Source organism: Microbacterium sp. K36 (assembly GCF_004794355.1).
Lineage (GTDB): Bacteria > Actinomycetota > Actinomycetes > Actinomycetales > Microbacteriaceae > Microbacterium > Microbacterium paraoxydans_D.
This window is the reverse complement of record NZ_SSDN01000099.1, coordinates 112,254-167,914: the sequence shown is the minus strand read 5'-3', so window position 1 is coordinate 167,914 and position 55,661 is coordinate 112,254. Positions and strand designations below refer to the sequence as shown.

The following is a 55,661-nucleotide window of genomic DNA, read 5'->3' as shown; positions in this document are numbered from 1 at the left end:
AGCACCCCGGGACACGATGTCCCGGGGTGCTTTCGTTCTGTCCCCGGTGTGCGAACCTTGTTACTGCCGTGCGCTCGCGGTGCACTCTTCGAGAAGGAACCAGATGACTGACTCTCCGTCCGCACGCCCGACACGACGGCGGCGCGGGTTCCTGGTCTTCCTCCGCGACGTGCTGGTCATCGTCGTCATCGCCGCGCTGGTGTCCTTCGTCATCAAGACGTTCGTCGTGCGCTCGTTCTACATCCCCTCGGCCTCCATGGAGCGGACGCTGCTGATCGACGACCGTATCCTCGTCGATGAGCTGACGCCGCGCTGGACCGGCTACGAGCGCGGCGACATCGTCGTCTTCAAGGACCCGGGCGGCTGGCTCGACCCGATGCCGCAGACCCCGGCACAGCCTCCGCTGGTCCAGGCCGTCGACTGGGTGCTGACTTTCGTGGGCATCTCGGCCACCGATACGCAGGACCATCTCGTCAAGCGGGTGATCGGGGTCGAAGGCGATCACGTGGTGTGCTGCAACGCGTTGGGGCAGATCACCATCAACGGCGCCCCGATCGACGAGCTGAGCTACCTGAACCTTCCCGAAGGGGACACTGCGGCCTCCAACGAGCCGTTCGACGTCGTCGTGCCGGAGGACTCCGTGTGGCTCCTCGGGGACAACCGGGACCGCTCCCGCGACGCCCGCGCGCACCAGGAGCTGCCCAGCGGCGGTTTCGTCCCCGTCTCCAACATCGTGGGCAAGGCGTTCCTGACGACGTGGCCGCTCGACCGATTCGGACCGATCGACGGCCATCACGAGATCTTCAACGGGGTCCCGGATCCCGAATGACCGTCATCACGCCCCGACTGACCCTGGAGCGGAAGCTCCTGGGGGAGTGCGACCTGATCATCGCCCTCGATGAGGTCGGTCGCGGCGCGCTGGCGGGACCGGTGGCCGTCGGAGCAGCCGTGATGGACGCCAAAGGCGCCCGCCGTCGGGTTCCGGAGGGCCTGCGCGACTCGAAGCTGGTCCCCGAGCGCCGACGCCCCGACGTCGCTGCCCGGGCGGCCTCCTGGGTGCAGGCCTCGGCCGTCGGCTGGGCGACCGCGGCGGAGGTCGACGAGGTCGGGATCATGCGGGCCTTGGGGCTCGCCGCCTCCCGGGCCGTGGAGGCGGTCGTCGCACAGGGCGCGACGGTCGAGAACGCCCTGGTGCTCCTTGACGGGAACCACGACTACGTCTCGCGTGTGCATCCGGTGCCGCTGCGGGTGCGCCCCGTCATCAAGGCGGACCGCGACTGCGCCTCGGTGTCCGCGGCCTCGGTGATCGCGAAGGTCGCCAGGGACGGGTACATGGCTGAGCTGCACGAGGACCATCGCGACTATCAGTGGGACCGCAACAAGGGGTACGCGAGTCCCGAGCACCGGGAGGCGATCCGCTCGTTCGGCCTCTCGCCGTTCCACCGGTCCTCGTGGGCGATCGCCGACGCACCGACGCTCTTCTGAGCGGTCGCGGCCGGGATGCCGCGCCCAGCGTCCGGCGACCATAGGATGGACTCATCATGGATGAGGAAGCCTTCGACGACTACGACCGTGAGCTCGAGCTCGCGCTGTTCCGCGAGTACCGCGATGTCGTCTCTCAGTTCCAATACGTCGTGGAGACCGAGCGTCGCTTCTACCTGGCCAACGAGGTCAACGTCGTGCGGCGGGACACCGAGCACGACTTCTACTTCGAGATCTCCATGAGCGACGTGTGGGTGTGGGACATCTACCGGGCCGACCGCTTCGTCAAGGCCGTCCGGGTGCTCACGTTCAAGGACGTGAACGTCGAGGAGCTGCAGCGCCGCGAGTTCGAACTGCCGCAGGAGCTCTCCCTCGACGGAGAGTGACGCGGCGCGCTGTTCCTGCACAGCGGCGACATTTCTCGTCGTTTCCACAGGCTCCGGACTGTTCGCCCGGAAGCACGGCGGTGACGGGGTGCTGACGTCCATCCTGTCGGGATGGCAGCGAAAGACGACCTCGGACGAGCCGGGGAGCAGCAGGCAGCGGACTATCTGACGAAGCGCGGGTATCGGATCGTCGACCGCAACTGGCGGTGTCCCCAGGGGGAGCTGGACATCGTCGCGATCATCGGCCCCCATGTCTCGGTGGTCGAGGTAAAGACGCGGCGGTCAGAGGCGTTCGGGCACCCGTTCGAGGCGATCGACGACCGTAAGCGGCGCCGGCTGTGGCGACTCGCCTACGCCTGGCGCGCGGCACACCCCGAGTTGGCGCGCGGACGGGCCCTCCGGGTGGAAGCGGTCGGCATCATCGGCGCGTCCTCGGCGACGGCCTCGATCGAGCACCTCGAGGACATCGCATGAGCACGGCTCGAACCTGGTCCGTGGCGCTCACCGGGGCTGAGGGGCATGTCGTCGAGGTCGAGGCCGACCTCTCCGCGCAGACGCCGGAGTTCCGGATCATCGGCCTCCCGGACAAGTCCCTCGGCGAGGCCGTGCAGCGCGTGCACAACGCCTGCGAGAACTCCGGCCTCCCGCTGCCGCGGCGACGGCTGACCGTCAACCTCTCGCCCGCGAGTCTGCCGAAGCACGGAGCCGCTTTCGACCTGGCGATCGCGGTGGCCTGCCTCGCCGCTGGCGACGTGATCGCCCGTCGCGCTGTCCGGCAGACCGTGCATCTGGGAGAACTCGGGCTGGACGGGAGGCTGCGTCCCGTGCCGGGCGTGCTGCCGGCCGTCTTCGCCGCCGTTCGTGCCGGCTTCGACCGCGTGATCGTGCCGCACGGCAATGCGGCCGAGGCGGTTCTCGTCGCCGGCGTGGAGGTGCGCGCCGCCGCGTCCCTCGCGGAGGTCGCCGCCTGGCACGGCGCGGAGGTCGAGGTGCCCGATGTCGAGCCGGTTCCGGGGCCGCAGCCGCCGGAGGAGAAGGCGGACGAGCGCGACCTGAGCGACGTCCTCGGGCAGGAGGAAGCCGTCGAGGCGCTCATCGTCGCGGCCGCCGGCGGCCACAACATGCTCCTGAGCGGTCCGCCGGGAGCAGGGAAGACCATGCTCGCGGGGCGCCTGCCGGGCATCATGCCGCCGCTGACCGAGCAGGAGGCGATCGAGGTGGCCTCGGTCCGCTCGCTCTGCGGCGAGGCCGTGACCGGGCTCGACCACCAGCCTCCGCTGGTTGCTCCGCACCACAGCGCCTCGGTGGCGGCGATGGTGGGAGGCGGGTCGCGGAGGGCGCGCCCCGGCGCGGTCGCCCGCGCGCATCGGGGCGTGCTCTTCCTCGACGAGGCGGCGGAGTTCCCGCGGGTGGCGCTCGACGCCCTCCGTCAGCCGCTCGAGACGGGGTTCGTCGATGTGCATCGCTCGGGTTTTGTGGTGCGATTCCCGGCGCGTTTCCAGCTGCTCCTGGCGATGAACCCGTGTCCCTGCGGCAACCGGGGCGTCCGTGATGGCGACTGCATCTGCCCGCCTCAGGCGCTACGACGCTATGCCACGCGGCTCTCCGGACCGTTGCGCGATCGACTCGACATCGATCTTCCGGTCACCCGCGTCGCGGCTTCGCGTTCGCTGACGGGGGAGCGGTCCGGTGTGACGACCGCCGAGGCCCGGGATCGCGTCGGCGCGGCCCGCGCACAAGCCGAGCGGCGCTGGCGCGGTACACCGTGGCGTCGGAACGCGGAGATCCCCGGCACTGTGCTCCGGCATGGCGGCTCCCGTCTCCCGTCGGACGTGCGGGCGGGGCTCGATCGGGCCTTGGAACGCGGGGCGTTGACACTCCGTGGTTACGACCGCGTCCTCCGGGTGGCGTGGACCATGGCCGATCTGGCCGGACGCGACCGCCCCGGCACGGACGAGGTCGGTCGCGCGCTGCTTCTGCGGACGGGGGTGGCGCGATGATCGACGGGCTCCTCTCTCGAAAGGACGCTCTCGACGCGGCGCGAGGCGTGCGCGGAACAGAGGAGGTGACGGAGGCGCTGGCGCGCGTCGCCTGGTCGGTCATCGCCGACCCCGGGGACGCCGTCGCCGCGACTCTCGTGCGCGAGTTCGGCCCGGCCGACGGGCTGCGGTTCGCGCTGGACGGGGCGGGACGGTCATGGCCGGTGGTCCGCGCGGTGGGAGCCCGGCGGGCCCTCGACGACGCGCGCGCTCGGTGGCGGCAGCGCGCCGATCCGGGGGCGGTGATCCGCGCCATCTGTGGCGCGCGGAAGGCGGGTGCGGAGCTGCTGCTTCCCGGAGACCCCGACTGGCCGCTGTCCGTCGACGATCTCGATGCGGAGGCGCCGATGGTGCTGTGGGTGCGCGGGCGCAGCGACCTCCTGACGAGCGCCGCGCGCGTCGCGATCGTGGGAGCCAGGGCGGCCACCGCCTACGGGGAACGTGTCGCCGCCGACATCGCCGGAGACCTCGCTGTCGGGGAGACGGCGGTCGTGTCCGGCGGCGCGTACGGCATCGACGGCGCAGCACACCGCGCCGCGTTGACCGTCGGCGGGGGGACGATCGCGGTCCTCGCCGGGGGAGTCGATCGTCCGTACCCCGCCGGTCACCGGAATCTTCTGTCCCGGATCGCGGTCGACGGGGTCGTCGTCAGCGAGGTGCCGTGCGGGACGGCTCCGACGCGGTGGCGCTTCCTCGCGCGCAACCGGCTGATCGCGGCGCTGGGGCAGGCAACCGTCGTCGTCGAAGCGGGCTGGCGCAGCGGCTCCCTCAACACGGCGGGGCATGCGGCAACGCTCGGCAGGCCGCTCGGCGCGGTGCCCGGTCCCGTGACGTCTGCCTCGTCGGCCGGCTGTCACCGGCTGCTGCGCGAGTACAACGCGGTGTGCGTCACCTCCGCGGCCGAGGTGGCGGAGATGCTCCCGGCGGGCGCCCAGTCGCCGCGGGGACGCGATGCGACGGACGAGGCGCGGGTCGTGCTCCTCCGTGCGCTCAGCACCCGAACCGCTCGCACGGAGTCGGAGCTCGCACAGCGCGCCGATCTCACCGTCGAGCGGACCCGCGCCGTGCTCGGTCTCCTCGATCTCGACGGGCTCGCCCGGCGCGACGGCGACGGCTGGCGTGGCGTGGGCGCGGCACGCACGTCGTAGGCAGGCTCCCGGCGGGGCGCGTCGCTCTGAAGGCGGGGGAGCGGCAGGCTGGAGATATGGACTTCGCGGTCGCTGTCGAGGCGTTCGCCGACCACCTCGAGAAGGTGCGTCGGCTCTCTCCGGCGACCGTGAAAGCGTACCGCTCCGATCTGCGAGACCTCGGGGCGAGCGTGGGGGGTGGCCCGGTGGGCCGGATCGACCTGGAGATGCTGCGCGAATGGCTGTGGCAGGCGACCCAGCGGGGCGATGCCCGTGCGACGCTGGCCCGACGCGCGGCCACGGCGCGAGCGTTCTTCGGGTGGGCGCGCGAGCAGGACATCGTCCCCGTCGACCCCAGCCTGCGGCTCGTGGCGCCGAAGCGCGCGAAGACGCTGCCGACGGTGGCATCGAAGGACGCGATGTCGGAGCTGTTGGAACGACATCGGCAGGCGGCGGCCTCGGGCGATCCCACGGCCCTCCGCGACCACGCGGTGCTGGAACTCCTCTACGGTGCCGCGGTCCGTGTCTCCGAGCTCTGCGGCCTCGACATCGACGACCTGGATCTCGATCGGGGGACGGCCCTCGTGCGGGGCAAAGGCGACAAGGAGCGCGTCGTCCCGTTCGGCGCTCCGGCGCGGGACGCGCTCACCGCCTACCTGCGTCGCGCTCGACCTGCTCTCCTCGCACGGTCCGGCGCCGCGTCGCCCGCCGTCTTCCTCGGCAGTCGCGGTGGGCGCGTCGGTCCGCGGACGGTCTATGAGGTGGTCGCCGGTGCGCTCGCACCCGTCGTCGGCGCGGAGACCGTCGGGCCACATGCCCTCCGCCACACGGCGGCGACCCATCTGCTGGACGGTGGTGCGGATCTCCGTGCGGTTCAGGAGATCCTCGGGCACGCGAGCCTGGGGACCACGCAGATCTACACGCACGTATCGGCGGAGCGGCTGACGGCGACGTATCGCCTGGCGCACCCTCGGGCCTGAGCGCGGAGCCCGCCCGTCGGATCATCCGTCGCAGCAGGGCAGGAGGCGCGCCCGCAGGAGGCCGCCGAACAGCACCATCGGGTTGATGTACTCGCCGTCGCGTCTTACCCCGATGTGCAGCGCGTCCGGGGGAGTGTGACCGCCCGTGGCGACACGGCCGATGTCCTGGCCTCGGCGGACCGGGTCTCCCGCGCGCAGGGGCGACTCCACGGGCTCGAATGTACTCACGAGACCGTCGGTGTGACGGATCGTGAGCAGAGGGCGATCGACGACGACGCCCTGGAACGCGACCACCCCATCCGCCGGGGCGAGGACAGCCTCGCCCGCGCTCGCGACCATATCCATGCCGCGATGCCCGGGGCCGTAGGCGTGCGCCGGCGCGCGGTAGGCGGCGCTCACGCGGCGCGGCCCGTCGACGGGCCACTGCCACCGAACGTCGGAGACGAACTCCTCGGGCACGAGCGCGAGGGCGTGCGCCGCCGACGCCGCTCGCGCGACGGCAGACGGCGCGAACGGAGCGCCGCTGCACAGCAGGACCACTGCGGCGAGCACGGCGGTGATCGCCACCCGAAAGGCGGGAGCGGAGTGCCGACGAGAGCGAGGCCGAGAAGGAGGGGACGGAGGCGTCATCACGCGAGTGTGCGCCAGGGCGGCGGCGGGGGTGCAGTATCTGCCCGCCGCGCCGCAGTGCCAGGGGAGAAGGTCGAGGATCACTCCGCTGTGGAGGACGAGCTGGCGCCGCATGATCCTGTATGCTGGACGAGCACCTCGATCTCGGGGTGACTACGCGTGCCCAGAGCGACTCCGTCGTGGCATCCACTCCCGCAGGTCCCGTTTCCGAACGGGTGGGCGTGAGCCGGGCACCAGGATGTCCGACCGTCCGGTCGGCACGACAACCTCAACGGCGCGTCCCGCGCCAGAATCAGGAGACGACCATGGCTGTGGTCACCATCCGCCAGCTGCTCGACAGCGGCGTGCACTTCGGACACCAGACCCGTCGGTGGAACCCGAAGGTGAAGCGCTTCATCCTCACGGAGCGCAGCGGCATCCACATCATCGACCTCCAGCAGTCGCTCGGCTACATCGACAAGGCCTACGACTTCGTCAAGGAGACCGTCGCCCACGGCGGCACCATCCTCTTCGTCGGCACGAAGAAGCAGGCGCAGGAGATCCTCGCGGAGCAGGCCACGCGCGTCGGCCAGCCCTACGTGAACCAGCGCTGGCTCGGCGGCCTCCTCACCAACTTCTCCACCATCGCGAAGCGTCTCGCCCGCATGAAGGAGCTCGAGGAGCTCGACTACGAGAACCCCTCCGCCTCCGGCTTCACGAAGAAGGAGCTGCTGCTCAAGAAGCGCGAGCTGGACAAGCTCCACAAGTCGCTCGGTGGTATCCGCAACCTCACCAAGACGCCGTCCGCCCTCTGGGTCGTCGACGCCAAGCGTGAGCACCTCGCGATCGACGAGGCCAAGAAGCTCGGCATCCCGGTGATCGGCATCCTCGACACCAACGCCGACCCGGACGACTTCCAGTACCCGATCCCCGGCAACGACGACGCCATCCGTTCGGTGTCGCTGCTGACGCGTATCATCGCCGACGCCGCCGCCGAGGGCCTGCAGCAGAAGCACAACCCGGAGTCGGGCGACGCGGAGCCGCTGGCCGAGTGGGAGAAGGAGCTTCTCGAGGCTCCCGTGCAGGAGTCCGCTGACGCTGCCGAGGTCGTGACCGCGGACGACGAGGCCGCTGTCGTCGAGACCCCGGCCGCCGACGCCACCGCCGCCGACGAGGCCGGTGCCCAGGCGCACGACGAGGCGATCGCCGCCGCTTCCGGTGAGGAGACCGCCGAGGTCGCCGCCGCCGAGGCCGCAGACGCCAAGTAATCCCTCGTACACCCACACAACGAAGCAAGGAGCCACCACACATGGCCAACTTCACCATCGCCGACCTCAAGGCGCTGCGTGAGCAGCTCGGCACGGGAATGGTCGACACCAAGAAGGCGCTCGAGGAGGCAGACGGCGACGTCGAGAAGGCCACCGAGATCCTGCGCCTGAAGGGTGCGAAGGGCAACGCCAAGCGCGCCGACCGTTCGACCAGCGAGGGCCTCGTCGTCGCTCGTGAGCAGGACGGCGCCGTGACGCTCGTCGAGCTCGCCTGCGAGACCGACTTCGTCGCGAAGAACGAGCGCTTCATCGCGCTGGCCGACAAGGTCGCCGACGCCGTCGCCGCCGTGAAGGCCGACTCGGTCGAGGCCGCCCTCGCCGCTTCGGCGGGCGACAAGACCGTCGAGCAGCTCATCTCGGAAGAGGCCGCCATCATCGGCGAGAAGGTCGAGCTCCGTCGCGTGCGCACCGTCTCCGGTGACAGCGTCGAGGTCTACCTCCACCGCACGAGCAAGGACCTGCCGCCGCAGATCGGTGTCGTCGTCGCCTACACGGGTGACGACGCCGAGACCGCGCGCAGCATCGCCCAGCACATCTCGTTCGCGAACCCGTCGTACCTGTCCCGCGAGGACGTGCCGGCGGATGCGGTCGAGAAGGAGCGCGAGATCGTCACCGAGATCTCCCGTAACGAGGGCAAGCCCGAGGCCGCTCTGCCGAAGATCGTCGAAGGCCGCGTCTCCGCGTTCATCAAGCAGGTCGCCCTGCTGGAGCAGGACTACGCCAAGGACAACAAGCTCTCTGTCGCCCAGGTGGCGAAGGACGCCGGTATCACCGTGACGGACTTCGCGCGCTTCAAGGTCGGCGCGTAGCACTGTCGAAGGGGTTCGGATCGCTCGATCCGAACCCCTTCTTCATGCCCACCAGGCACTATCTTGAATCGGGACGAGAGGACATCCCCCATGACTGAACGCACCGGACGCCGTCGCGTCCTCCTCAAGCTCTCCGGAGAGGCGTTCGGCGCCGGTCAGCTCGGCGTCAACCCCGACGTGGTCAGCCAGATGGCGCGGGAGATCGCCGCCGCGGTCGACCGGGTCGAGGTGGCGGTCGTCGTCGGCGGCGGCAACTTCTTCCGCGGGGCGGAGCTCAGCCAGCGGGGTATGGACCGCGGGCGCGCCGACTACATGGGCATGCTCGGCACCGTGATGAACGCCCTGGCCCTGCAGGACTTCCTCGAGCAGGCGGGTGCCGCGACGCGTGTGCAGTCCGCGATCTCGATGACCCAGGTCGCCGAGCCCTACATCCCGCGTCGGGCGGAGCGGCACATGGAGAAGGGCCGCGTCGTCATCTTCGGCGCCGGCGCCGGCCTGCCGTACTTCTCCACCGACACGGTCGCCGCGCAGCGCGCTCTGGAGATCGGGGCGCAGGAGGTGCTCGTCGCCAAGAACGGTGTCGACGCGATCTACACCGCCGACCCGAACAAGCACGCCGACGCGGAGCGCATCGACCGGGTGACCTATCGCGATGCGCTGCAACAGGGGCTCAAGGTCGTCGACTCGACGGCGTTCAGCCTGTGCATGGACAACAACATGGACATGCGCGTCTTCGGCATGGAGCCGGCGGGCAACGTCACCCGGGCACTCCTGGGCGAGCCCATCGGCACGCTCGTCACCGCCTGAGCGCCTGCACGGGACGGGAGCCCGCTCCCGATAGAATTTCCAGAACACCCCGACGATAGGAGCCACCGTGATCGCGGACGTCCTCGCTGAAACCACCACCCGCATGTCCCGGGCCGTCGAGGCTGCCAAGGAGGACTTCTCCACGGTGCGCACCGGTCGTGCGAACCCGCAGCTCTTCCAGAAGGTGCTGGTCGACTACTACGGCACGCCGACCCCGCTCGCGCAGCTCGCCTCGCTCGCGAACCAGGAAGCGCGCACGCTCATCGTCACGCCGTACGACAAATCCGCGCTCAAGGCGATCGAGCAGGCCATCCGCGACATGCCGAACCTCGGGGCGAACCCCACGAACGACGGCAACCTCGTGCGGGTCACGATGCCCGAGCTCACCGCCGAGCGGCGCAAGGAGTACGTCAAGCTCGTGAAGTCGAAGGCCGAGGACGCGAAGGTCCACGTCCGCGGCATCCGCCGGAAGGCGAAGGACGAGCTGGACGGCCTGAAGAGCGAGCTCGGCGAGGACGAGATCGCCCGCGGCGAGAAGGAGCTGGACGCGCTGACCCGTCAGCACGTCGATCTCATCGACGACGCGCTCAAGCGCAAAGAGGCCGAACTCCTCGAGGTGTAGCTCGTATGTCCGATGAATCGCGCGGCGCTGAGGAGGGCACTCCGGTGACGCGCCGGGAGGAGCGGCCGAAGGCCGGTCCCGACGGCGGCGTGCCGCTCGGCGACGCCGCCTTCCCGGCGTTCGACGCGGATCGGGTGCCGCCGCGGCCACCGCTCCCCGGGCAGCCGGGTGCGGCCCCTGTCACCGCAGACCGCCTCGATACCGCCGACCACAACGCGATCCGCGAGCAGTGGCGTCAGGCGCGCGATGAGTTCGGCACGCATGTCTCTCATGCGCGCGATCAGCTCGACCAGGCGAACGAGCGCATCAAGCAACGCACCGGTCGCGATCTGATCCTCGCGATCGTCATCGGACTCGCATTCGGCGCGGCCCTGCTCGGTTCGCTGCTGTTCATCAAGGCGCTGTTCGTGCCGTTCGCGTTGGCTGCGGCCCTCCTCGGCGTGTACGAGCTCTCCCGCGCCCTGCGAGCGGCCGGGCGTCGTGTCGACGTCGTCCCGCAGCTGATCGCCGCGACGTTCCTGGTCCTGTCCGCCTACTTCGCCGAGCCGTGGCTGAGCTGGGTCATGCTGTTCGTCTCCGTGGCCTTCGTCATCGTCTGGCGCCTGCTCGCCCAGATGGTCGCGAAGGACGGCCGCACCTACGGAGATGTGCTCACCGACGCCGTGATCGGCGGGTTCGTGCAGGTGTATGTGCCGTTCCTCGCCGGCGTGGCCCTCATCCTGCTCGAGCAGGAGGGTGGGCAGTGGTGGGTGCTCAGCTTCATCGCGATCGCGGTCGCCGCGGACACCGGCGCGTATGCGGCTGGACTCGCCTTCGGACGGCACCCGATGGCTCCGCGGATCAGTCCGAAGAAGACCTGGGAGGGCTTCGGCGGCGCCGTGGTCGCGTCGCTCGTGGCGGGCGTGCTGCTCGCGATCTTCCTGCTCGACCTGCCCTGGTGGGGCGGCGTGATCTTCGGGGCCGCGATCCTGCTGTCCGCGACGCTCGGGGACCTCGGCGAGTCGATGTTGAAGCGCGACCTCGGGATCAAGGACATGAGCTCGTGGCTTCCGGGGCACGGAGGACTCCTCGACCGGCTGGACAGCATCCTGCCGTCGACGATCCCCGCCCTCTGCCTGTACTTCCTCCTCTCTCCCTGGTTGGTGCTGTGATGAACGACAGTGGTGCTGTGATGGACGACGACCGCCGCGAGGCCACCGTGCAGAGCACGGCCAAGCCGGCGTTCGCGCTCACAACCGGACGCACGAAGGGGTATCACCGCGCCGCGGTGGACGGGTTCCTCGCGTCGGCGCGACAGGCGTTCGAGAGCGGTGCGGACGACCTCACGGCCGAGGATGTGCGCACCGTCTCCTTCCCGCTCGTCAAGGAGGGCTACGTGGTGGCGGACGTCGACGCGGCCCTCGGACGCGTCGAGGATGCCTTCGCCGCGCGCGAGCGGGAGCGCGCCGTGCGCTCCCTCGGAGCCGGCGCTTGGGTGGAGCAGGCGAGGGCCGACGCGCAGGTGATCCTGGACCACCTGGCGCGTCCGCGTCGCCACCGGTTCGCCCGCACCGGATTCCTCACCTTCGGCTACCGCGTCGACGAGGTCGATCACGTCACCTCCCGTATCGTCCGCTACCTGCGGGACGGCGACGCGTTGTCGGCCGAGCAACTGCGGTCCGCGGCGTTCCGCATGCAGCGCGGCGGCTACCGCGAAGAGCAGGTCGACGCGCTCCTGGACGCCACCATCGACGTGATACTGGCGGTCCGCTGAGCACGTCTGATGGCCTCTTCAGGCAGGTATGCGTAAACTGTCCTCCATCGTGAACTCCCGAAACGACATGATGCCCGAACGAAACGACGCCCTGCTGGTACCCGCAGCGACGTCCGTGTCGGCCTCCCGCGGTACCCGCCGCTGGTCTCGCCGCCGCGGTGTCGTCGGGGTCTTCAGCTCTCTCGCGGTCGTCGGATTCGCCGCCGCGATGGTCGCGCCCACCGGTGTCGCCCTGGCGCAGCCCATGGCCACGGAGGCACCGGACTCCGTGTATGCGGTGGCACTGGCGGACACGCAGAACCTCACGGTCACGGTGGAAGGGGCGGCGATCACCCCCGTCGAGCGCGGGTCGTTCGACATCTACGTCAAGCCCAAGCCGAAGCCCAAGCCGGCCCCGGCGACCACGTCCTCGTCGTCGTCCGACGACTCGCAGGGCGGATCCTCCGGTGGCGGTGGGCTCCCGCCGTACAGCGGTGGCGGCGCTCCCGCGGAGTGGATGGCAGCGGCCGGGATCGCGCAGGGCGACTGGCAGTACGTCGACTACATCGTCTCGCGGGAGAGCGGTTGGAACCCCAACGCGACCAACTCGTCCTCCGGCGCCTGCGGCCTCGTCCAGGCGCTGCCCTGCAGCAAGGTGCCGGGCAACGGCTACAACCCGGTGGATAACCTCCGTTGGGCCACCGGATACGCCACCGGTCGCTACGGCAGCTGGGCAGGCGCGTACAACTTCTGGGTCACCAACCACTGGTGGTGAGGCGGCACCATGCCCCGCTCACGCCGACGTCCTTCCGCGCGCCCTGAGGGCGATGACTCGTTCGAGCGTCTCCTCGCCGGCTGGAAGCGCACCGAGGTCCGCCGAGGCGTGGAGTGGACGGTGCAGCCCGTCTCCGCGCTCCAGGCGCAGAAGGCGTATGTCTGCCCGGGTTGCGGACGGTCCGTCGAACCCGGGACCGCCCACCTCGTCGCCTGGCGCGCGGACGGTGTTCTCGGCGACGCCGCGGCTCTCGCCGACCGCAGACACTGGCACAACCACTGTTGGAGGATCGCATGACCATGGAGATCCGGGGACCGCTGGAGCTTCCGGCGCGTCGTGAGGAGATCGAGCTGCACACCGCGGACGGCCTGACGCTCGTCGGCGAGCTCGCGATGCCGGAGGCCGCCGCCCCGGTCGCGACCCTGGTCACGCTGCACCCGCTGCCGACCGCCGGCGGCTTCATGGACTCGCACATCATCCGGAAGGCGTCCGCGCGGCTGCCCGCCCTGGCTGATCTCGCGGTGCTGCGGTTCAACACCCGTGGCACCACATCGCCGCGCGGCACCAGCGAGGGAACGTTCGACGGCGGCGCTGCGGAGCAGTTCGATGTCGCGGCCGCCATGGACTTCGTCCGGGACCGCGCGTTGCCGCGCCCGTGGCTCGTCGGGTGGTCGTTCGGGACGGAACTCGCCCTCAAGTACGGTGCCGACCACGACATCGAGGGCATCATCCTCCTCTCGCCGCCGTTGCATCGCGCGACGGCGGAGGAGGTCGCCGCCTGGGGGAAGACCGGCCACCGCGTGGTCATCCTGGTGCCCGAGTTCGACGACTACCTGCGCCCGGCGGAAGCACGGGAGCGCTTCGCGACGATCCCGCAGGCGCAGCTGATCGCCGTCGAAGGAGGCAAGCACCTGTGGGTGGGGGAGACGCAGACGCGCCGGGTGCTCACAGAGATCGTCGCCGCGGTCAATCCGTCGGCTCTGCCGCTGCCGACCCACTGGTCGACCGAGGACTGACGCCGCGGGCGACCCTGGTCATCGTTCGTTCATACGCGGGATGAGCACCTGGCGGTAAAGGATCAGGATGCTGGCGGCCACCGGGATCGCGATGAGCGCCCCGAGCAGGCCCAGCAGGCTGCCTCCGGCGAGAGCGGCCACCACGACGACGGCGCCGGGCACGGAGACGGCGCGGCTCATGATGCGCGGCGAGATCACGTACGCCTCGATCTGCATGTAGATCAGGTAGTAGATCGCCGCCGCGAGAGCCGTGCCGGGGGAGCCGAGGCCAGGGATCAGGCAGACGAGGACGATGATCGTCGAGCCGGTCAGGGTGCCCACCAGCGGGATGAGCGAGAAGAAGAACGCGACGACCGCGAGAACGGCGGGGAACGGCGCGTCGATGATCGTCAGGTAGATCGCGCTGAGGACGCCGTTGATCACGCCCTGGCTGACCTGGCCCATGACGTAGTAGCCGACCGAGTCGGTGATCTGCTCCGAGAGATCGATGAAGCGATCCCGCTTGGACGCCGGGACGAGCTGGTACACCGCGCGCTTGAGCGAGGGCGTCGAAGCCGTGAGATAGATGGTCAGGATGAGGACGATGAAGGCGCCGAACACGCCGCTGAGCACGGCGCCGCTGGCGATCAGCACACCCTGACCGATCGACCCTCCGATCTCCGCGAGGTTGGTCGTCAGCCAGTCCTCCACGTACGCGAAGACATCGTCGACGAGGAGGTTCGGGAACGTCTCCTGGATCCAGCTCCTCAGATCCTCGATGGCGGTTCCCCGTTGCACGATCGCCGTGATCTGGGCGATGAGCTGCGAGATCTGGTCGACCAGCACAGGCAGCACGATCAGGATGATCCCGACGAAGACGGCCAGCACGGCGACGATCGTCACGAGGACAGCGAGCCAGCGCGGCAGACGACGGCGCTCGAGGAACGTGACCAGGGGATCGAGTCCGAGGCTGAGGAAGAGCGCGGTGCCGATGTACAGCAGCACGGTCGACAGCGTCTGCACGCTGCTGATCAGCACGATGCCGAGGCCCACGCCGAGTGTCGCCACGAGGGCGGTGCGGAACGGGTTGTGGATCTTCATGCAGACTCCTCGGAACGGCTGCAGCAAGGCTACCCATGCCGCGGCTCGACGCGTCGCCGACGTGCCGCGGGATGGAGGAGGGAGGGCCCTCGTGGTCAACACACAGGTGTGTTCGCTAGTCTGAAATGTCGAGTGTGGCGTCGCGGGCGGGAAGCCGCGATGCGTGAGGAGACTATTCGTGCGTTTCGTATGGGCCGTGGTGGCCTTCGTGCTGGCTGCCGTGCTGATCGGTGCGGGGATCGCCCAACGCACCATCTTCGTCGGCCCATCGTCTGAAGAGGCCCGAGTGGACATCGAGGAGCCTGCGCCCTTCGTGCTCCTGGACGGCGACGTCCTGCGGATCAACGCCGGCGCGCAGAAGCTGCTCATCCGCGGCGAGGGTGAGATCTTCACCAGCTACGGGCGCACGGCCGATATGGAGGCCTGGCTCTCCGACTCCGAGTACAACCACGTGACCGTCGGGGACGAGGACGAGCTCGTCGTCGAGCATGTCGCCGCAGCGGACGACGAGGGGTCGACCGAGACACCGGCGCCGGAGGCCACGGAGACGCCGGCGCCGGAAGCCGACGCCGATGCACCCGCGGGTCGCAACCCCGCCGGGTCCGATCTGTGGCTCGACTCGTTCACCGATGAGAACTTCCTCTCCACCGACAACATGCAGCTCCCGGAAGGGACGAGCGTGCTGATCGCCTACGACGGCACCAAGGACGCTCCGGACGACATCGTCGTCTCCTGGCCGCTGGACACGCGGACGCCGCTGGCGGGACCCCTCATGGCCGCCGGCGGCCTTGTGCTCCTCGTGGGGCTGGTCCTCTACGTGCTCGCGATCCGCCACCAGCGCCGTGGTCGGGGCCCGCGCCGGAAGGGTCCGGGGCCGCTTCCCTCGACGCAGCCGATCGACGTGGCGGCCCTTCCGCCGTCCGAGCGGGATGCCTTGGAAGCCGCGGACGGGGCGCAGTCGCCGACACCGGCGGGGAAGGACGACGTGGAGGACGCGGAGATCGTCGACGAGAAGGAGCAGGACGGGAAGAGCACGATGCGAGCCGACCGCCCGAGGCGTCGTCTGCGCCTGCTCGCCCTCCCCGCCATCGGTCTGACCGCGCTGCTGGCCTCGGGCTGCACGGCCGATTCCTGGCCGGAGTTTGGGGACGCCTCCGCATCGCCGTCTCCGACGCCGACCGTGATCGCCCCCGAGAACCAGAAGCCGCCGGCGGTCACCGAGACGCAGGCCGAGCGGATCCTCCGGGAGGTCTCCGAGACTCTGGTGCAGGCCGATGAGGCGAAGGACCTCGACCTCGCGGCGACCCGGCTCGACGGCGCTCCGTTGACAACGAGGACCACCGACTACGCCCTGCGCGCGAAGCTCCCGGATCGGGCCGCGCCCGCCGCGATCCCCACCGACGACGTCGAGGTGGTGCTCCCCGAGGCGACGGACCGCTGGCCGCGCACCGTCCTCATGCTCTCGAAGAGCACCGGTGACGACACTGTGCCGCCGGTGGTGCTCACCATGACGCAGGCCGACCCGTGGTCCAACTACAAGGTGACCAACATGGCGGAGATGTCGGCGGATGCGGTGTTCCCCGAGGTTGCCGCGAGCTGGCTGGGGACCTCGCTGGTCCCGGCAGACTCGGCCTTCTTGTCCGTGCCGCCGAACGAGGTCGCCGCGGCTTTCGCCGATGTCGTCGACGCGGGCGAGAAGAGCGCGTCGTACGGGCAGTTCGACGAGTTGGCGCTCAACCTTGCCACGTCGATCAGGGACAGCAGGCAGAACCTGGTGCAGGGCCTGGCCGATGCCGGCGCCGCGAAGACGTCCAAGGCGGCGTTCGACATGAAGCCGACGACGGCGGAACCGGTCTCGATGACGACTCTGGACAGCGGCGCCATCGTCGCGGTCTCCGTCCTCGACGTCGAGACGATCACCCCCACGTCCTCCGACGTCGTCATCCGTTTCGGTGACAATGAGGAGGCCAAGGCGCTCACCGGGGCGAACGAGTCCGCGAAGGGCGCCGAGACGACATACGAGTTCCAGTTGTTCTTCGCCGTGCCGTCTCAGGGCTCGAGCGAACCGATCCGCCTCCTGGCCTCGCGTCAGGATCTCGTCTCCGTGAAGGTGATCAAGTGAGTGAGATGTCTCCGGCGGCCCTGCGAGGCGCCGTCGATCTGTCCAGTCTGCGCAACCGTCCGTCCGCGCCGGCGAGCGGTGCGACTGCCCCCTCGAGCTCCCCGGTGGCCGATGTCGTCGTGGATGCGACAGACGAGAACTTCGGCCAGGTGCTCGAGCTGTCCCGCACCGTCCCCGTGGTCGTCGACCTCTGGGCCGAGTGGTGCGGGCCGTGCAAGCAGCTGAGCCCGATCATCGAGAAGGTGACCAGGGAGCTCGGCGGTCGTGTGCTCCTGGCCAAGGTCGACGTCGATGCGAACCCGCAGCTCGCGCAGAGCTTCCGCGCGCAGTCGATCCCGATGGTCGTCGCCCTCATCGCAGGCCAGCCGGTACCGATGTTCACGGGCGCCGTGCCCGAGCAGCAGGTGCGTGAGGTCTTCGCGCAGCTGCTGCAGGTGGCCGCGCAGAACGGCGTCTCAGGAACGATCCCGGTCGGCGACTCCGAGGCGGGGGAGGCTGAACCTCCCGCCGAGCCCGAGCTGCCGCCGCTGCACGCCGAGGCGTTCGCCGCCATCGAGCGTGGCGACTACCGTGCAGCCATCGCCGCCTATGAGAAGGCGCTCGCGGAGAACCCGCGTGACGAGGACGCCATCGCCGGCCTGGGCCAGGTCCGCCTGCTGGACCGGGTCCAGGGGCTCGACCTGCAGACCGCCAGGGCTGCGGCCGCCGCGGCTCCGCTGGACGTGCAGGCCCAGTTCGACGTCGCGGACCTCGACCTCGCCGGCGGACACGTCGACGACGCCTTCGGCCGGCTGCTCGACCTGTTCGCGCAGCTGCCGTCCGACCAGCGCACTCCCGTGCGTGAGCGTCTCGTCGAGCTTTTCGGGCTCATCGGCGCCAGCGACCCGCGCGTGATCGCGGCTCGCAACCGACTCTCCTCGCTGCTGTTCTGATCGATCTGCCCGGGCTCACCCGCGCAGATCGATCGTTCCGGTCGCTCCTCAGCCGTTGTTCACGGTGGGGACGTGCGGCTCCGGCTGGTGACGGAGCCAGAGCGTCGACAGCGCGGGCAGCGTGATCGACGCCGTGGGGGCGCCGGCGTCCGCCGACTCGGCGATCACCATTCCGAGATTGCCTGAGCCCCGTCCACCGTAGGTGGAAGCATCCGAGTTCAGGATCTCCTGCCACACGCCTTCGCGCGGGAGCCCGAGACGGTACCCGGTGCGCTCCACTCCGGCGAAGTTGCTGACGACGACGAGACGGCCGCCGTGCGCGTCTCGCCGTTCGAAGGCGATCACGGAGGGGTCCCAGCTGGGTGCCCCGAGGCGCGTGAACCCCGAGCCGTCGCTGTCGCGCTCCCAGAGCGGTGCCTGCGCCCGGTACACGCCGTTCATCGCGGCGACGAAGTCCTGCAGCTGAGCGTGGGAGGGCTGGTCGCGGAGCCACCAGTCCAGTTCACGCCCTTCGGACCACTCCGCGAGCTGTCCGAACTCCTGTCCCATGAACAGCAGCTTCTTGCCCGGATGTCCCCACATGTAGGCGAGGTAGGCGCGGACGTTCGCGAGCTTGTGCCAGTGGTCGCCCGGCATCTTCGACAGCAGGCTGCCCTTGCCGTGCACGACCTCGTCGTGACTGATCGGCAGCACGTAGTTCTCGCCGAACGCGTAGACGAACGAGAATGTCATCTCGCCCTCGTGGTGCGCCCGGTACATCGGGTCTCTACCGATGTACTGCAGCGAGTCGTTCATCCACCCCATGTTCCACTTGAATCCGAACCCGAGCCCGGCATGATCCGTCGGCGCTGTGACGCCGGGGAAGCTCGTGGACTCCTCGGCGATCATGAGGATCCCGGGGTGGAGCCGGTAGGCCGTGGCGTTGACCTCCTGAAGGAAGCGGATCGCCTCCAGATTCTCGCGTCCGCCGTGGATGTTCGGCTCCCACTCACCCTCGCGACGCGAGTAGTCGAGGTAGAGCATAGAAGCCACGGCATCGACCCGGAGGCCGTCGACGTGGAACTCCTCGAGCCAGTACAGCGCGTTGGCGACGAGGAAGCCGCGGACCTCGGGCCGGCCGTAGTCGAAGATGAGCGTGCCCCAGTCCTGATGCTCGCCACGTCGGGGGTCGGGGTGCTCGTACAGGGGCTGGCCGTCGAAGCGCGCCAGGGCGAAGGCGTCCTTGGGAAAGTGCCCGGGGACCCAGTCCATGATCACGCCGATGCCGGCCTGGTGCAGGCGGTCGATGAGGTAGCGCAGGTCGTCGGGGGAGCCGTACCGGCTCGTCGGCGCGTAGTAGCCGCTGACCTGATAGCCCCACGATCCGCCGAACGGGTGCTCGGCGAGCGGCATGAACTCGACGTGCGTGAAGCCCGTCTCCTGCACGTGCGCGATCAGCGGATCGGCCAGCTCGCGGTACCCCAGGCCACCGCGCCAGGAGCCGACGTGCACCTCGTACACGGACAGCGGCTGCGCGACGGCATGGGTCGCGGCACGCCGAGTCATCCACGCGCCGTCCTCCCAGACGTAGGACGACGCGGTGACGACCGACGCGGTCTCCGGGGGCACCTGTGCCGCCAGAGCCATCGGGTCCGCTTTGAGGATCCAGGCGCCGCTCCGCGTACGGATCTGGTACTTGTACCGGGTGCCGACGGGGAGGTCAGGGACGAAGAGCTCCCAGACGCCGCTGGCCCCGAGGGAGCGCATGGCGTGGCTCTCGCCGTTCCAACCGTTGTGATCGCCCACCACCCGGACGGCCGACGCATCGGGAGCCCACACCGCGAAGGACACCCCCTGCTCGTCGCCCTGGGTGCGGGGATGGGCACCCAGTGCCTCCCACAGGCGCTCGTGCCGACCCTCGGCGATGAGGTGCAGGTCGAGGTCGCCCAGCGTCGGGGTATGCCGGTACGGGTCACCGGAGACGGTCTCCTCCTCGCCGCGGTAGCGCGTCGCGATGCGATACGGGAGCGGCGGTCCGGGGTGCGTGCCCTCCCAGACGCCGTGCGCGACGTGGGACAGGGTGAGCCTGCTCCCGTCGCCGAACACGGCCTCGACGGTCTCGGCGAGAGGCCGACGGGCGCGGACGGCGGTGACTGTACGGCCGGCAGCGTCCTTGGCAGGGTGCGCACCGAGCAGGGAGTGCGGGTCGTGATGCTGACCGGCAGCGACCGCCTCCCACTCGGCGTCGGCGGTGTCCTCGATGCGGCTCATGCGCGCTCCCTCACCTTCAGGATGTGGACGGGCTCGGCGAAGGCGTCGAGCCGGACGTAGTTGTGGTCACTCCAGGTCCAGACGCTGCCGGTCAGGAGATCCTCCACCTCGAAGGTCTCGCCCAGGGGAACCCCCCAACGCGTGGTGTCGAGGTGGACGGTGGTCTCGCGCACCGAATGCGGGTCGACGTTCGCCACGACGATGAGGGTGTCCGGCCTGCCGGTGCCGGTGAAGGCAGCGTCGAGGTGCTTGCTGAACACGAGGACGGCGTCGTCGTCGCTCCAGTGCAGTTCGAGGTTTCGGAGCTGCCGCAGCGCCGGATGTGCCGCACGGATCTCGTTCAGTCGCCGGAGCAGCGGAGCCAGGGACTCCCCGCGTTCCTCGGCCCCCGCCCAGTCCCGGAACTTGTACTCGTACTTCTCGTTGTCGATGTTCTCCTCGGAACCCGGACGGGCCACGTTCTCGATGAGCTCGTAGCCGGCGTAGACGCCGTACACAGGCCCGGCCGTCGCGGCGATGCAGGCACGGATGCGATACGCCGCGCGACCACCGAACTGGAGGTACTCGGTGAGGATGTCGTGCGTGTTCACGAAGAGGTTCGGACGCATGTAGTCGGCCGTCTCGCGGGAGATCGAGGTGAGGAACTCCTCCAGCTCGGGCTTGGTGTTGCGCCAAGTGAAGTAGCTGTAGCTCTGCTGGAAGCCCACCGCGGCCAACGCACGCATCACGGCGGGTCGGGTGAACGCCTCGGCGAGGAAGATGACGTCGGGATCCGTCTCGTTGACCGTCGCGATCAGCCACTCCCAGAACTGCAGCGGCTTGGTGTGCGGGTTGTCCACGCGGAAGATCCGGACGCCCTCGCCCACCCAGTGCCGGACGATCCGGAGCATCTCGGCCGCGATGCCTTCCGGATCGTTGTCGAAGTTCAGCGGGTAGATGTCCTGGTACTTCTTGGGCGGGTTCTCCGCGTAGGCGATGCTCCCGTCCGGCAGGGTCGTGAACCACTCCGGGTGGTCGCGGACCCACGGGTGGTCGGGGGAGGCCTGCAGGGCGAGATCGAGGGCGACCTCTAGCCCCTCCTTCCGCGCGGCGCGCACGAAGGCACGGAAGTCCTGCGGGGTCCCGAGGTCGGGATGGATCGCGTCGTGTCCGCCCTCCGCCGCTCCGATCGCGTACGGCGAGCCCGGATCGCCGGGTTCGGCGACGAGGGTATTGTTGCGACCCTTGCGGTTGGTGGTGCCGATGGGGTGGACCGGGACGAGGTAGATCACCTCGAATCCCATCCGGGCGACGTCGGGCAGGCGCTTCGCGGCGGTGCGGAACGTGCCGCTGCGCACCGTGCCGTCCTTGAGGCGACGGGCGCCCTCGGAGCGTGGGAAGAACTCGTACCAGGCGCCAACCCCCGCACGGGTGCGCTCGACGCGAAGGACCTGCTCCGCGGAGGCGGAGCGCAGGGTCGTGACCGGACGGTCGCGGAAGATCGCCGCGAGTTCGGGGTCGACCGCCGACGCAGCGGTCGTGGCGGCGTCACCTCTCCGGAGCTCCTCGGCGCGGGCGCGCAGCCGCGTGCGCTGCGCCGCGGGGCGGTCCTTCTCTCCGGCGGCGCGCTGCAGGAGCTCGGCGCCCAGGGCGGCCATCACCTCGACATCGACTCCCGCGGCGATCTTGACATGCGCGGCATGAGCCCAGGTGGCGAAGTCGTCCGAGAATCCCTCGAAGCGGTACCGCCAGACGCCCTCCGCGTCGAGCGCGATCTCGGCTTCCCAGCGGTCGGTGCCGTCCGCGAGGGCGGTCAGCCGGTGCAGGCTCTCGTCGCCGGTCGGAGACGTCAGCCGTACATGCACGCCGATGAGATCGTGCCCTTCCCGGAATGCCACGACGCGGAAAGGGACGACCTCGCCAGCGAAGGCCTTGGCCGGGAACCCGCCGGGGACCGCCGGGGTACCGTCGAGCAAGGGGATCCGGGTCGTCCGCAGAGCTCCGGGGAGATCCGCGTCGGCGGCGCGCGTCGGGATCTGAACGGGGCTCCGGAGAGCCGTGGGTCGGGTTCCAGCACGTGCAGTCACATGCCGAATCTACCGCTCGGGCCTGTCGGAACCTACCGCTCGACCCCGGCGGCTAACCGTGCTATCACTCCACCCGGAACAAGCGCATCGAGGTGCCGGGGGTCGGCAGCACATCGCCCGGCGCGAACGTCTCCTCCGCCTCCGACGGGCGCTCGTCGGCGCTCGACCAGAGGGAGACGAACCGAGTGGCGTCATCGATCTCCTCCGGCAGCCGCACGTCGATCGGCGCCTCCGTCCCGTGCACGATCAGCAGGATGCGGTTGGCGGCTTCCTTGTCCGGCGTGGACGCGGCGACGTACTGCAGGGTGCGGTTGCCGGGATCTGTCCACTGGTTCGGCTCCATGGTCGCGCCGTCCTGGTCGTACCAGTCCATGACCGACGCGTTCGGGATGTGCTCGCCGAGGCGCGCGTACCGACTCGGACGCAGTGCCGGGTTCTCCTGACGCAGCCGCACCAGGCGCGCGACGTGAGCACGGAGGTCTTCCTGCCAGGGCTCGAACTCCCAGGACAGCCACGACAGCGGCGAGTCCTGTGCGTAGGCGTTGTTGTTACCGCGCTGGCTGCGCCCCACCTCGTCCCCGGCGGTGAGCATCGGGATGCCGGCCGAGAGCAGCAGGGTGCCGAGCAGGTTGCGCATGGCCTTCCGCCGTGCGGTGAGGATCGCGGGATCGTCGGTAGGCCCCTCGACGCCGTGGTTGAAGGAGCGGTTGAGGTCGGCGCCGTCGCGGTTGTGCTCGCCGTTGGCCTCGTTGTGCTTGACGTCGTAGGAGACGAGGTCGTGCAGCGTGAACCCGTCGTGCGCCGTGACGAAGTTGATGCTCGCGAGCGGCCCGCGCTCCTCGCTGAAGGTGTTCGACGAGCCGGCGAGGCGGGTGGCGAAGCCGCCGATCCCGACCGGTGCCGAGGCCCGCCGTGCGTAGTCGATGTCGCTCAGCCAGAAGTTGCGCACCCGGTCGCGGTACCGGTCGTTCCACTCGTGCCACCCGGCGGGGAAGTTGCCTGTCTGCCAGCCGCCCAGGCCGACATCCCAGGGCTCAGCGATGAGCTTGGTCTCCGCGAGCACGGGGTCGGCGGCGATCGCCTGCAGAAGCGGATGGTCCGGGGTGTAGGTGTGTGCGCCGTCGCGGGCGATCGCCGTCGCCAGGTCGAAGCGGAAGCCGTCGATCTGCATCTCCTCCGCCCAGTACCGGAGCGAGTCCAGCACCAGTCGGGCTCCCGCATCGGTCGCCGTGTTGAGGGTGTTGCCGCATCCGGTGGTGTCGACGTACACGCCCGCGTCGTCCTGCCGGTAGTACCGGGCGTTGTCGATGCCGCGGAGGCTCGAGCGCGGTCCGCCGATCCCTTCTTCCGACGTGTGGTTGAAGACCACGTCGAGGATCACCTCGAGGCCGGCCTCGTGCAGCAGCCGGACCATGCCCTTGAACTCGGCGATGATCGCCTCGGGTCCCCGCTTCCGGGCGTCCTCCGTTGCGTAGGCGGCGTGCGGTGTGAAGAAGTTGAGCGTGTTGTAGCCCCAGTAGTTGGTCAGCCCCCGCTCCAGCAGCCGCGGTTCCGGGACGAACGCATGGACGGGCAGCAGCTCCACCGACGTCACCCCGAGGGTGTGGAGGTGCTCGATCATGGCCGGATGCGCGAGACCCGCGTAGGTGCCGTGCAGCGCGGGCGGGATGTCGGGGTGCCGCTTGGTCAGTCCCTTCAGGTGGCCCTCGTAGATCAGCGTCCGGTCGGCGGGGATGCGCGGCTTCGTGGAGCCGCCCCAGTCGAAGCCGTCCTCGATGACCACGGCCCTCCATTCCTGGTAGCCGTGTCCCTGGGCGAGGCCCCGCGCGTACGGGTCGAGGAGGAGCGTCTCCGGATTGAACGTGTTGCCGGGACCGTGCGGGCCCTCGACGCGGAGCGCGTAGCGGACTCCGGGCTGCAGCAAGGGCGTCGTGACCTCCCAGACGCCTCCGGGCCGCCGTTCGAGCGGAGCCTGGTCGACGACCCAGTCGAGGTCCGTCGCGTCGAAGACGACGAGCTCGACGGCGGAGGCGTTCTGCGACCAGACCCGCAGCGTGCCGACGCCGTCGTGCAGCCGGACGCCGAGATTGTCGAGGATCGCCCCACCGGGCACGACGGAGTCGGGGGACGAAGACATGGATACACCCTAAACGTGTTGCATTTCAGTCTCATGACAGGACGCACCCGGTCTCACGCGCAGACGGACCGCTCGGGGCGCGGATCGGGGAGAATCGAAGCATGCGGCACTATCTCGACCACGCGGCGACCACCCCGCTGCGCCCGGAGGCCAGGGACGCGTGGCTGGAGGCGTCCGTCCTCGTCGGCAACGCGTCGTCGACGCATGGATCCGGGCAGGATGCGCGCCGCGTGCTCGAGGAATCCCGGGAGCGCGTGGCCGCGGTCCTCGGGGCCGACCCGATCGAGGTGGTGCTGACCTCCGGCGGGACCGAGTCGATCAATCTCGCCCTCCAGGGGCTGTGGCACTCGCGTCGTCCGGGCACGACGGCTGTCGTCGTGCCGGACGGGGAGCATCACGCGACGATGGACACGGTCGCAGCCCTGGTGGCCGACGGCGCCGAGGCCCGTGCTGTTCCGCTGTCTCCGCGGGCGCGGATCGATGAGGGCCGCTTCGCAGCGGCCCTTCCCGGGGCAGCGCTCGCGACGGCGCTCGTGGCGAACAACGAGACCGGGACCATCAACGACGCGTCCGCCCTCGCCGCTTCGGCCGCGGACTCCGAGGTCCCGCTGCACCTCGACGCGGTCGCCGCGCTCGGACATCTGCCGCTGTCCTTCCGCGATCTCCGCGGCCGCGCCGACGACGGCGTGGGCCTCGTGGCGCTCAGCATCGCCGGCCACAAGGTCGGAGCGCCGGTCGGTGTCGGGGCGCTGGTGGTGGCGCGGTCGGCCCGGCTGACACCACTTCTGAGGGGCGGCGGCCAGCAGCGGGGTCTGCGCGCGGGCACCCAGGACGTGCCGGGAGCGGCGGCGCTGGCGACAGCGATCGAGCTCGCCGAGCGTGAGCGGGCCGCCGAGAGCGTCCGGGTGGGCGACCTGCGCGACTGCCTGGTCGAGGGCATCCGTGCGCGGGTACCGGCCGCCGAGCTCCTGGGCGACCCCGACCACCGCCTCCCCGGCACGGCTCATCTCCTCTTCCCCGGCGCGGTGGGGGAGAGCCTGTTGTTCCTCCTTGACGTGGCCGGGGTGTCGGCCTCGACGGGATCCGCCTGTCAGGCAGGGGTCGCCGAGCCCTCGCACGTCGTGATGGCGATGGGGCGCAGCGAGACGGACGCCCGGAGCGTGCTGCGCTTCTCCCTCGGGCGCACCTCCACCGCCGAGGATGTGGATGCCGTGCTCGCCGCGATCGGCGAGGCCTACGAACGCGCATCCGGGTCCCGCGCAGCCAGGCGCTCGTAGACTGGTCCCATGCGAATCCTTGCGGCCATGAGCGGTGGTGTCGACTCCGCCGTCGCGGCCGCGCGTGCCGTCGAGGCGGGGCACGACGTGGTCGGTGTGCACCTGGCGCTCTCCCGCGCCGGGGGAACGCTCCGAACCGGCAGCCGCGGCTGCTGCACCATCGAGGACGCCCTCGACGCGCGCCGGGCCGCCGACCTCCTGGGCATCCCCTTCTACGTCTGGGACTTCTCCGAGCGTTTCCGCGATGACGTGATCGACGACTTCGTCGCCGAGTACCGTGCCGGTCGCACTCCCAACCCCTGCATGCGGTGCAACGAGAAGATCAAGTTCGCCGCCCTGCTGGAGCGCGCCCTGGAACTCGGCTTCGACGCCGTATGCACGGGACACTACGCGACCCTCGTCGATGGCGCGGAGGGTCTCGAACTGCACCGGGCATCGGACAACGCGAAGGACCAGTCCTACGTGCTCGGCGTCCTGACGGCCGACCAGCTCGCGCACACCTACTTCCCGCTGGGGACCACGCCGTCGAAGGCGCTCGTGCGGGCGGAGGCCGAGGCGCGTGGCCTCAGCGTCGCGCAGAAGCCGGACAGCCACGACATCTGCTTCATCCCGGATGGAGACACCCGGGGCTGGCTGGCCGAGAAGGTCGGCACGGCCACCGGCGAGATCGTCGACCGCTCCGGTGCCGTCGTCGGCGCGCACGAGGGCGCTCATGCGTTCACGGTCGGTCAGCGGCGCGGACTCAAGCTCGGCGTCCCGGCGGCGGACGGCAAGCCGCGCTTCGTGCTCGAGGTGCGCCCCGTCTCCAACACGGTGGTCGTCGGCCCGAAGGAGGCCCTGGCGATCGCCGAGATCGCGGGGGAGCGGTTCAGCTGGGCCGGCGCCGCGCCGACCACGTCGGTGTTCGCGTGCGACGTGCAGATCCGCGCGCACGCCGAGCCGGTACCCGCCACCGCCACCGTGACGACGGAGGGCGTCCGCGTCGTGCCCGATTCTCCGCTTGACGGTGTCGCCCCCGGGCAGACCGCCGTGCTCTACATCGGCACGCGCGTTCTCGGGCAGTTCACGATCGATTCCACCGTGTCCGCGGTCCCGGTCGGCGTCTGATCCGGGCGGATGTCGGTCGCCGCTCCTAGACTGACGGAGTGCCGGAGAACATCTCACTGGAAGACGCCCGCAGCGAGGCCGAGGAGCTGACGACCCGCATCCTCGAGGCGAAGGATGCCTACTACGGCCGCGATACTTCCCTCGTCGACGATGCCACGTACGACGGCTGGATGCGGCGCCTGGAAGAGCTCGAACGCCTGCACCCTGAGCTCCAGGGCCAGGACTCGCCGACGCAGATGGTCGGCGCTGCCGAGGCGACCGGGCTCGCGACCATCGAGCACGCCGAGCGCATGCTCAGCCTCGATAACGTCTTCTCGATCGACGAGCTGCGCGAGTGGGCGCAGAAGACACGAGCGGCCGCCGGGCGCGACGTCGACTGGCTGACCGAGCTCAAGATCGACGGCCTCGCGATCAACCTGCGGTATGAGAACGGCGTGCTGACATCGGCCGCGACCCGTGGCGACGGCCGGGTGGGCGAAATCGTCACCGAGAACGCGCTCCGGCTCCCGGAGATCCCTGATCGGCTTTCCGGCGAGGGACACCCGCCGATCGTCGAGATCCGCGGGGAGGTCTTCATCCCCGTCGCCGCGTTCGAGCGGCTGAACGCGGCACAGGCGGCTTTCCGGGAGCGCGCGTATGCGGACGCCCTCGCGCGCTGGGAGGCCAGGGGCGGGGCGAAGAGACCGTTCGACGAGGAGAAGGCGCGCACCGCGGCCGCGCGGCGCTTCCCGGCCTTCGCCAATCCCCGCAACGCGGCGAGCGGCGGCCTGCGGCAGCAGATCGACAAGAAGGACGGCCTGGAGCTGGAAGCGGGGCTGCTGCGCATCGAGTCGCTCGCGCTGTACGTGCACGGCATCGGCGCCTGGACGAACCCGCCGGTCGCTGCGCAGAGCCAGGTGTACGAGCTGCTATCGGCCTGGGGCCTGCCGACCAGCCCGCACACGAAGGTGTGCCGGAGCATCGACGACGTCGTCACCTTCGTCGAGTACTACGGCGAGCATCGACACGACATCGAGCACGAGCTCGACGGCATCGTGGTCAAGGTCGACGAGCTCGACCTGCATGACGAGCTGGGCGCGACGAGTCGGGCGCCCCGCTGGGCGATCGCATACAAGTACCCGCCGGAGGAGGTGCAGACGAAGCTCCTCGACATCGTCGTCTCCGTCGGTCGCACCGGTCGTGCGACGCCCTTCGCGGTGATGGCGCCGGCTCACGTCGCCGGGTCCGTGGTCCGTCAGGCGACGCTCCACAACAAGGACGTGGTCAAGGCCAAGGGCGTCCTCATCGGCGACACCGTGGTGCTGCGCAAGGCAGGCGACGTGATCCCCGAGGTGCTCGGCCCCGTGGTCGAGAAGCGGGACGGGAGCGAACGCGAGTTCGTCATGCCCGCCGACTGCCCCGAGTGCGGCACGCCGCTGCGCCCCATGAAGGAGGGCGACATCGATCTCCGCTGCCCGAACGCCCGGTCGTGCCCCGCGCAGGTGCGCGGACGCGTCGAGCACATCGGCTCGCGCGGCGCCCTCGATGTCGAGGCCCTGGGCGAGGTGACGGCGGCGGCCCTGACCCAGCCCACGACCCCGGCTGAGCCTCCCCTGATCACGGAAGCGGGGCTGTTCGCCCTGACCCTGGAGCAGCTCGTGCCGATCGAGGTGGTCGTGCGCGATGCAGAGACGGGCTTGCCGCGCGAGGACGAGGACGGCCTCGTGAAGACCCGCGCGCCGTTCCGACGCAACCCGACCGCGGCCGAGAAGAAGTCGGGTCTGGAGGGTCCGCAGCCGTCTTCCCAGGCGCTGACCCTGCTCGCGGAGCTGGAGAAGGCGAAGACCAAAGATCTCTGGAGGCTGCTGGTCGCCCTCAACATCCGGCACGTCGGGCCGGTCGCGGCGCGGGCGCTCGCGCAGTGGTTCGGGTCGCTGGATGCGATACGTGCCGCGTCGCGCGAGGAGCTGGCGGCGGTCGAGGGCGTGGGCGGCATCATCGCCGACTCCCTGCGCGCCTGGTTCGAGGTCGACTGGCACCAGGAGATCGTCCAGCAGTGGGCGGATGCGGGCGTGCAGTGGGCGACGCCGGGCCACCCCGGTCCGGGAGCAGTGGTCGCCGCCGGGGGAGTGCTGGAGGGACTCACCGTGGTGGCCACGGGCTCTCTCGACGGGTACACCCGTGAAGGCGCGCAGGAGGCGATCCTCAAGGCCGGCGGAAAGGCGGCCTCGAGCGTCTCCAAGAAGACCGACTTCGTGGCCGCGGGGCCGGGAGCCGGCTCCAAGCTCGCGAAGGCGGAGGAACTCGGTATCCGCATCCTCGACGCCGCGCAGTTCCACGTGCTGGTCACCGAGGGGCCCGCGGCGCTGGAATGAGGACTCAGGCGCTCTCCGGCGCTGCCGTGGTGGGCGCCAGGAACTGCCGCAGCCGCGGCGAGTCCGCGAACCCCAGCTGCCGATAGAGACCCACGGCCGCCTCGCTCGAGTGCACGGTGATCCGTTCGGCGCCGACGGAGACCGCGTGGGCGCAGGCCGCGGCAACGAGGCCGTGGCCCGCTCCTCGCCCCCGATGCTCGGGGAGGACGAAGACGCTCTGGATGTCCGCGGAGAGGCGGTGCGGAGCGCCTGGCCGCGGCACGCGGGGCACGAGGGCGACCCACGCCGCGCCGACGACGCGATCGTCGTCCTCGGCCCGCGCGACGAAGGCCACATGGGTGCGCTCCTGCGCGCGCCACCAGTCGCCGAGCTCGCTGGTGAACGTGTCGAGCGATCGACCGGCCGTCAGGTCTGCGGGCACGTCCTGCCATTTGAGCTGGGCGAGCGCGGGGAGATCCTCCCTGCCGGCGCGGTCGATGCGCATCGTCGGTCCGCTCAGCCCTTGTGGCGGGGCTTCCGGAAGGGCTTCTCCTCGCGGTCGCGGTCGCGGGGCGCCGGGCGATCGTCGCGGTCGCGCCGATCGGTCCGGTCGTAGCGGGGCGGTCGGCCACGGCCGTCGCCGTCGCGCGAGGACGACCCGCGGCGCGCCCCGGGTCCACGGTCGGGGGCGATCTCGATCAGGCGTCCCGAGATGCGCGTGTCGCGGAGCTTGTCGAGGACGGCAGGGTCGAGGTTCGCCGGGAGCTCGACGATCGAGAAGTCGGGACGGATGTTGATCGCGCCGAAGTCGTCGCGGCCCAGGCCGCCCTCGTTCGCCAGCGCGCCCACGATCTGTCGCGGCTCGACGCGGTGCCGTCGCCCCACCTCGATCCGGTACGGGGTGTAGTCGCCGCGCCCGCGACGCTCCCGCGGCTCCCGGGGCTCCCGCGTCTGCCGCTCGCGCGGGGGACGGTTGTCGGCGGCCACCGCCTGCGACAGGGCGTCCTGGGCGGGGTCGAGGAGCAGGGGCGTCGCACCCTGGGCGACCACCGCGAGAGCGGCCGCGACGTCACCCTCCGGCACGTCGTGGTGTCGGACGTAGTGGGCGATGATGTCGCGGAACGCGTCGATGCGCGACGTCTCCGAGAGTGCCGTCGTGATGGCGTCGTCGAAGCGGGCGAGCCTCGTCGTGTTCACGTCCTCGGTGCTCGGGAGCTGCATCTGCGTGGGCTGCTGACGCGTCGCCTTCTCGATGTGCTTGAGCAGGTAGCGCTCGCGCGGGGTGATGAAGCTGATCGCGTCCCCCGTGCGGCCGGCCCGTCCGGTCCGTCCGATGCGGTGGACGTACGACTCGGTGTCAGTGGGGATGTCAAAGTTGACGACGTGGCTGATGCGCTCGACGTCGAGGCCGCGGGCGGCGACGTCCGTGGCGACGAGGATGTCGAGCTTGCCGTCCTTGAGCTGGTTGACGCTCCGCTCGCGCTGCACCTGCGGCACGTCGCCGTTGATCGCGGCGGCGGAGTACCCGCGGGCACGGAGCTTCTCGGCCAGAGTCTCAGTCTCGTTCTTCGTGCGAACGAAGACGATCATCCCGTCGAAGTTCTCCACCTCGAGGATGCGGGTCAGGGCGTCCACCTTCTGAGCGTAGGAGACGACGAGGTAGCGCTGGGTGATGTTCGTGTTGGTCGCGGTCTTGGACTTGACCGTGATCTCCTCGGGGTCGCGGAGGTACTGCTGCGCGAGGCGGCGGATCTGCGCGGGCATCGTCGCCGAGAACAGGGCGACCTGCTTCTCCTCCGGCGTCTGGGCGAGGATCTGCTCGACATCTTCCGCGAAGCCCATCTTCAGCATCTCGTCGGCCTCGTCGAGAACGAGGTACTGGAGCTCGGAGAGGTCGAGCGTGCCCTTGGCCAGGTGATCCATGATGCGGCCGGGGGTTCCGACGACGACGTGCACCCCACGGCGGAGCGCGGAGAGCTGCACCCCATAGCCCTGGCCGCCGTAGACGGGGAGCACGTGCACGCCCTTCATCCGGGAGGCGTACGACTCGAACGCCTCGCAGACCTGGAGTGCGAGCTCGCGGGTCGGAGCGAGGACGAGGGCCTGCGGTGTCTTCTGCGTCACGTCGAGCCGCTCCAGTACGGGGAGCGCGAAGGCGGCGGTCTTGCCGGTTCCGGTCTGCGCCATGCCGACCACGTCGCGGCCGGCGAGCAGGGTCGGGATGGTCGCGGCCTGGATGGGGGACGGCGTCTCGTAGCCGAGATCCTTGATGGCCTTGAGGACGGGCCCGGTGATGCCGAGGTCCTCGAATCCGGGGGTTGCAGGGGACTCGTCAGGGGCGTCGGCGGGGGTCACTTCTTCAGGGGTCACTTCCCAAGGGTAGCGCGCCCGCCCACCCGGTACCTGTGCTGCCCCGTTCAGCCGCCGGCGGTGAGGGCGAGCAGCTTCTCCTTCACCTGCCGGCGGAGCACCTTGCCGATCAGCGATTTCGGCAGCTCCTCGACGATGAACACGCGGCGCGGCACCTTGTACGGCGTGAGGATGCTGCGCACATACTCGCGGATCGCCTCCACGTCGACGTCGGCGCCCGGGTCGACGACGATCGCCGCGACGACCTCTTCGCCCGAGTGCTCGCTGGGCAGCCCGACCACCGCCGCGTCGGCGACCGACGGGTGCTGGCGCAGCGCGTTCTCCACCTCGGTCGGGGCGACGTTGAAGCCGCCGGTGATGATGAGCTCCTTGATGCGGTCGACGATGCGCACGAAGCCTCCGTCGTCGATCGTGACGATGTCGCCCGTCCGGTACCAGCCGTCGACGAACACGGCCTCGGTCTCCTCGGGCTTGCCGTAGTAGCCGGAGAACACCTGGGGGCCGCGCACGACGAGCTCCCCGGCGGAACCGGCCGGGACGTCCTCGGTGGGATTCTCCGGATCGACGACGCGGCACTCCGTCCCGGGGAGCGGGAGCCCCACCGTGCCGGGGACGCGGTTGTCGGCCACCGGGTTCGCCATGAGCACGGGCGAGCACTCGCTCAGACCGTAGCCCTCGACGAGATAGCCGTGCGTGGCGGCTTCGAACGGGACGACGAGTTCGTGCGGCAGCGCCATCGCGCCGGAGATCGCCACTTCGATGCCGTCGAGGGAGACGCCCTTGGCGGTGGCGGCCGCGAGCAGCCGGTCGGCGATGGGCGGCACGAGCGGCAGGAACGTCGCCGGGTGCTTCTTGACCACGTCCAGCACGAGATCGGGATCGAACTTCGGGAACAGCACCAGACGGGCCCCCATCGACATCGCGAAAGTGAGGCAGAGCGTCAGGCCGTAGGCATGGAACATGGGCAGCACGGCGTACACGACGCAGCCCTTGCCGCGCTGGATGGACGGGACCCAGGCCTGGGACTGTGCCGCGTTGGCGAGGAGGTTGCGGTGCGTGAGGGCGGCGCCCTTCGGCGTGCCGGTGGTCCCCGACGTGTACTGGATGATCGCCAGGTCGTCCGTGCCCGGCTGCGGATGCGAGGCGGGGATCGGGCCACCGGTGAGCACCGACTCCCAGAGGACGGTGCCGCGGACGCGCTCGGTCAGAGCAGCCCGCGACTCCCTCGCCTTCGCGACCGGCAGCCGGAGGGCGAAGCGGGTGAGGGCCGGCATGGCGCGCGTGACGTCCACGGACACGAGCGTGGAGACCGCGAGGTCGCTCGGGAACTCCTGCACCGTCGCGACGACCTTGTTCCAGACGATCGCGTGCTTGGCCCCGTGGTCCTCGAACTGCTTGCGCAGCTCGCGAGGGGTGTAGAGCGGGTTGTGCTCGACCACCACGGCACCGAGCCGCAGCACGGCGTAGAACGCGATGATGTGCTGCGGGCAGTTCGGCAGGACGATGGCGACCGGGTCGCCCGCGCGGACGCCGAGATCACGGAGCCCCGCCGCGGCGCGATCGATCGCCTCCTGCAGCTGTGCGTAGGTCGTCTCCCTGCCGAAGAACTGCAGGGCGGGGGCATCGGGATAGTCCCGCGCCGACGCGGCGACGATGTCCACGAGGGAGCCGCTGACGGGGGCGAGGTCCTCCGGAACGCCATCGGCGTAGCTGGCGATCCACGGGCGAGGGGGCTGGAACGTGCTCACGCGCCCAGCTTAGGCGGGCCGCGCCGCGCCGAGCGGCGGGCGGCTCGCCAACTAGACTGAGGGCGTGTCTGAAATCACCCCTGATCTTGTGCGCCATCTCGGCGTGCTCGCGCGCATCCAGCTGAACGACGACGAGGTGACGCGGCTCACGGGCCAGCTCGACGCCATCGTCGACAACATCGCCAAGGTGTCCGAGGTCGCGACCGCCGACGTCGCCGCGACCAGCCACCCGATCCCGCTGAGCAACGTGTTCCGTCCCGACGTGGTCGGCGAGACGCTCACGCACGAGCAGGTGCTGCAGAACGCCCCGGACCAGGCCGACGGCCGGTTCCGCGTCACCGCGATCCTGGGAGAAGAGCAGTGAGCGACATCATCCGACTGACGGCGGCGGAGCTCGCCGACAAGCTCGCGACGCGCGAGGTCTCCAGCGTCGAGGCCACGCAGGCGCACCTCGACCGGATCGCCCAGGTCGACGGCGACGTCCATGCGTTCCTGCACGTCAACGAGCACGCGCTCGACGCGGCGGCCGACATCGACGCCCGTCGCGCCGCGGGGCAGGACCTCGGGCCGATCGCCGGTGTCCCGCTCGCGATTAAGGACGTGCTCGTCACGACCGATCAGCCGACCACGAGCGGCTCGCGGATCCTCGAAGGCTACCGCTCGCCCTACGACGCGACCGTCGTGGCCCGCTCCCGCGCCGCCGGACTCATCCCGCTCGGCAAGACGAACATGGACGAGTTCGCGATGGGCTCCTCGACGGAGCACTCCGCCTACGGCCCGACCCGCAACCCCTGGGACCTCGACCGGATCCCCGGCGGCTCGGGTGGGGGCTCTGCCGCCGCGGTCGCCGCCTTCGAGGCCCCGCTCGCCCTCGGCTCCGACACCGGCGGATCGATCCGCCAGCCTGCGCACGTGACCGGCACGGTCGGCGTGAAGCCGACCTACGGTGGCGTCAGCCGCTACGGCGCCATCGCGTTGGCGTCGAGCCTCGACCAGGTCGGCCCGGTCACCCGCACAGTGCTCGATGCCGGTCTGCTGCACGACGCGATCGGCGGTCACGACCCGAAGGACTCCACGTCGCTCGACGAGCAGTGGCCGTCCTTCGCCGCGGCCGCACGCGAGGGTGCGCGCGGGGACGGCCTCAAGGGCCTCCGCGTCGGCGTCATCCGCGAGCTGCCCGACAGTGGCTTCCAGCCGGGCGTCGCGGCCTCGTTCCGCAGCGCGCTGGCGCTGCTCGAGGCGCAGGGCGCGGAGATCGTCGATATCGGTGCACCGCACTTCGAGTACGGCGTCGCCGCCTACTACCTGATCCTGCCGGCCGAGGCCTCGAGCAACCTGGCCAAGTTCGACTCGGTCCGCTTCGGCCTCCGGGTCACCCCGGCGGGCAACCCGACGGTGGAGGACGTGATGTCCGCGACCCGCGACGCCGGTTTCGGCGACGAGGTCAAGCGCCGCATCATCCTCGGCACCTACGCGCTGTCGGCCGGATACTACGACGCGTACTACGGCAGCGCGCAGAAGGTCCGCACGCTCATCCAGCAGGACTTCGCCGCGGCCTTCGCCGATGTCGACGTCATCGCCACGCCCTCGGCCCCGACCACGGCCTTCAAGCTCGGCGAGAAGATCGACGACCCGCTGCAGATGTACCTGAACGACATCACCACGATCCCGGCGAACCTCGCCGGTGTCCCCGGCATCTCGATCCCGAGCGGTCTCTCGGACGACGACGGGCTGCCCGTCGGTATCCAGTTCCTCGCTCCCGCGCGGGAGGACGCCCGCCTCTACCGCGTTGGTGCCGCCCTCGAGACGCTGCTCGTGGACTCCTGGGGCGCGCCGCTGCTGTCCCGTGCCCCCCAGCTGGAAGGAGGCGCGCGCTGATGGCCGCCGCCAAGCTCATGGACTTCGACAAGGCGCTCGAGCTGTTCGAGCCGGTCCTCGGATTCGAGGTGCACGTCGAGCTCAACACGAACACGAAGATGTTCTCCGACGCACCCAACCCCGCGAACGAGGCGTACCACGCGGCGGAGCCGAACACCCTGATCGCCCCGGTCGACCTGGGTCTTCCCGGCGCGCTGCCGGTCGTCAACGAGACGGCCATCCGCTCGTCGATCAGCCTCGGCCTCGCGCTCGGCTGCTCGATCGCGGAGTCCAGCCGGTTCGCCCGGAAGAACTACTTCTACCCGGACCTGGGCAAGAACTATCAGATCTCCCAGTACGACGAGCCGATTGCCTTCGAGGGTTCGGTCGAGGTGGAGCTCGAGGACGGCACCATGGTGACGATCCCGATCGAGCGCGCGCACATGGAGGAGGACGCCGGCAAGCTCACCCACATGGGCGGCTCGACCGGTCGCATCCAGGGGGCGGAGTACTCGCTCGTCGACTACAACCGCGCCGGCGTCCCGCTCGTCGAGATCGTGACGAAGACGATCTTCGGCACCGAGCACCGGGCCCCCGAGGTCGCGAAGGCCTATGTCGCCGCGATCCGCGACATCGTCCGCGGACTCGGGATCTCCGAGGCTCGCCTCGAGCGCGGCAACCTGCGCTGCGACGCGAACGTCTCGTTGCGTCCTCGCGGTGCCGAGAAGCTCGGCACGCGCACGGAGACGAAGAACGTCAACTCGATGCGCTCGGTGGAGCGTGCGGTGCGGTACGAGATCCAGCGGCAGGCGCAGATCCTCGCCGACGGCGGCACCATCATCCAGGAGACGCGGCACTGGCATGAGGACACCGGGACCACCTCGCCCGGCCGTCCGAAGTCGGACGCCGACGACTATCGATACTTCCCGGAGCCCGATCTGCTTCCGGTCCAGCCTCCCCGCGAGCTGATCGAGGAGCTGCGTGCGGCGCTGCCCGAGCAGCCCGTCGCTCGCCGTCGTCGGCTCATGGACGAGTGGGGATTCACCCCGCTGGAGTTCCAGGATGTGCGCAACGGCGGCCTGCTCGACGTCGTCGAGGCCACGATCGCCGCCGGGGCCACGCCGGCCGCGGCCCGGAAGTGGTGGACGGGGGAGATCACCCGCCTCGCCAACGCGCAGGAGAAGGATGCGGTCGACCTCGTCAGCCCGGAGAACGTCGCGGCGCTGCAGCAGCTCGTCGACGCCGGGACGCTGACCGACAAGCTCGCGCGCCAGGTGCTGGAGGGCGTGATCGCCGGTGAGGGCACGCCGCAGGAGGTCGTCGACGCGCGCGGTCTCGCCGTCGTCTCGGACGACGGTGCGCTCATCGCGGCGATCGACGAGGCCCTCGCCGCACAGCCTGATGTGATGGCCAAGATCCAGGACGGCAAGGTCCAGGCCGCCGGTGCGATCATCGGTGCGGTCATGAAGGCTATGAAGGGCCAGGCCGATGCCGCTCGCGTCCGCGAGCTGATCCTCGAGCGCGCCGCGCAGTGATTCGTCCCCCTGGGCCTCGATGTCGGAGGCCCAGGGGACAATGGGTTCATGGGACACGGTGATGGCAGAGGCCGCATGGTGTCCTCGGCCGACGCCGACGACACGGGAACGCGCATCCTCCACGTCGACATGGACGCGTTCTATGCGGCCGTCGAGGTGCTGGACGACCCGAGTCTCCGCGGACTGCCGCTGATCATCGGGTCACCGGACGGGCGCTCCGTGGTCTCCAGCGCCTCCTACGAGGCACGACGCTACGGCGTCCGTTCGGCCATGCCCGTGTCGCAGGCTCTCCGACTGTGCCCCACGGCAAGGATCGTCCCGCCGCACTTCCACCGATATCAAGAGGTCTCGCGGCAGGTGATGGCGATCTTCGAGTCCTTCACGCCGCTCGTGGAGCCGCTGTCGGTGGATGAAGCCTTCCTCGACGTCCAAGGTGTGCGCCGGCTCTGGGGGAGTCCTGCCCGGATCGCGGCTCAGATCCGCGAGCGCGTCCTCGCCGAAGTCGGCATCACATGCAGCGTCGGCGTGGCAGCGACCAAGCATGTGGCGAAGATGGCGTCGACCATGGCGAAGCCGGACGGGATGCTCGTGGTCGCCGAGCACGACACCCTCGCGTTCCTCGCGCCGCGCCCCGTGCGAGCGCTGTGGGGAGTGGGCCCGAAAGCGGCGGAAGGTCTGGAAGCCCGCGGCCTCCGCACGATCGGCGACCTCCGCACGGCGTCGCCAGAGATGCTGGACCGCGCCGTGGGGCCGGCGCTGAGCGCGAGGCTCGCGCAGCTCGCGCGGGGTGAGGACGCCCGCGCGGTCGACACGGAGCGGGTGGAGAAGAGCATCGGCCACGAGGAGACCTTCGACCACGACATCACGGACCGGGCGTTCCTCCGCGCCGAGCTGCTCCGGCTCGCCGATCGCGTGGGCGCCCGCCTGCGCCGCGCAGGATGGGAGACCTCCACGGTCGCGATCAAGATCCGTTTCGACGATTTCCGCACCGTCAACCGCTCGCAGACGCTGGCGGAGCCCACCGCCGTCGGCCAGCGCATCGGCGAGGCCGCGCAGGGTCTGTTCGCGCTCATCGAGCGTCGTGATCCCATCCGCCTCGTGGGCGTCCGCGCCGAGAACCTCCGGCCCGCGGGAGGCAGCGCACTGGCGCTGTGGGACGAGGACGAGGACTGGCGCAAGGTCGAAGGGGCCGTCGACGAGGCCATGGCGCGGTTCGGCTCGGCGACGATCAGCAGGGCGCGCCACATCGGACGGGGAGAGGGACGGGGCGCCGCTCGGCATCCGAAGGATCACGGCGTCGATTGAGCGCCCGCGGGCGGCGGCTGTCGGCTACCGTGGGAGCATGCCGAACATTGCACTGGAACTCGGGAATCAGGTCGCGTCCTTCGGCGTGAAGAGCGCATACGGGGAACCGCAGGAGATCGACGGCGTCACCGTCACTCCGGTCGCGTTCACGTACGCGGGCTTCGGCGGAGCCAGCGGGGACGGCGGAGAAGGTGGCGGAGGTGGCGGCGTCTCGGTGCCGGTCGGCGTCTACGTGCGCCGGGAGGAGGGCCTGCGCTTCGAGCCCAACATCGTGACGCTGCTGGTCGTGGCCGTGCCCTTCGTCTGGGTCACCGGTCGGGCACTCACGCGCATCATCCGTGCCCTCAAGAAGTGACGACGCGGTCGCAGCCGCCCTTTCGCAGGCCGCGACGCTGATCGTCGAGGACGTGCGCGCACTCGCGGCGTCCAATCCTGTCGTGATCATCGACGGCGGAAGCGGCGCCGGCAAGACGTCCCTGGCTGCGCGCGTGGCACGCGCCTGGCCGGTTGCCGGTCGTGTGCAGGTGATCGCGCTGGATTCCCTGTACCCCGGATGGGACGGGCTGGACGGGGGCGCGGAGCGGGCCCTGGAGGGGATCCTCCGGCCGCACGGGCGCGGCCTTCTCGGGGCCTGGCGTCGCTGGGACTGGGAGCGCGGCGAGGAGGCGGAGACGCATGCGGTCGATCCCGCACTCGGGGTCATCGTCGAGGGAAGCGGGATCCTGCGCCCGTCGACCGCACGGCTGGCCGACGTCCGCGTCTGGGTGGAATCCGCGGAACAGTCGCGCAAGTCGCGCGCTCTCGCGCGGGACGGCGACACCTACCGCCCGCACTGGGACCGGTGGGCGGCGCAAGAACGTCGTCACGTCGAGCGGGACCACCCCGGCGAACTCGCCACCCGAGTCGTCGAGGTTCCCTGAGCTCACTCAGCGGAGGGCGTCGGCGTCGCTTTCATCCACGGCTTCGATGAGGAGTTCGAGGCGGTACCCCAGCCAGTCATAGACCGCCTGACCGTCGCCGCCGACATCGGGCTCGTCGTCGGTGATGCCGAGGCGCGTCGCGATCACGAGGCGGATGGCGGTGAGGCTGCGCAGCCAGGCGTCCACGTCCTCGCGGCGCACCAGGACGTCGCGGGTGACACGGGCGTCCTCATCGGTCACCTCGGCGTCCGGATCGAACACCTGCAGCGACGCGCGCATCGTGCGGGCGTCGTGCAGGCGGCGGTCGAGGAGATCCGCGCGGGTGGCCGACGCGAAGGCGGCCGAAGCATCGTCGTCGTCCGGGTAGGCGTTCGGGGTCAGCCGGGCCACCCCGGGGTCACCCTGTTCGGTGTCCCGGAGCAGGTCCATGAAGTCATCGACGAGCCGGGCCAGATGCATCCCCTCGATCGTGGCGACGGAGAAGGTGATCGGTGGGGTGTTCATGCGGCCTTCCTGACGGTGGCCCAGAGTCCGTAGTCGTGCATCGCCTGAGCGTGCACCTCCATCGTCTCGCGGGGGCCGGTGGCGACGATCGCGTGTCCGTCGTGATGGACGGCGAGCATGAGGCGGGTCGCATGCTCGCGGGTGTACCCGAAGTAGGTGCGGAAGACGCGGACGACGTAGCTCATCAGATTCACGGGATCATTCCACACGACCACCTCCCACGGCTCCAGTGGAGCAGCGAACAGGTCCGTGGTCTCCTCGACCTCGGGATGGGCGGTCGACATGATCACGCCCATCCGAGCTCGTGCAGCTGCGCGTCGTCGATGCCGTGGAAGTGCGCGATCTCATGGACGAGAGTCGTGTGGATCTCGTCGCGGAGCTCGTCGATGTCGTCACACTGGGCGAGATGCGGTTCGCGGTAGACGATGATGCGGTCGGGCAGCTCGCCCAGCCCGTACTGCGTGCGCTCGGTCAGCGCCAGACCGTCGTACAGGCCGAGGAGATCCAGGCTCCCGTCCTCAGGACGGTCTTCCACGACGAACACGACGTTCTCGAGCTGCTCGACCATCTCATCGGGCAGCTGGTCGAGCTCGTCGATCACGAGGGCCTCGAAGGCCGCGGCGTCCATGTCCATCCCCTCCAGCCTACGGGGGGTGCGACGGGATCCTCAGTGCAGGAGGACGAGGAGTGCCGCGACGCCGATGAAGAGGCTCCCGAACACGGTGTTGAGGATCCGCTGGCCGCGCGGGGAGCGGGTGAGGCGCCGGAACGGGCGCGCCGCCGTGGCGAAGAACCCCCACATCACCAGGACGTCGACGACCACGACGGTGGCGACGAGAGCCAGATACTGGGGGAGCGGAGGCTGATCGAGCCGGATGAACTGCGGGATGAAGGCGAGGAAGAAGACGATCGCCTTGGGGTTGAGCAGGTTCACCCAGAACCCGCGGCGCATCATCGACCAGTGGCTCTCCCGGGCATCCACCGGGTCCGGGGCGTCGTCGAGCGCCGGGGCGGGGCGGGTCAGGATCAACCGGATGCCGAGGTACACGAGGTAGGCGGCTCCGGCGTATCGGATGAGGTTGAACAGCACGTCCGAGCGCGAGACGAGGAGCCCGACGCCCGCGGCGACGATCACGACATGCACGATGAGCGCGATCTGCTGGCCGATGATGCCCCAGATCGATCGTTTCCAGCCCTGCGTGAGGGAGTTGGACATCGTGTTGATCGCGCCGGCCCCCGGCGTGAAGCTGATCACCACGGATGCGGTGAGAAGAGAGAACCAGACCGCCAGTGACACCAGGACAGTCTAGGGCCGCGGGAGAGACGAAGAGGCTCGGACCGAACCGGTCCGAGCCTCTTCGAGCTGGGGTGAGTAACGGGGCTTGAACCCGCGACCTCCTGGACCACAACCAGGCGCTCTACCAACTGAGCTATACCCACCATGCGCCCGCCGAAACAGGCAACCCCACGAGTCTATTACATGTTGGAGGCGAACTCCGACACGGTGCGCGCGGCGATCTCCTTGGCATCGTCGCTGGAGGGGCCCGGCTCGTCCACGAAGACGGCCTCCCGGTAGTAGCGGAGCTCGCGGATGGACTCCAGGATGTCGGCCAGCGCACGGTGGCCGCCGTCCTTGGCCGGAGCCTGGAAGAAGACTCGGGGGTACCAGCGGCGGGAGAGCTCCTTGATGCTGGAGACGTCGACGTTCCGGTAGTGCAGCCACTGGTCGACCTGCGGCATGTACTTCGCGAGGAACATCCGGTCGGTGCCGATCGTGTTGCCGGCGAGAGGCGCGCGGCGCTCGAGCGGGACGAAGCGGCGGATGTAGGCCAGCGTCTGCTCCTCCGCCTCCTCGAGGGTGACTCCGTGCGGGATCTCTTCGATGAGTCCCGAGGTCTCGTGCATGGCGGTGACGAAGTCGTTCATGTGCGCGAGCGCGTCCGCGCTCGGACGGATGACCACCTGGAAGCCGGGGTCGAGCGGGCGGAGCTCGAAGTCGGTCACCACGACGGCGATCTCGACGAGTTCGTCGACCGCGAGATCGAGACCCGTCATCTCGCAGTCGATCCAGACGAGGCGGTCGTTCTCCGAAGCAGTCACCATGTCGCCATCCTATCGACGGCCCCGACATCCGCCGGGGGAGCGCGGTACGGTAGAGACGTCCGCCTCCGTAGCTCAGGGGATAGAGCAGGAGCCTTCTAATCTCTTGGTCGCAGGTTCGAATCCTGCCGGGGGCGCAGAGAAATCCAGTCGAGACGACCGCTGTCAGCAGTGCCGCAGCGCGTCGACCGCGTCATCCGCGCGCCAGAACTCGCCGATCAGCCGGAAGCCGCCCGTCGCCAGGTGCAGCCGTTCCGCGCGGTAACGGAGGCCCAGAGGGTCGGCCACCACCCGCAGATGGCCGAGGACGTGGTCGCGGTTGTCCTGGACGCGCCACAGGTGATCGGCGGCACGGACGAGATGCTCGCGGCGCGACGCGAGCGGCGGCGCGGCGAGGGGCACTCCGGGAGCGGGGATCGAAGCGGTGGTGGCGGTCATGGTCTCTCCTTCCATGGTTCGAACGTACGACCGACCACCGACATTCGCGCGCGCTCCGGTATCCCGCGGTGACCTGGCTTCTTCTGCACAAAGCACCGCCACCCGCGCCCGTCCACAGATCACGGGATCGCGTCCCCGCCACCGGCTTGACGGGGTGCACGCTGGAGGGCATCCGGCCACCGAGCCGGCAGCGAGAGGACGAACAGATGATCGATACCGTGACCGTCGTCGGGAGAGTCGCGACGGAGCCCACACCCGGGCGGACGAGCGCAGGGGTGCCCGTCACGAACTTCCGGCTCGCGAGCACGCACCGGCGCTTCGACGCTGCGAGCGGCTCGTGGGTGGACGCAGGGACCAACTGGTTCTCGATCGCGGCCTTCCGTCAGCTCGCCGAGCACGCGCGGGCCTCGCTGCGGGTGGGGGACAGCGTCATCGTCTCCGGACGGCTCCGGGTGCGACCGTGGGAGAGCAACGGGAAGCAGGGGACGAGCGTCGACATCGACGCGGACGCGATCGGGCACGATCTCCGGTGGGGGACCACGGCATATCGGCCGAGCGCGCGGCCCTCGCCCGCGGAGGCGGGGGAGAGCGGTGATCTCTCGACGGCGGGTGACGAGGCAGGCGACGCGTGGGATCAGCCTGCGGAGAGCGAGGCGGCCTAGACTCTGCTCGTGCTCAGATCGGCCCTCCTGTCCCGCGCTGCGGCGCTCGTGCTCGTCACCGGTGTCTCGGCAGCCGTCCTCGCCGGATGCGCGCCGGAGTCCACTGCGACGCCGACTCCCACGGCGACAGCCACCGCTGATCCGACGCCGTCCGCCGCTCCTGCGCTGGTGCCGGACGGGAGCGCCGAGGACAACCTCCCCGTCTTCACCGCAGTGGCCGAACAGGTGTGGGGCACGGAGCAGCGTGCGGAGGGGCGGGCATACATCGACGGTCTCGTCGCGGCAGGATTCGATCGGGACGCCATGCAGCTCACCCCGGACCAGTCCACGGTCGGGAACCCGGCGGAGAGCATCCAGTTCTCGGTCCGCTGGGGCGAGGAGGAGTGCCTGATCGGACAGGTCGGTCCCTCCACCGGTGCCGTCGTGACCACGGTCATGCCTCAGCTCGCAAGCGGACGGTGCCTGGTGGGAGCGACGCGGCCGATCGACTGGTGACTCGCGTACACAGATAAGCCCACTCGCGGCCGGTAGGCTGGAGTGTCGATCTTCGACGCCAACAGAAGGAGCGGTTTTCGGTGGCTGAGTACATCTACTCCATGGTTCGTGCCCGCAAGGCGGTGGGTGAGAAGCTCATCCTGGACGACGTCACGATGGCGTTCCTGCCGGGCGCGAAGATCGGCATGGTCGGCCCCAACGGCGCCGGAAAGTCGACGATCCTCAAGATCATGGCCGGGCTCGACACCCCTTCCAACGGTGAGGCCAAGCTCTCGCCGGGCTACTCCGTGGGCATCCTCATGCAGGAGCCCGAGCTCGACGAGTCGAAGACGGTCCTGGAGAACATCCAGGACGGCATCGCCATCAAGGCCAAGGTCGACCGGTTCAACGAGATCTCCGCGCTGATGGCCGATCCGGACGCCGACTTCGACGCGCTGCTCGCGGAGATGGGGACGCTGCAGGAGGAGATCGACGCGGCGGACGGCTGGGACCTCGACTCCCAGCTCGAGCAGGCGATGGACGCGCTGCGCACCCCGCCCGGCGACGCGGCCATCGCTCCGCTCTCCGGTGGCGAGAAGCGCCGTGTGGCGCTGGCCAAGCTGCTGCTGCAGAAGCCCGACCTGCTGCTCCTCGACGAGCCCACCAACCACCTCGACGCCGAGAGCGTGCTCTGGCTCGAGCAGCACCTCCAGTCCTACAAGGGCGCCGTGATCGCCATCACCCACGACCGGTACTTCCTCGACCACGTGGCCGAGTGGATCGCCGAGGTCGACCGCGGACGGCTCATCGGCTACGAGGGCAACTACTCCACGTACCTGGAGAAGAAGGCCGAGCGCCTCGACATCCAGGGCAAGAAGGACGCCAAGCTCGCCAAGCGCCTGAAGGACGAGCTGGACTGGGTCCGCTCCAGCGCGAAGGGGCGCCAGACGAAGTCGAAGGCGCGTCTGGCACGGTACGAGGAGATGGCGGCCGAGGCGGAGCGGACGAGGAAGCTGGACTTCGAGGAGATCCAGATCCCCGCCGGTCCTCGACTCGGCAACGTGGTCATCGAGGCCAAGAACCTCAAGAAGGGCTTCGACGGCCGCTCGCTCATCGACGGTCTGAGCTTCAGCCTTCCGCCGAACGGCATCGTCGGCGTCATCGGCCCGAACGGCGTCGGAAAGACGACCCTGTTCAAGACCATCGTCGGGCTGGAGCCCCTGGACGGCGGCGATCTGAAGATCGGCGAGACCGTCAAGATCAGCTACGTCGACCAGTCGCGGTCGTCGATCGACCCGAACAAGACCCTGTGGGAGGTCGTCTCCGACGGCCTCGACTTCATCACGGTCGGCAAGACCGAGATCCCGTCCCGTGCCTACGTCTCGAAGTTCGGGTTCAAGGGCCCGGACCAGCAGAAGAAGGCCGGTGTGCTCTCCGGCGGTGAGCGTAACCGTCTGAACCTCGCGCTCACCCTCAAGGAGGGCGGCAACCTGCTCCTCCTCGACGAGCCGACCAACGACCTCGACGTCGAGACGCTGAGCTCCCTGGAGAACGCGCTGCTCGAGTTCCCCGGCTGTGCGGTGGTCATCACCCACGACCGGTGGTTCCTCGACCGGATCGCCACGCACATCCTCGCCTACGAGGGCACCGACGAGAAGCCCGACCAGTGGTACTGGTTCGAGGGCAACTTCGAGGCCTACGAGCAGAACAAGATCGAGCGTCTCGGGCCGGATGCGGCGAAGCCCCACCGGTCGACGCACCGCAAGCTCACCCGCGACTGAGGCGGCCATGAGCACCGACTCGCCGGGTTCCCGCCTGCACATCCCGATCCACCTCCGCTGGGGCGATCTGGATGCGTTCAACCACGTCAACAACACCTCGATGCTCAAGCTGCTCGAGGAAGCGCGGGTCCGCGCGTTCTGGCGTGCGGGACCCGGCGAGGAGGCACCGTCCACCGCTGTCCTCGACTCCGGGATCGAGGAGGGGATCCTGACGCTCATCGCGCGGCAGGAGATCGAGTACCTCGCTCCGGTTCCGTACCAGCGGCGCCCGCTCGAGGTGCAGATGTGGTTCGGGAAGCTCGGCGGGTCCAGCGTCGAGGTCTGCTACGAGGTGCACAACGACCCTGCCGCCGAACCGCGTGAGCTCTACGCGCGATCCACCGCGATCATCGTGCTCGTCGACGCGGGCACGGGACGGCCGACACGCCTGACGGCGGAGATGCGCGAGGCGTGGGAGCCGTACGTCGGTCCCTCCATCGAGTACGCGCACCGCTGAGCGACGCGTCAGCGATCCTCGGGAACGCGGATCATGATCTCCTGCGCGACGCTCGCCACCAGCGTGCCCTCCCGGGTGTAGACGCGCCCCGTCGCGAGTCCGCGACCGCCGCGGGCGCTCGGCGACTCCTGCACGTAGAGGAGCCATTCGTCCACGCGCGCCGGGCGATGCCACCACATCGCGTGGTCCAGGCTCGCGACCTTCAGGCCGGGAAGTGACCAGGAGACCCCGTGAGCGCGCAGGATCGATTCCTGGATCGTCATGTCGCTGAGGTAGGCCAGCGCGGCACGATGCAGCCGCTGGTCGTCGGGGAGCGGGGCGCGCAGTCGCATCCACACCGCCTGCCGGGGGACCCGTTCGTCATCGTTCGGCAGATAGAGGGGGGAGTCGACGTGGCGGATGTCGGCCGCACGCTCGCTCAGCATGCGTCGCGCGCCTCCGGCGAGTCCGGGCACACGGTCCTCATCGGGGGCGAGGTCTTCCGGGACGGGCACACCGGCGGGCATGGGCTCGGCGTGCTCCACCCCGGGGTCGGCATCCTGGAACGAGGCGATCATCGAGAAGATCGGCACGCCGTTCTGGTACGCCTGGGTGCGGCGGGTGGAGAACGAACGTCCGTCGTGGATACGGTCGACGGCGATGGTGATCCCCTGGCTCGCATCGCCGGGACGGAGGAAGTAGCCGTGCATCGAGTGGACGGCGCGGTCCTCCGGAAGCGTGCGCTCCGCGGCCACGAGGGTCTGCGCGAGCACCTGGCCGCCGTAGATGCGGCCGCTCGGCATCGGGTGCGACGAGCCCGTGAAGATGTCCTCGGTGGTCCGCGCCTGGGTGGCGTCGAGGTCGAGGACGTCGAGAAGACGCTCCACGGTCTGGATGGCGTGCTCGTCGGCGCTCATGTGTTCCCCTCCGCGGCCCGGGGTCGCCGCTCGTTGGTAGTTTAGAACGCGTGACCCCTCAGCTCCTGCTCGCCGATCCGGACACGGCGAAGGATGTCCTCACGTTCACGGGCCGCGCGGCCCGGGTGTCCGACGAGGGCGTGCGTCTCCAGGCTCATCAGGGCGTCCTGGCGCTCACCACGGCGGTCCTCGCGCCTCAGGGGCTCTTCGATCAGACGCCGACGATCCTTGCCATGCGCATCGTCCGTGCCGACCCGGAGCTCGAGTGCGACCTCGTGATCGACGCCCTGAGGTCGACGGACGACCCGCAGCGCCTCGCTCTGCCGGAGACCGCTCTCTCGCCCGCGTGGGCCGGTGTCGCGCCCCCACGACAGGGGTGGGCGCTGGAGTCGACCCTTCCCGCCTCCGTCATCGCGCAGCGCGCGCAGTGGGGCATCTCCGCGGTCGCACACGGCGCGGGACCGGGATCCGGCGAAGAGGCGGTGCGCGCGCTCCGCGCGGCGATCTGGGGCGAGCCGGACGACGACCTCGGCGGCCTGCCGCGCGGCGTCGCGTTCGCGGCCGACGCGCTCGGCTTCATCTCCGGCGAAGAGGACGTGCCCGTCACGCGTTCCGGTCGTTGGACGCGGCTCGCGTTCCGCCGCGGCCACGTGCTCGCCCGCGGTCCCGTGGCCTCCGGGCTGACCGGCGTGCGAGCCACCGGCACCCGGGCCTGACGGGACCACGGGACCGGCGGGCAGCTCCGGATCAGCCGAGGTCAGCCGCTGCGCGTCCGGCCTGACGGCCGGAGAACAGGCACCCGCCGAGGAATGTGCCCTCCAGGGCCCGGTAGCCGTGCGCGCCTCCGCCGCCGAAGCCGCTGGCCTCACCCGCGGCGAAGAGACCCGGAATCGGCGCGCCGCTTCCATCCAGGGCGCGACCGTCGAGATCCGTGTTGATCCCCCCGAGGGACTTCCGGGTGAGCACGTGCAGCTTGACAGCGATCAGCGGCCCGGCGGAGGGGTCCTGGAGCCGATGTGGGGCCGCGGTGCGGATGAGCTTGTCACCGCGATAGGCCCGCATCGAGCGCAGCATGCCGATCTGCGGGTCCTTGCTGAAGTCGTTGGCCATCTCCCGGTCGCGGGCGACCACCTCGCGGCGCACGGCCTCGATGTCCAGGAGCTCGCCCCCGGGGTGGGCCGCCATCTGCTCCAGCAAGGACTCCAGGTCGTTCTCGACGATGAAGTCCTCGCCCTCGTCGAGGAACGACTGCACGGGTCCGGTCGGCCCTTTCGCGAGGCGGGACTTGAGGAGCAGGGCCACGTCCTTGCCGGTGAGATCCGGGTTCTGCTCGCTGCCGGACAGCGCGAACTCCTTCTCCACGATCTGCCGCGAGGTCACGAACCAGGAGTGGTCGTGGCCCGTCCGCCGCAGGTACTCGAGCGTGCCGAGGGTGTCGAAGCCGGGGAAGAGCGGAACGGGGAGCCGGTGTCCGGTCGCGTCGAGCCACAGCGACGAGGGGCCGGGCAGGATGCGGATGCCGTGCTGCGGCCACACCGGGTCCCAGTTGGTGATGCCTTCCACGTAGTGCCACATCCGGTCGCCGTTGATGAGGCGGGCTCCGGCGGCGGCGCTCACGCTCTGCATCGAGCCGTCGACATAGGCGGGCACGCCGGAGAGCATGTGCGCCGGGGGAGTGCCGAGGCGCGAGGGCCAGGCCGCGCGGACGAGGTCATGGTTTCCGCCGATGCCCCCGGAGGCCACGATCGTCGCCGTCGCGTCGATCTCGAACGCGCCGATCACGTCTCGGGACGAGGGGACGCCCCGGGCGGCACCGTCCGACGCCAGCACGCTCCCGCGGGCACCGGTCACGCGCCCGCCGGTGAGGACGAGTTCCTCGACGCGGTGTCGGGCGAGGACGGTGAGCCGTCCCTCCCGCTCTCCCTGCTCGACGGCGGCCGCGAACGGGGCGACGATCCCCGGCCCGGTTCCCCAGGTTATGTGGAAGCGAGGGACCGAGTTCCCCGGACCGAGGGCGCCGTAGCCGCCCCGCTCGGCCCAGCCGACCACAGGGAAGAAGCCGACGCCGCGGGCGCGGAGCCACGAGCGCTTCTCGCCGGCCGCGAACTGCAGATAGGCCTCTGCCCAGCGCCGGGGCCACTCGTCCTCGGGGCGGTCGAATCCGGCGGTGCCGAACCAGTCCTGGGTCGCGAGCTCGAGCGAGTCGGTGATGCCGAGGCGGCGCTGTTCCGGAGAATCCACGAGGAACAGCCCGCCGAAGGACCACCACGCCTGCCCGCCCAGGTTCGTCCGCGGTTCCTGGTCCACGATGACGACCCGACGTCCGGCCTCGAGGGCTTCCGCGGCGGCGACGAGACCGGCCAACCCCCAACCGATCACCAGGACGTCTGCGGTCGGGGGTGTGGTCGTCATGGGGTCTCCGTTGATTCCTGACGGGAGCGGGTCTCCAGGGTCGTGCGCCCCTGGGGTGCCGTGCCGATGCCGGACGGCTCGAATGTGTTCACCATGGCATAGGCGGCGCGCTCCAGGTAGTCCCAGAGAGTGGTTTCGTGCAACGGGGACAACTGCGCCTCGTCCACGGCCGTGCGCATATGACGAAGCCAACGATCGCGGGCGTCGGGGTCGACCCGGAAGGGCATGTGACGCATCCGCAGGCGGGGATGGCCGCGGGTCTCGCCGTAGGTGCTCGGGCCGCCCCAGTACTGCTCGAGGAACAGGAGCAGGCGCTCCTCGGCCGGACCGAGGTCCTCCTCCGGATACATCGGCTTGAGCACGGGGTCGAGGGCCACCTCGCGATAGAACACCGAGACGATCTTCGCGAACGTCTCGCGCCCACCGACCTCGTCGTAGAACGTCACTTGTCTGCACTCCCGTCGCCGCCGGTGTTCTTCTTGCGCCGCCAGATGCCGCGATCCGGGATCACGGGCACCCCGGTGACCGCGTTGGGGCGCGTCTTCGGCGGGTTGGCGCCCCGGACGCGGCGTGCACCCTCTAATCCGGTGGGCACGACGTCCGCGAGACGCGGGACGTCGATCTCCTTCTCCAGCAGAGCGGCCCGGAGACGACGTCGGAGCTCCTGCGCCACGTCGTCTCGCGCGTTCGCCCTGGTCTTGATGACGGCTCGCACCACGAGAGCGTCGCCGTCCACCGACTCCAGGCCCCACAGCTCCGGCTTCTCCACGATGCGGGTGCGCCACTTCGGGTCCTTCGCCAGGCCCTGCGCCGTCTCCAGCAGGATGTGCTCGACCTGTTCGAGGTCGGAGTCCGGCGCCACACCGATGTCGACGATGGCGCGTGCCCAGCCCTGCGACATGTTCCCGATCCGCGTCACCTCGCCGTTGCGCACGTACCAGAGGGTCCCGTTCACGTCGCGCACCTGGGTCACGCGCACACTGACGTACTCGACGACGCCGCTCGCCAGCCCGAGGTCGACGACGTCGCCGATGCCGATCTGGTCCTCGGCGACGAGGAAGATGCCGTTCAGCACGTCCTTGACGATGTTCTGAGCACCGAAACCGAGGCCGGCACCGACCGCCGCCGTGAGGAGGGTGAGCGATCCGAGGAGAGCGTTGTCGATCGCGTTGACGATGAGGATGATCGCGATGATCACGAGCATCACGTTGACGATGTTCTGCAGGATGGTGCCGAGCGTGCGGGTGCGCTGGACCAGTCGCATGTCGGCCAGCGGGGAGCGTTCCAGCGCCTGGGTGTCGTCGACGGCGGCCTTGTTCTTGGCGGTGTCGACGATGCGGTGCACGACACGCCTGATCACCCGGCGCAGCACGAGCGCGATGAGGACGCAAGCGCCGATGATCAGGGCGATCTGGAGGAGCTTGCCGCCGACCTCGGTCAGCAGCGCGAGCATGTCCACCACCCACGGGGGGAGCTCGGCGGGCGTCGGCGTGGGGGTCGTCTCAGCGGAAATCAGCATCGTGTCGATGGTACCGAGAGGGCCTCTGCGCCGGCTGGAAGAGCGGCGGCAGAGGCCCGTGTCGGTGTCGGTGGCGGAGGGTCAGTCCTCGGCGTCGCGGGACTGCGCGGCGAGGGCGCGCTCCACGTCCGCAAGGTTCTCCAGCACGAGCCGGCGCAGGGCGGGCGGCGCGTCCTGGTGCTCGGAGAGCCAGCCCCGCGTCGCATCGCGCAGCGCGACGTCGGCGAGAGCGGTGGGGAAGAGCCCGACGACGAGGTACTGCGCGATCTGGTAGGTCCGCGACTCCCACACCGGCAGGAGCATGTCGAAGTACTGCGGCACGAAGGCGCCCAGCACCTCCACACCCGCCGGGTGGACGAAGCCGAGGGCGGCCGAGCGGACGATGGTGTTCGGGGCGTCGTCGCGCGCGATCAGCGCGTCCCAGGCCTCCTGCTTCGCGGCCGAGTCCGGAAGAGCGGCGCGCGCCTGCGCCGCGAACTCCGCTCCCTTGGCGGTGTTGTCGGCGGCGAGCGCGGCGTCGATGGCACCGGCGTCGGTCGCACCGATGGTCGCGAGGCCGACGAGGAGCTGCCAGCTCAGGTCGGCGTCGACATCGAGTCCGGGGAGCGTCTCCTCACCCGAGCGCAGACGCCCGACGATGCCGGCGTGCTCCGGCGTCACGAGGTTGTTCGCGAAGGCGGTGACGAACTGGAGCTGGCTGTCGCTGCCGGCCTCCGCCGACTCGGCGAGCGCCCAGAGACCGTCGGCCACCTTCAGCCGTGCGGCTTCACGCTCGGCCGGAGCGACGTAGAGCGTCGCGGCCGTCTGGAGCTGCACGAGGGTGGTGCGGACCGTGGTGGACTCGGTCTCCCGGCCGATGTTGCCCAGAACGAGGTCGATGTAGTCGGACGCCGCCGTCTCCGCGTCGCGGGTCTGGTCCCAGGCCGCTCCCCAGACGAGCGAGCGGGCAAGGGGGTCGTGGATGTCGGCGAGGTGGGCGATCGCCGTCGCGAGCGACTTCTCGTCGAGACGGATCTTCGCGTACGCGAGGTCATCGTCGTTGAGGAGGATGAGGTCGGGGCGGTCCAGCCCCTGGAGTTCGGGGACCTCGGTGCGGTCGCCGTCCACGTCGACCTCGATGTGGTGGGTGCGCGTGAGCGCGCCGTCCTGCAGCGAGTAGAAGCCGATGCCGAGACGGTGCGGACGGATGGTCGGGTAGTCGGCCGGAGCCGTCTGGGTGATGGCGAAGCGCGAGATCTTGCCGTTGTCGTCTTCCGCCACGACCGGCTCGAGGGTGTTGACTCCGGCCGTCTCCAGCCACTTCTTCGACCAGGTGCCGAGATCGCGGCCGCTCGTGGCCTCCAGCTCCGTCAGCAGGTCGCTGAGCTCGGTGTTGCCCCAGGAGTGCTTCTGGAAGTACTGCGAGACACCGGCGAAGAACGCCTCGATGCCGACCCACGCGGCGAGCTGCTTGAGGACCGAGCCGCCCTTGGCGTAGGTGATGCCGTCGAAGTTGACCTGCACGTCCTCGAGGTCGTTGATCTCGGCGACGATCGGGTGGGTCGAGGGGAGCTGGTCCTGGCGGTAGGCCCAGGTCTTCTCCAGCGCGTTGAACGTGGTCCAGGCCTCGGTCCACTCGGTCGCCTCGGCGGTCGCGATGGTGGACGCCCACTCCGCGAACGACTCGTTGAGCCAGAGGTCGTTCCACCACTTCATGGTGACCAGATCGCCGAACCACATGTGGGCGAGCTCGTGCAGGATCGTCACGACGCGACGCTCCTTGACGGCGTCGGTGACCTTGCTGCGGAAGACGTAGGTCTCGGTGAACGTCACCGCTCCCGCGTTCTCCATCGCGCCGGCGTTGAACTCGGGCACGAAGAGCTGGTCGTACTTGGCGAACGGGTACGGCACGCCGAACTTCGACTCGAAGTAGGCGAAGCCCTCACGGGTCTTGTCGAAGATGTAGTCGGCGTCCAGGTGCTCCCAGAGGCTCTTGCGTCCGTAGACGCCGAGCGGGATCACGCGGCCCGAGGCGCTGGTGAGCTCCGAGAAGGTGGCCTCGTACGGTCCGGCGACGAGGGCCGTGATGTAGGAGGAGATCCGTGGCGTGGGCTCGAAGCCCCAGGTGGCCGAGACCCCGTCGTCGTGGACGATGGGCTCCGGGGTGGGGGAGTTGGAGACGACCTTCCACTCTGCGGGGGCGGTCACCGTGAACTGGAAGGTGGCCTTGAGGTCGGGCTGCTCGAAGACGGCGAACACGCGACGGGAGTCCGGCACCTCGAACTGCGAGTAGAGGTAGACCTCGCCGTCCACCGGGTCGACGAAGCGGTGCAGGCCCTCACCGGTGTTGGTGTAGAGGCAGTCGGCGTCGACGACGAGGACGTTCTCCTCCTGCAAACCGGCGAGCGCGATCCGAGAGTCTGCGAAGACCTCGCGCGGGTCGAGCTGCTCTCCGTTGAGCGAGATCTCACGGACGTCGCGGGCGATGAGGTCGATGAAGGTGAAGCTGTCGGGGGACGCGGAGAAGCGCACGACGCTCCGGGAGCCGAAGACCTCGGCGCCCTTGGTCAGATCGAGGGCGACCTCATAGGAGTGCGTGTCGACGACGTCGCGGCGCTCCTGCGCTTCGATTCGGGTGAGGTTCTCTCCAGGCAAAGCTGTACTCCCAGGGGTGAGGGGATGTAACCGGGGTCGGCGCAGTTGGCGCCGACGGCAACCATGACAGCCTACGCCAGAGCGACCCGCGCGCCGTCGATCCTCGCGAACCGGGGATAGTCACGGTCCTACGGACGCTCGTCGTCCGCGGAGGTGGGAAGATGGAGGGGTGACCGCGATCGAGCCGAATGTCGTTCCCTTTGCCTCGCCCGCCGCTGCCGGCGGCGACCCCTATGTGACCACGCCCGTCGCCTACGACGCCATCCTCTTGGCGAGCTTCGGCGGCCCGGAGGGCCAGGAGGACGTGATCCCCTTCCTCCGGAACGTGACGCGCGGTCGGGGCATCCCGGACGAGCGGCTGGAGGAGGTCGCGCACCACTACCGTCACTTCGGCGGCGTGAGTCCGATCAACGGCCAGAACCGCGTGCTCAAGGAGACGCTGGAGAAGGCGCTCGTGGCCCGGGGGATCGACCTCCCGGTGTACTGGGGCAACCGCAACTGGGGTCCGTACCTCGAGGACGTGCTCCCCGAGGCGTCCGCCAACGGCCACACCACCCTCCTCGCCTTCGCCACGAGCGCGTACAGCTCGTTCTCGAGCTGCCGCCAGTACCGCGAGGACTTCGCCCGCGTGCTCACCGACACCGGCCTCGGCGAGACGGTCACCATCGACAAGATCCGTCCCTTCTACGACCACCCCGGCTTCGTCGAGGCCTTCGAGGCGGGCGTGCGGGAGTCGGTGCAGGGCTACCTCGACCAGGGCTTCGCGCCGACCGAGATCCAGGTCCTCTTCTCCACGCACAGCATCCCGACCGCCGACGCCGAGCGCTCCGGCGCCCGCGACATCGACTGGGGCGAGGGCGGGGCCTACGCCGCGCAGCACCTCGCCGTGTCGGAGTGGACGATGGAGCAGGTGCGCGCCGCCGTCCCGGGAGCCGCCGACGTGCCCTGGGAGCTCGTCTACCAGTCGCGTTCGGGCCCGGCGTCGCAGCCCTGGCTGGAGCCCGACGTCTGCGACGTGATCGCGGAGCTCCCGGCGCGCGGCCGCAAGGCCGTCGTCGTGGTGCCCGTCGGCTTCATGAGTGATCACATGGAGGTCCTCTGGGATCTCGACACCGAGGCCGCCGAGGCCGCGGAAGAGGCGGGCCTCGCCTTCGTCCGCACGCCGACGCCCGGCGTCCGCGAGGCGTTCGTGGAGGGCATCGTCGACCTCATCGAGGAGCGCCTGCAGGGTCGCCCGAATGCGGAGCGTCCGCACGTCACCGATCTGCCCGGTGCGTTCGACGTCTGCCGTCCCGGGTGCTGCGAGAACGTGCGCGCGGGGTTCAAGCCCGCGGCGGCCGGCATCGCCCCCTGAGTCGCGGACACCGGATCCTAGGATGGAGACCATGCGCATCCACATCGCCACCGATCACGCCGGACTCGAGTTCTCGACGCGGCTGCAGGAGCATCTCCGCGCCGCAGGGCACGAGGTGATCGACCACGGTCCGGTGGAGTACGACGCGCTCGACGACTACCCGGCCTTCTGCATCCGGGCGGCGCAGGCCGTCGTCGTCGATCAGGCGACAGGGGTGCCGGCGCTCGGTATCGTCTTCGGCGGCTCGGGCAACGGCGAGCAGATCGCCGCGAACAAGGTCGCCGGGGTCCGCGCGGCGCTCGTCTGGAATCTCTCCACGGCCGAGCTCGCGCGGGAGCACAACGACGCGAACGTCATCTCCATCGGCGCGCGTCAGCACACCTACGACGAGGTCACGGCGTTCATCGACCGGTTCATCGCCACGCCGTTCTCCGGCGACGAGCGGCACGTCCGGCGCATCGGACAGATCGCCGACTTCGAGCGCGACGGCTCGCTCCTCCCGGACCCCCGGGCCTGACATGCCCGAGGGACATTCCGTCCACCGCATCGCGCGGCAGTTCGATCGCAACTTCGTCGGCAAGACGATGAGCGCCTCCAGCCCGCAGGGACGCTTCGCCGAGGGCGCCGCGGTGCTCGACGGACGCCAGGCCGTGAGCGTGCAGGCCGTGGGCAAGCAGATGTTCCTCGAAGCGGAGGGTGACCTCTGGCTGCGCGTGCACCTCGGTCTCTACGGTGCCTGGGACTTCGCGGGGGAGATCCTCGTCGACCCCACCATCGCGTCGGCCAACGGCCGGATGGGCCAGACCAATCAGCGCGGCACCACTCTCGACGAGGCGATCCTCGACGACGCGGGGGAGAACTCCCTCGCCTCGATCGGGGCCCCGCGGCGCGCCAGGGTCCACGTGCGGATGTCCGAGCAGACCAAGGGGCTCACCGACGAGATCGACGAATGGCCGCCGCCCGTGGTGGGTCAGGTGCGGCTGCGCCTCATGACCGACATCACGGTGGCCGACCTGCGCGGACCCACCGCGTGCGTGCTGCAGACGCCCGAGGAGATGCTGGCGACGGTGGCCAAGCTCGGCCCCGATCCGCTCGTCGGCGACCCGGCGGAGAACGAGGAGCGGTTCGTCCGCGCCGTGCGGAAGAAGCCGACCCCGATCGCGCTGCTGCTGATGGACCAGGCGGTCGTCAGCGGCATCGGCAACGTGTACCGCGCCGAGATGCTCTACCGGCAGCGGCTTAACCCGCACACGCCCGGCCGCGACGTCCCGGAGGACGTCGTCAGGGCGCTCTGGCATGACTGGGTGCGGCTGCTGGCCATCGGCGTGGAGACCGGTCAGATGATGACGATGGACGGGCTGTCTCCCGAACAGTACCGCGCCGCGATGGCGAGCCGCGACGATCGTCACTGGGTCTATCACCGGGCCGGCCTGCCGTGCCGGGTCTGCGGGACCGAGATCGCGCTGGAGGAGATCGGCGCCCGCAAGCTGTACTGGTGCCCGCGCTGTCAGGCCTGAGGGCGGGATCCCCGGGGCTCTCGCCGCTCTAGGCTGGGATCCATGCGACAGAATCCGAGCTTCACGCTCGCCGATGTGGCCGAGATCCGGCGCGTCATCGACGCCAACCCGTGGGCGACGGTG

The 55,661-nt window shown here is 69.9% G+C and carries 55 protein-coding genes and 2 tRNA genes (1 of these 57 only partly in view); 37 read left to right on the top strand and 20 right to left on the bottom strand.

Going from position 1 to position 55,661, the window contains the following annotated elements; genetic code table 11:
* The first annotated feature begins 103 nt into the window (after positions 1–103).
* From lepB to DW296_RS15075, 7 genes are all read left to right on the top strand, one after another.
* Positions 104–829 (top strand): signal peptidase I, encoded by a 726-nt coding sequence (gene lepB / locus DW296_RS15105; protein ID WP_071328532.1) that lies wholly within the window; start codon positions 104–106, stop codon positions 827–829.
* Positions 826–1,485 carry a ribonuclease HII gene (locus DW296_RS15100; protein WP_136052853.1) on the top strand — a complete coding sequence of 220 codons (660 nt, stop codon included), beginning with the start codon at positions 826–828 and terminating at the stop codon, positions 1,483–1,485. Before lepB ends, DW296_RS15100 begins: the two co-directional genes overlap by 4 nt.
* Before the next feature lie 56 nt (positions 1,486–1,541).
* Positions 1,542–1,868, top strand: a complete 327-nt coding sequence (locus tag DW296_RS15095) for a DUF2469 family protein (RefSeq protein WP_017204525.1) — start codon at positions 1,542–1,544, stop codon at positions 1,866–1,868.
* Between the two features lie 111 nt (positions 1,869–1,979).
* Positions 1,980–2,342: a YraN family protein gene (locus DW296_RS15090; RefSeq protein ID WP_136052852.1), complete on the top strand. Its 363-nt coding sequence runs from the start codon at positions 1,980–1,982 to the stop codon at positions 2,340–2,342.
* Positions 2,339–3,868 (top strand): YifB family Mg chelatase-like AAA ATPase, encoded by a 1,530-nt coding sequence (locus DW296_RS15085; protein ID WP_136052851.1) that lies wholly within the window; start codon positions 2,339–2,341, stop codon positions 3,866–3,868. The genes DW296_RS15090 and DW296_RS15085 overlap by 4 nt, the downstream gene beginning before the upstream one ends.
* 47 nt (positions 3,869–3,915) lie before the next feature.
* Complete coding sequence (gene dprA / locus DW296_RS15080) at positions 3,916–5,055, top strand: DNA-processing protein DprA (protein WP_240743103.1); 1,140 nt, start codon at positions 3,916–3,918, stop codon at positions 5,053–5,055.
* A 56-nt stretch (positions 5,056–5,111) separates the two neighbouring features.
* Positions 5,112–6,014, top strand: a complete 903-nt coding sequence (locus DW296_RS15075; protein WP_136052849.1) for a tyrosine-type recombinase/integrase — start codon at positions 5,112–5,114, stop codon at positions 6,012–6,014.
* A gap of 21 nt (positions 6,015–6,035) precedes the next feature.
* Here DW296_RS15075 and DW296_RS15070 read toward each other — a convergent pair whose 3' ends face one another.
* Entirely contained in the window at positions 6,036–6,581 is a 546-nt protein-coding gene (locus tag DW296_RS15070) for a murein hydrolase activator EnvC family protein (RefSeq protein WP_240743102.1), read from the bottom strand.
* A gap of 368 nt (positions 6,582–6,949) precedes the next feature.
* Between DW296_RS15070 and rpsB the strand changes: the two genes are divergently transcribed.
* The 9 genes from rpsB to DW296_RS15025 all read left to right on the top strand — a co-directional run bounded on the left by rpsB (position 6,950) and on the right by DW296_RS15025 (position 13,712).
* On the top strand, positions 6,950–7,891 hold the full coding sequence (rpsB, locus tag DW296_RS15065) for a 30S ribosomal protein S2 (RefSeq protein ID WP_025103356.1): 942 nt from the start codon (positions 6,950–6,952) through the stop codon (positions 7,889–7,891).
* 41 nt (positions 7,892–7,932) lie between these two features.
* On the top strand, positions 7,933–8,760 hold the full coding sequence (gene tsf, locus DW296_RS15060) for a translation elongation factor Ts (protein ID WP_105949779.1): 828 nt from the start codon (positions 7,933–7,935) through the stop codon (positions 8,758–8,760).
* Between the two features lie 90 nt (positions 8,761–8,850).
* Complete coding sequence (pyrH, locus tag DW296_RS15055; RefSeq protein ID WP_060922802.1) at positions 8,851–9,567, top strand: UMP kinase; 717 nt, start codon at positions 8,851–8,853, stop codon at positions 9,565–9,567.
* Positions 9,568–9,634: 67 nt separating this feature from the next.
* The gene (frr, locus tag DW296_RS15050; protein WP_136052847.1) at positions 9,635–10,189 is read left to right on the top strand and encodes a ribosome recycling factor; all 555 of its coding nucleotides are present in this window, start codon (positions 9,635–9,637) and stop codon (positions 10,187–10,189) included.
* 5 nt (positions 10,190–10,194) lie between these two features.
* Positions 10,195–11,340 (top strand): phosphatidate cytidylyltransferase, encoded by a 1,146-nt coding sequence (locus tag DW296_RS15045; RefSeq protein WP_205808021.1) that lies wholly within the window; start codon positions 10,195–10,197, stop codon positions 11,338–11,340.
* A 20-nt stretch (positions 11,341–11,360) separates the two neighbouring features.
* The gene (locus tag DW296_RS15040; RefSeq protein WP_136052882.1) at positions 11,361–11,942 is read left to right on the top strand and encodes a DivIVA domain-containing protein; all 582 of its coding nucleotides are present in this window, start codon (positions 11,361–11,363) and stop codon (positions 11,940–11,942) included.
* A 67-nt stretch (positions 11,943–12,009) separates the two neighbouring features.
* A complete protein-coding gene (locus DW296_RS15035; protein ID WP_240743101.1) occupies positions 12,010–12,696 on the top strand; it encodes an aggregation-promoting factor C-terminal-like domain-containing protein in 687 nt (228 codons plus the stop codon).
* A 9-nt stretch (positions 12,697–12,705) separates the two neighbouring features.
* Positions 12,706–12,993, top strand: coding sequence for a hypothetical protein (locus DW296_RS16680; RefSeq protein WP_082750107.1), 288 nt, complete (start codon positions 12,706–12,708; stop codon positions 12,991–12,993).
* 2 nt (positions 12,994–12,995) lie between these two features.
* A complete protein-coding gene (locus DW296_RS15025; RefSeq protein WP_136052880.1) occupies positions 12,996–13,712 on the top strand; it encodes an alpha/beta hydrolase in 717 nt (238 codons plus the stop codon).
* A gap of 18 nt (positions 13,713–13,730) precedes the next feature.
* Here the strand turns inward: DW296_RS15025 and DW296_RS15020 are convergent, their stop codons facing one another.
* Positions 13,731–14,792, bottom strand: coding sequence for an AI-2E family transporter (locus tag DW296_RS15020; RefSeq protein ID WP_060922797.1), 1,062 nt, complete (start codon positions 14,790–14,792; stop codon positions 13,731–13,733).
* 178 nt (positions 14,793–14,970) lie between these two features.
* Here DW296_RS15020 and DW296_RS15015 point away from each other — a divergent pair, with 178 nt between their 5' ends.
* Together DW296_RS15015 and DW296_RS15010 are read left to right on the top strand one after the other, a co-directional pair.
* The gene (locus DW296_RS15015) at positions 14,971–16,914 is read left to right on the top strand and encodes a glycosyl transferase (RefSeq protein ID WP_136052846.1); all 1,944 of its coding nucleotides are present in this window, start codon (positions 14,971–14,973) and stop codon (positions 16,912–16,914) included.
* A gap of 5 nt (positions 16,915–16,919) precedes the next feature.
* The gene (locus tag DW296_RS15010; protein ID WP_446724148.1) at positions 16,920–17,846 is read left to right on the top strand and encodes a tetratricopeptide repeat protein; all 927 of its coding nucleotides are present in this window, start codon (positions 16,920–16,922) and stop codon (positions 17,844–17,846) included.
* 48 nt (positions 17,847–17,894) lie between these two features.
* Here the strand turns inward: DW296_RS15010 and glgB are convergent, their stop codons facing one another.
* The 3 genes from glgB to glgX all read right to left on the bottom strand — a co-directional run bounded on the left by glgB (position 17,895) and on the right by glgX (position 24,299).
* Positions 17,895–20,096, bottom strand: a complete 2,202-nt coding sequence (gene glgB, locus DW296_RS15005; protein WP_136052844.1) for a 1,4-alpha-glucan branching protein GlgB — start codon at positions 20,094–20,096, stop codon at positions 17,895–17,897.
* Positions 20,093–22,162: an alpha-1,4-glucan--maltose-1-phosphate maltosyltransferase gene (locus DW296_RS15000; protein ID WP_136052843.1), complete on the bottom strand. Its 2,070-nt coding sequence runs from the start codon at positions 22,160–22,162 to the stop codon at positions 20,093–20,095. Before DW296_RS15000 ends, glgB begins: the two co-directional genes overlap by 4 nt.
* Before the next feature lie 64 nt (positions 22,163–22,226).
* Positions 22,227–24,299 (bottom strand): glycogen debranching protein GlgX, encoded by a 2,073-nt coding sequence (glgX, locus tag DW296_RS14995; protein ID WP_136052842.1) that lies wholly within the window; start codon positions 24,297–24,299, stop codon positions 22,227–22,229.
* A gap of 101 nt (positions 24,300–24,400) precedes the next feature.
* Between glgX and DW296_RS14990 the strand changes: the two genes are divergently transcribed.
* From DW296_RS14990 to ligA, 3 genes are read left to right on the top strand one after another with little or no spacing between them, the layout of a single operon-like run.
* Positions 24,401–25,576: a cysteine desulfurase family protein gene (locus DW296_RS14990; RefSeq protein ID WP_136052841.1), complete on the top strand. Its 1,176-nt coding sequence runs from the start codon at positions 24,401–24,403 to the stop codon at positions 25,574–25,576.
* A gap of 9 nt (positions 25,577–25,585) precedes the next feature.
* On the top strand, positions 25,586–26,683 hold the full coding sequence (gene mnmA, locus DW296_RS14985) for a tRNA 2-thiouridine(34) synthase MnmA (protein WP_136052840.1): 1,098 nt from the start codon (positions 25,586–25,588) through the stop codon (positions 26,681–26,683).
* A gap of 38 nt (positions 26,684–26,721) precedes the next feature.
* Positions 26,722–29,037, top strand: a complete 2,316-nt coding sequence (gene ligA / locus DW296_RS14980; RefSeq protein WP_136052839.1) for an NAD-dependent DNA ligase LigA — start codon at positions 26,722–26,724, stop codon at positions 29,035–29,037.
* Positions 29,038–29,041: 4 nt separating this feature from the next.
* Here ligA and DW296_RS14975 read toward each other — a convergent pair whose 3' ends face one another.
* From DW296_RS14975 to DW296_RS14965, 3 genes are read right to left on the bottom strand one after another with little or no spacing between them, the layout of a single operon-like run.
* On the bottom strand, positions 29,042–29,521 hold the full coding sequence (locus tag DW296_RS14975) for a GNAT family N-acetyltransferase (protein WP_136052838.1): 480 nt from the start codon (positions 29,519–29,521) through the stop codon (positions 29,042–29,044).
* Between the two features lie 11 nt (positions 29,522–29,532).
* The gene (locus tag DW296_RS14970; RefSeq protein ID WP_446724147.1) at positions 29,533–31,386 is read right to left on the bottom strand and encodes a DEAD/DEAH box helicase; all 1,854 of its coding nucleotides are present in this window, start codon (positions 31,384–31,386) and stop codon (positions 29,533–29,535) included.
* 47 nt (positions 31,387–31,433) lie between these two features.
* Complete coding sequence (locus DW296_RS14965) at positions 31,434–33,134, bottom strand: long-chain-fatty-acid--CoA ligase (RefSeq protein ID WP_136052837.1); 1,701 nt, start codon at positions 33,132–33,134, stop codon at positions 31,434–31,436.
* A 64-nt stretch (positions 33,135–33,198) separates the two neighbouring features.
* On the opposite strand from DW296_RS14965, the gene gatC reads away from it, so the two are divergent.
* Genes gatC through DW296_RS14935 form a run of 6 tightly spaced genes read left to right on the top strand, consistent with a single transcriptional unit; the run spans position 33,199 to position 38,751 of the window.
* A complete protein-coding gene (gene gatC / locus DW296_RS14960; protein ID WP_025103377.1) occupies positions 33,199–33,498 on the top strand; it encodes an Asp-tRNA(Asn)/Glu-tRNA(Gln) amidotransferase subunit GatC in 300 nt (99 codons plus the stop codon).
* Entirely contained in the window at positions 33,495–35,012 is a 1,518-nt protein-coding gene (gene gatA, locus DW296_RS14955) for an Asp-tRNA(Asn)/Glu-tRNA(Gln) amidotransferase subunit GatA (protein ID WP_136052836.1), read from the top strand. Before gatC ends, gatA begins: the two co-directional genes overlap by 4 nt.
* Positions 35,012–36,526, top strand: coding sequence for an Asp-tRNA(Asn)/Glu-tRNA(Gln) amidotransferase subunit GatB (gene gatB, locus DW296_RS14950; RefSeq protein WP_060922766.1), 1,515 nt, complete (start codon positions 35,012–35,014; stop codon positions 36,524–36,526). The genes gatA and gatB overlap by 1 nt, the downstream gene beginning before the upstream one ends.
* Positions 36,527–36,574: 48 nt before the next feature.
* Complete coding sequence (locus tag DW296_RS14945; protein WP_136052835.1) at positions 36,575–37,831, top strand: DNA polymerase IV; 1,257 nt, start codon at positions 36,575–36,577, stop codon at positions 37,829–37,831.
* Between the two features lie 37 nt (positions 37,832–37,868).
* A complete protein-coding gene (locus tag DW296_RS14940) occupies positions 37,869–38,186 on the top strand; it encodes a hypothetical protein (protein ID WP_071328758.1) in 318 nt (105 codons plus the stop codon).
* Positions 38,170–38,751, top strand: coding sequence for a hypothetical protein (locus DW296_RS14935; protein ID WP_136052834.1), 582 nt, complete (start codon positions 38,170–38,172; stop codon positions 38,749–38,751). Before DW296_RS14940 ends, DW296_RS14935 begins: the two co-directional genes overlap by 17 nt.
* A gap of 6 nt (positions 38,752–38,757) precedes the next feature.
* Here the strand turns inward: DW296_RS14935 and DW296_RS14930 are convergent, their stop codons facing one another.
* From DW296_RS14930 to orn, 6 genes are all read right to left on the bottom strand, one after another.
* The gene (locus tag DW296_RS14930) at positions 38,758–39,255 is read right to left on the bottom strand and encodes a DUF2017 family protein (protein ID WP_136052833.1); all 498 of its coding nucleotides are present in this window, start codon (positions 39,253–39,255) and stop codon (positions 38,758–38,760) included.
* Positions 39,252–39,539, bottom strand: a complete 288-nt coding sequence (clpS, locus tag DW296_RS14925) for an ATP-dependent Clp protease adapter ClpS (RefSeq protein WP_240743104.1) — start codon at positions 39,537–39,539, stop codon at positions 39,252–39,254. Before clpS ends, DW296_RS14930 begins: the two co-directional genes overlap by 4 nt.
* Positions 39,540–39,541: 2 nt before the next feature.
* Entirely contained in the window at positions 39,542–39,889 is a 348-nt protein-coding gene (locus DW296_RS14920) for a metallopeptidase family protein (protein ID WP_136052831.1), read from the bottom strand.
* 33 nt (positions 39,890–39,922) lie between these two features.
* Positions 39,923–40,552, bottom strand: coding sequence for a LysE family transporter (locus DW296_RS14915; protein ID WP_060922772.1), 630 nt, complete (start codon positions 40,550–40,552; stop codon positions 39,923–39,925).
* A gap of 67 nt (positions 40,553–40,619) precedes the next feature.
* Positions 40,620–40,695: transfer RNA gene (locus DW296_RS14910), tRNA-His, on the bottom strand.
* Positions 40,696–40,731: 36 nt separating this feature from the next.
* Entirely contained in the window at positions 40,732–41,358 is a 627-nt protein-coding gene (gene orn, locus DW296_RS14905; RefSeq protein WP_136052830.1) for an oligoribonuclease, read from the bottom strand.
* 61 nt (positions 41,359–41,419) lie between these two features.
* Between orn and DW296_RS14900 the strand changes: the two genes are divergently transcribed.
* Positions 41,420–41,492: transfer RNA gene (locus DW296_RS14900), tRNA-Arg, on the top strand.
* A 28-nt stretch (positions 41,493–41,520) separates the two neighbouring features.
* On the opposite strand, the gene DW296_RS14895 is transcribed toward DW296_RS14900, so the two are convergent.
* A complete protein-coding gene (locus tag DW296_RS14895) occupies positions 41,521–41,793 on the bottom strand; it encodes a hypothetical protein (protein ID WP_136052829.1) in 273 nt (90 codons plus the stop codon).
* Positions 41,794–41,999: 206 nt separating this feature from the next.
* On the opposite strand from DW296_RS14895, the gene DW296_RS14890 reads away from it, so the two are divergent.
* The 4 genes from DW296_RS14890 to DW296_RS14875 all read left to right on the top strand — a co-directional run bounded on the left by DW296_RS14890 (position 42,000) and on the right by DW296_RS14875 (position 45,206).
* On the top strand, positions 42,000–42,455 hold the full coding sequence (locus DW296_RS14890; RefSeq protein ID WP_136052828.1) for a single-stranded DNA-binding protein: 456 nt from the start codon (positions 42,000–42,002) through the stop codon (positions 42,453–42,455).
* Positions 42,456–42,464: 9 nt separating this feature from the next.
* Complete coding sequence (locus DW296_RS16595) at positions 42,465–42,950, top strand: DUF6993 domain-containing protein (protein WP_205808018.1); 486 nt, start codon at positions 42,465–42,467, stop codon at positions 42,948–42,950.
* A gap of 80 nt (positions 42,951–43,030) precedes the next feature.
* Positions 43,031–44,710 carry an energy-dependent translational throttle protein EttA gene (ettA, locus tag DW296_RS14880; protein ID WP_025103391.1) on the top strand — a complete coding sequence of 560 codons (1,680 nt, stop codon included), beginning with the start codon at positions 43,031–43,033 and terminating at the stop codon, positions 44,708–44,710.
* 7 nt (positions 44,711–44,717) lie between these two features.
* Complete coding sequence (locus DW296_RS14875) at positions 44,718–45,206, top strand: acyl-CoA thioesterase (RefSeq protein ID WP_025103392.1); 489 nt, start codon at positions 44,718–44,720, stop codon at positions 45,204–45,206.
* Between the two features lie 8 nt (positions 45,207–45,214).
* Here DW296_RS14875 and DW296_RS14870 read toward each other — a convergent pair whose 3' ends face one another.
* A complete protein-coding gene (locus tag DW296_RS14870; protein WP_025103393.1) occupies positions 45,215–46,102 on the bottom strand; it encodes an acyl-CoA thioesterase in 888 nt (295 codons plus the stop codon).
* 50 nt (positions 46,103–46,152) lie between these two features.
* Here DW296_RS14870 and DW296_RS14865 point away from each other — a divergent pair, with 50 nt between their 5' ends.
* The gene (locus tag DW296_RS14865; RefSeq protein WP_136052827.1) at positions 46,153–46,818 is read left to right on the top strand and encodes a hypothetical protein; all 666 of its coding nucleotides are present in this window, start codon (positions 46,153–46,155) and stop codon (positions 46,816–46,818) included.
* Between the two features lie 31 nt (positions 46,819–46,849).
* Here the strand turns inward: DW296_RS14865 and DW296_RS14860 are convergent, their stop codons facing one another.
* From DW296_RS14860 to pepN, 4 genes are all read right to left on the bottom strand, one after another.
* Positions 46,850–48,514 (bottom strand): FAD-binding dehydrogenase, encoded by a 1,665-nt coding sequence (locus DW296_RS14860; protein ID WP_136052826.1) that lies wholly within the window; start codon positions 48,512–48,514, stop codon positions 46,850–46,852.
* Entirely contained in the window at positions 48,511–49,005 is a 495-nt protein-coding gene (locus tag DW296_RS14855; protein WP_331203136.1) for a globin, read from the bottom strand. Before DW296_RS14855 ends, DW296_RS14860 begins: the two co-directional genes overlap by 4 nt.
* The gene (locus tag DW296_RS14850) at positions 48,957–50,033 is read right to left on the bottom strand and encodes a mechanosensitive ion channel family protein (protein ID WP_136052825.1); all 1,077 of its coding nucleotides are present in this window, start codon (positions 50,031–50,033) and stop codon (positions 48,957–48,959) included. Before DW296_RS14850 ends, DW296_RS14855 begins: the two co-directional genes overlap by 49 nt.
* A gap of 81 nt (positions 50,034–50,114) precedes the next feature.
* The gene (gene pepN / locus DW296_RS14845) at positions 50,115–52,667 is read right to left on the bottom strand and encodes an aminopeptidase N (protein WP_136052824.1); all 2,553 of its coding nucleotides are present in this window, start codon (positions 52,665–52,667) and stop codon (positions 50,115–50,117) included.
* 169 nt (positions 52,668–52,836) lie between these two features.
* Here pepN and DW296_RS14840 point away from each other — a divergent pair, with 169 nt between their 5' ends.
* The 4 genes in view from DW296_RS14840 to DW296_RS14825 are tightly spaced (at most 42 nt apart) and all read left to right on the top strand, a layout consistent with a single transcriptional unit that may run on beyond the window.
* The gene (locus DW296_RS14840; protein ID WP_136052823.1) at positions 52,837–54,021 is read left to right on the top strand and encodes a ferrochelatase; all 1,185 of its coding nucleotides are present in this window, start codon (positions 52,837–52,839) and stop codon (positions 54,019–54,021) included.
* A 31-nt stretch (positions 54,022–54,052) separates the two neighbouring features.
* Entirely contained in the window at positions 54,053–54,538 is a 486-nt protein-coding gene (locus tag DW296_RS14835) for a ribose-5-phosphate isomerase (RefSeq protein WP_136052822.1), read from the top strand.
* A gap of 1 nt (position 54,539) precedes the next feature.
* A complete protein-coding gene (locus DW296_RS14830) occupies positions 54,540–55,538 on the top strand; it encodes an Fpg/Nei family DNA glycosylase (RefSeq protein ID WP_136052821.1) in 999 nt (332 codons plus the stop codon).
* Positions 55,539–55,580: 42 nt separating this feature from the next.
* On the top strand, positions 55,581–55,661 hold the start of the coding sequence (locus tag DW296_RS14825) for an FMN-binding negative transcriptional regulator (protein ID WP_025103402.1). It continues 561 nt past the right edge of the window; only the first 81 of its 642 coding nucleotides appear in the window; the start codon lies at positions 55,581–55,583; the stop codon falls past the right edge of the window.

What these genes read in the sequence shown, in the direction of transcription:
- glgB (WP_136052844.1), bottom strand. Translation starts at nt 20,096, where the DNA reads ATGAGCCGCATCGAGGACACCGCCGACGCCGAGTGGGAGGCGGTCGCT.
- DW296_RS14975 (WP_136052838.1), bottom strand. Translation starts at nt 29,521, where the DNA reads ATGCGCATCGACCGCGCCGGCAGGGAGGATCTCCCCGCGCTCGCCCAG.
- DW296_RS14835 (WP_136052822.1), top strand. Translation starts at nt 54,053, where the DNA reads ATGCGCATCCACATCGCCACCGATCACGCCGGACTCGAGTTCTCGACG.
- DW296_RS15085 (WP_136052851.1), top strand. Translation starts at nt 2,339, where the DNA reads ATGAGCACGGCTCGAACCTGGTCCGTGGCGCTCACCGGGGCTGAGGGG.
- gatB (WP_060922766.1), top strand. Translation starts at nt 35,012, where the DNA reads ATGGCCGCCGCCAAGCTCATGGACTTCGACAAGGCGCTCGAGCTGTTC.
- DW296_RS14870 (WP_025103393.1), bottom strand. Translation starts at nt 46,102, where the DNA reads ATGAGCGCCGACGAGCACGCCATCCAGACCGTGGAGCGTCTTCTCGAC.
- DW296_RS14945 (WP_136052835.1), top strand. Translation starts at nt 36,575, where the DNA reads ATGGGACACGGTGATGGCAGAGGCCGCATGGTGTCCTCGGCCGACGCC.
- pyrH (WP_060922802.1), top strand. Translation starts at nt 8,851, where the DNA reads ATGACTGAACGCACCGGACGCCGTCGCGTCCTCCTCAAGCTCTCCGGA.
- clpS (WP_240743104.1), bottom strand. Translation starts at nt 39,539, where the DNA reads ATGTCGACCGCCCATCCCGAGGTCGAGGAGACCACGGACCTGTTCGCT.
- DW296_RS15075 (WP_136052849.1), top strand. Translation starts at nt 5,112, where the DNA reads ATGGACTTCGCGGTCGCTGTCGAGGCGTTCGCCGACCACCTCGAGAAG.
- DW296_RS14890 (WP_136052828.1), top strand. Translation starts at nt 42,000, where the DNA reads ATGATCGATACCGTGACCGTCGTCGGGAGAGTCGCGACGGAGCCCACA.
- DW296_RS14850 (WP_136052825.1), bottom strand. Translation starts at nt 50,033, where the DNA reads ATGCTGATTTCCGCTGAGACGACCCCCACGCCGACGCCCGCCGAGCTC.
- mnmA (WP_136052840.1), top strand. Translation starts at nt 25,586, where the DNA reads ATGCGAATCCTTGCGGCCATGAGCGGTGGTGTCGACTCCGCCGTCGCG.
- DW296_RS15095 (WP_017204525.1), top strand. Translation starts at nt 1,542, where the DNA reads ATGGATGAGGAAGCCTTCGACGACTACGACCGTGAGCTCGAGCTCGCG.
- rpsB (WP_025103356.1), top strand. Translation starts at nt 6,950, where the DNA reads ATGGCTGTGGTCACCATCCGCCAGCTGCTCGACAGCGGCGTGCACTTC.
- lepB (WP_071328532.1), top strand. Translation starts at nt 104, where the DNA reads ATGACTGACTCTCCGTCCGCACGCCCGACACGACGGCGGCGCGGGTTC.
- DW296_RS15100 (WP_136052853.1), top strand. Translation starts at nt 826, where the DNA reads ATGACCGTCATCACGCCCCGACTGACCCTGGAGCGGAAGCTCCTGGGG.
- DW296_RS14920 (WP_136052831.1), bottom strand. Translation starts at nt 39,889, where the DNA reads ATGGACATGGACGCCGCGGCCTTCGAGGCCCTCGTGATCGACGAGCTC.
- DW296_RS15045 (WP_205808021.1), top strand. Translation starts at nt 10,195, where the DNA reads ATGTCCGATGAATCGCGCGGCGCTGAGGAGGGCACTCCGGTGACGCGC.
- tsf (WP_105949779.1), top strand. Translation starts at nt 7,933, where the DNA reads ATGGCCAACTTCACCATCGCCGACCTCAAGGCGCTGCGTGAGCAGCTC.
- DW296_RS15090 (WP_136052852.1), top strand. Translation starts at nt 1,980, where the DNA reads ATGGCAGCGAAAGACGACCTCGGACGAGCCGGGGAGCAGCAGGCAGCG.
- DW296_RS14930 (WP_136052833.1), bottom strand. Translation starts at nt 39,255, where the DNA reads ATGAACACCCCACCGATCACCTTCTCCGTCGCCACGATCGAGGGGATG.
- glgX (WP_136052842.1), bottom strand. Translation starts at nt 24,299, where the DNA reads ATGTCTTCGTCCCCCGACTCCGTCGTGCCCGGTGGGGCGATCCTCGAC.
- DW296_RS15020 (WP_060922797.1), bottom strand. Translation starts at nt 14,792, where the DNA reads ATGAAGATCCACAACCCGTTCCGCACCGCCCTCGTGGCGACACTCGGC.
- DW296_RS15025 (WP_136052880.1), top strand. Translation starts at nt 12,996, where the DNA reads ATGGAGATCCGGGGACCGCTGGAGCTTCCGGCGCGTCGTGAGGAGATC.
- DW296_RS15040 (WP_136052882.1), top strand. Translation starts at nt 11,361, where the DNA reads ATGGACGACGACCGCCGCGAGGCCACCGTGCAGAGCACGGCCAAGCCG.
- DW296_RS14895 (WP_136052829.1), bottom strand. Translation starts at nt 41,793, where the DNA reads ATGACCGCCACCACCGCTTCGATCCCCGCTCCCGGAGTGCCCCTCGCC.
- DW296_RS14830 (WP_136052821.1), top strand. Translation starts at nt 54,540, where the DNA reads ATGCCCGAGGGACATTCCGTCCACCGCATCGCGCGGCAGTTCGATCGC.
- DW296_RS15010 (WP_446724148.1), top strand. Translation starts at nt 16,920, where the DNA reads ATGTCTCCGGCGGCCCTGCGAGGCGCCGTCGATCTGTCCAGTCTGCGC.
- DW296_RS14860 (WP_136052826.1), bottom strand. Translation starts at nt 48,514, where the DNA reads ATGACGACCACACCCCCGACCGCAGACGTCCTGGTGATCGGTTGGGGG.
- DW296_RS14875 (WP_025103392.1), top strand. Translation starts at nt 44,718, where the DNA reads ATGAGCACCGACTCGCCGGGTTCCCGCCTGCACATCCCGATCCACCTC.
- DW296_RS14940 (WP_071328758.1), top strand. Translation starts at nt 37,869, where the DNA reads ATGCCGAACATTGCACTGGAACTCGGGAATCAGGTCGCGTCCTTCGGC.
- DW296_RS16680 (WP_082750107.1), top strand. Translation starts at nt 12,706, where the DNA reads ATGCCCCGCTCACGCCGACGTCCTTCCGCGCGCCCTGAGGGCGATGAC.
- DW296_RS14990 (WP_136052841.1), top strand. Translation starts at nt 24,401, where the DNA reads ATGCGGCACTATCTCGACCACGCGGCGACCACCCCGCTGCGCCCGGAG.
- DW296_RS15035 (WP_240743101.1), top strand. Translation starts at nt 12,010, where the DNA reads ATGATGCCCGAACGAAACGACGCCCTGCTGGTACCCGCAGCGACGTCC.
- orn (WP_136052830.1), bottom strand. Translation starts at nt 41,358, where the DNA reads ATGGTGACTGCTTCGGAGAACGACCGCCTCGTCTGGATCGACTGCGAG.